This window comes from Ruegeria sp. CDSB029 (genome assembly GCF_059611125.1).
Map to the genome: position 1 here is coordinate 1 of NZ_JBXWOX010000005.1, position 57,671 is coordinate 57,671.

General features: G+C 54.9%; 48 protein-coding genes and 1 pseudogene (1 of these 49 running past the window's edge). 24 read left to right on the forward strand and 25 right to left on the reverse strand.

The window, feature by feature from the left end; translation table 11 throughout:
• The first annotated feature begins 77 nt into the window (after nt 1-77).
• Nucleotides 78-935, forward strand: coding sequence for an ATP-dependent DNA helicase (locus tag AC2FI8_RS07465; RefSeq protein WP_496778174.1), 858 nt, complete (start codon nt 78-80; stop codon nt 933-935).
• A 226-nt stretch (nt 936-1,161) separates the two neighbouring features.
• On the opposite strand, the gene AC2FI8_RS07470 is transcribed toward AC2FI8_RS07465, so the two are convergent.
• Together AC2FI8_RS07470 and AC2FI8_RS07475 are read right to left on the reverse strand one after the other, a co-directional pair.
• Nucleotides 1,162-1,443: an HlyU family transcriptional regulator gene (locus tag AC2FI8_RS07470; RefSeq protein ID WP_496726901.1), complete on the reverse strand. Its 282-nt coding sequence runs from the start codon at nt 1,441-1,443 to the stop codon at nt 1,162-1,164.
• A gap of 284 nt (nt 1,444-1,727) precedes the next feature.
• Nucleotides 1,728-2,042, reverse strand: a complete 315-nt coding sequence (locus AC2FI8_RS07475; RefSeq protein ID WP_496778176.1) for a hypothetical protein — start codon at nt 2,040-2,042, stop codon at nt 1,728-1,730.
• Nucleotides 2,043-2,054: 12 nt separating this feature from the next.
• Here AC2FI8_RS07475 and AC2FI8_RS07480 point away from each other — a divergent pair, with 12 nt between their 5' ends.
• The 3 genes from AC2FI8_RS07480 to AC2FI8_RS07490 are packed head-to-tail and all read left to right on the forward strand — an operon-like array spanning nt 2,055 to nt 4,456.
• Nucleotides 2,055-2,756 (forward strand): MFS transporter, encoded by a 702-nt coding sequence (locus tag AC2FI8_RS07480; RefSeq protein WP_496778178.1) that lies wholly within the window; start codon nt 2,055-2,057, stop codon nt 2,754-2,756.
• Nucleotides 2,750-3,694: an IS30 family transposase gene (locus AC2FI8_RS07485; RefSeq protein ID WP_496778518.1), complete on the forward strand. Its 945-nt coding sequence runs from the start codon at nt 2,750-2,752 to the stop codon at nt 3,692-3,694. Before AC2FI8_RS07480 ends, AC2FI8_RS07485 begins: the two co-directional genes overlap by 7 nt.
• Before the next feature lie 21 nt (nt 3,695-3,715).
• Complete coding sequence (locus AC2FI8_RS07490; RefSeq protein WP_496778180.1) at nt 3,716-4,456, forward strand: MFS transporter; 741 nt, start codon at nt 3,716-3,718, stop codon at nt 4,454-4,456.
• 205 nt (nt 4,457-4,661) lie between these two features.
• Here AC2FI8_RS07490 and AC2FI8_RS07495 read toward each other — a convergent pair whose 3' ends face one another.
• The 3 genes from AC2FI8_RS07495 to AC2FI8_RS07505 form a co-directional block, all read right to left on the reverse strand.
• Complete coding sequence (locus AC2FI8_RS07495; RefSeq protein WP_496726894.1) at nt 4,662-5,213, reverse strand: 2OG-Fe(II) oxygenase; 552 nt, start codon at nt 5,211-5,213, stop codon at nt 4,662-4,664.
• Nucleotides 5,214-5,465: 252 nt separating this feature from the next.
• Nucleotides 5,466-5,735 (reverse strand): hypothetical protein, encoded by a 270-nt coding sequence (locus AC2FI8_RS07500; protein WP_496778181.1) that lies wholly within the window; start codon nt 5,733-5,735, stop codon nt 5,466-5,468.
• A gap of 402 nt (nt 5,736-6,137) precedes the next feature.
• On the reverse strand, nt 6,138-7,001 hold the full coding sequence (locus AC2FI8_RS07505) for a LysR family transcriptional regulator (RefSeq protein ID WP_496778183.1): 864 nt from the start codon (nt 6,999-7,001) through the stop codon (nt 6,138-6,140).
• A gap of 188 nt (nt 7,002-7,189) precedes the next feature.
• Here AC2FI8_RS07505 and AC2FI8_RS07510 point away from each other — a divergent pair, with 188 nt between their 5' ends.
• Entirely contained in the window at nt 7,190-7,357 is a 168-nt protein-coding gene (locus tag AC2FI8_RS07510; protein ID WP_496726970.1) for a hypothetical protein, read from the forward strand.
• Nucleotides 7,358-7,796: 439 nt separating this feature from the next.
• Here AC2FI8_RS07510 and AC2FI8_RS07515 read toward each other — a convergent pair whose 3' ends face one another.
• Nucleotides 7,797-8,297, reverse strand: coding sequence for an RES family NAD+ phosphorylase (locus AC2FI8_RS07515; RefSeq protein WP_496726891.1), 501 nt, complete (start codon nt 8,295-8,297; stop codon nt 7,797-7,799).
• A gap of 151 nt (nt 8,298-8,448) precedes the next feature.
• Between AC2FI8_RS07515 and AC2FI8_RS07520 the strand changes: the two genes are divergently transcribed.
• A complete protein-coding gene (locus tag AC2FI8_RS07520; protein WP_496778185.1) occupies nt 8,449-9,972 on the forward strand; it encodes a M81 family metallopeptidase in 1,524 nt (507 codons plus the stop codon).
• Nucleotides 9,973-9,986: 14 nt separating this feature from the next.
• Here the strand turns inward: AC2FI8_RS07520 and AC2FI8_RS07525 are convergent, their stop codons facing one another.
• Both AC2FI8_RS07525 and AC2FI8_RS07530 read right to left on the reverse strand, forming a co-directional pair.
• Nucleotides 9,987-10,700, reverse strand: coding sequence for a LysR substrate-binding domain-containing protein (locus tag AC2FI8_RS07525; protein ID WP_496726969.1), 714 nt, complete (start codon nt 10,698-10,700; stop codon nt 9,987-9,989).
• Between the two features lie 12 nt (nt 10,701-10,712).
• A pseudogene (locus AC2FI8_RS07530) lies at nt 10,713-10,967 on the reverse strand (helix-turn-helix domain-containing protein); the annotation flags it as partial.
• Between the two features lie 112 nt (nt 10,968-11,079).
• Here AC2FI8_RS07530 and AC2FI8_RS07535 point away from each other — a divergent pair.
• From AC2FI8_RS07535 to AC2FI8_RS07565, 7 genes are read left to right on the forward strand one after another with little or no spacing between them, the layout of a single operon-like run.
• Nucleotides 11,080-12,660 carry an ABC transporter substrate-binding protein gene (locus AC2FI8_RS07535; protein WP_496778187.1) on the forward strand — a complete coding sequence of 527 codons (1,581 nt, stop codon included), beginning with the start codon at nt 11,080-11,082 and terminating at the stop codon, nt 12,658-12,660.
• A gap of 60 nt (nt 12,661-12,720) precedes the next feature.
• Complete coding sequence (locus AC2FI8_RS07540) at nt 12,721-13,698, forward strand: ABC transporter permease (RefSeq protein ID WP_496778189.1); 978 nt, start codon at nt 12,721-12,723, stop codon at nt 13,696-13,698.
• Complete coding sequence (locus tag AC2FI8_RS07545; RefSeq protein ID WP_496726887.1) at nt 13,695-14,618, forward strand: ABC transporter permease; 924 nt, start codon at nt 13,695-13,697, stop codon at nt 14,616-14,618. Before AC2FI8_RS07540 ends, AC2FI8_RS07545 begins: the two co-directional genes overlap by 4 nt.
• Complete coding sequence (locus tag AC2FI8_RS07550; RefSeq protein WP_496726886.1) at nt 14,615-15,592, forward strand: ABC transporter ATP-binding protein; 978 nt, start codon at nt 14,615-14,617, stop codon at nt 15,590-15,592. Before AC2FI8_RS07545 ends, AC2FI8_RS07550 begins: the two co-directional genes overlap by 4 nt.
• A complete protein-coding gene (locus AC2FI8_RS07555) occupies nt 15,589-16,593 on the forward strand; it encodes an ABC transporter ATP-binding protein (protein ID WP_496778191.1) in 1,005 nt (334 codons plus the stop codon). Before AC2FI8_RS07550 ends, AC2FI8_RS07555 begins: the two co-directional genes overlap by 4 nt.
• Nucleotides 16,594-16,613: 20 nt before the next feature.
• Nucleotides 16,614-18,020 carry an amidohydrolase gene (locus AC2FI8_RS07560; RefSeq protein ID WP_496778193.1) on the forward strand — a complete coding sequence of 469 codons (1,407 nt, stop codon included), beginning with the start codon at nt 16,614-16,616 and terminating at the stop codon, nt 18,018-18,020.
• Nucleotides 18,021-18,032: 12 nt separating this feature from the next.
• The gene (locus AC2FI8_RS07565; protein ID WP_496778194.1) at nt 18,033-19,418 is read left to right on the forward strand and encodes a M20 family metallopeptidase; all 1,386 of its coding nucleotides are present in this window, start codon (nt 18,033-18,035) and stop codon (nt 19,416-19,418) included.
• A 644-nt stretch (nt 19,419-20,062) separates the two neighbouring features.
• Here AC2FI8_RS07565 and AC2FI8_RS07570 read toward each other — a convergent pair.
• The 5 genes from AC2FI8_RS07570 to AC2FI8_RS07590 all read right to left on the reverse strand — a co-directional run bounded on the left by AC2FI8_RS07570 (nt 20,063) and on the right by AC2FI8_RS07590 (nt 24,955).
• On the reverse strand, nt 20,063-20,959 hold the full coding sequence (locus AC2FI8_RS07570) for an EamA family transporter (RefSeq protein WP_496778196.1): 897 nt from the start codon (nt 20,957-20,959) through the stop codon (nt 20,063-20,065).
• A gap of 59 nt (nt 20,960-21,018) precedes the next feature.
• On the reverse strand, nt 21,019-21,642 hold the full coding sequence (wrbA, locus tag AC2FI8_RS07575) for an NAD(P)H:quinone oxidoreductase (protein WP_496778197.1): 624 nt from the start codon (nt 21,640-21,642) through the stop codon (nt 21,019-21,021).
• A 106-nt stretch (nt 21,643-21,748) separates the two neighbouring features.
• Nucleotides 21,749-22,636, reverse strand: coding sequence for a LysR family transcriptional regulator (locus tag AC2FI8_RS07580; protein ID WP_496778199.1), 888 nt, complete (start codon nt 22,634-22,636; stop codon nt 21,749-21,751).
• Between the two features lie 1,321 nt (nt 22,637-23,957).
• Nucleotides 23,958-24,359, reverse strand: a complete 402-nt coding sequence (locus AC2FI8_RS07585; RefSeq protein WP_496766524.1) for an XRE family transcriptional regulator — start codon at nt 24,357-24,359, stop codon at nt 23,958-23,960.
• A 140-nt stretch (nt 24,360-24,499) separates the two neighbouring features.
• Nucleotides 24,500-24,955, reverse strand: coding sequence for an Lrp/AsnC family transcriptional regulator (locus AC2FI8_RS07590; protein WP_496778201.1), 456 nt, complete (start codon nt 24,953-24,955; stop codon nt 24,500-24,502).
• Nucleotides 24,956-25,069: 114 nt separating this feature from the next.
• Here AC2FI8_RS07590 and AC2FI8_RS07595 point away from each other — a divergent pair, with 114 nt between their 5' ends.
• Complete coding sequence (locus tag AC2FI8_RS07595; RefSeq protein WP_496766519.1) at nt 25,070-26,269, forward strand: methionine gamma-lyase; 1,200 nt, start codon at nt 25,070-25,072, stop codon at nt 26,267-26,269.
• Nucleotides 26,270-26,283: 14 nt separating this feature from the next.
• Complete coding sequence (locus AC2FI8_RS07600) at nt 26,284-28,647, forward strand: thiamine pyrophosphate-binding protein (protein WP_496778202.1); 2,364 nt, start codon at nt 26,284-26,286, stop codon at nt 28,645-28,647.
• Between the two features lie 713 nt (nt 28,648-29,360).
• On the opposite strand, the gene AC2FI8_RS07605 is transcribed toward AC2FI8_RS07600, so the two are convergent.
• From AC2FI8_RS07605 to AC2FI8_RS07615, 3 genes are all read right to left on the reverse strand, one after another.
• Entirely contained in the window at nt 29,361-29,612 is a 252-nt protein-coding gene (locus AC2FI8_RS07605; RefSeq protein WP_496725206.1) for an SH3 domain-containing protein, read from the reverse strand.
• Nucleotides 29,613-29,930: 318 nt separating this feature from the next.
• On the reverse strand, nt 29,931-30,068 hold the full coding sequence (locus tag AC2FI8_RS07610) for a hypothetical protein (RefSeq protein ID WP_496778203.1): 138 nt from the start codon (nt 30,066-30,068) through the stop codon (nt 29,931-29,933).
• A 415-nt stretch (nt 30,069-30,483) separates the two neighbouring features.
• Complete coding sequence (locus AC2FI8_RS07615) at nt 30,484-32,175, reverse strand: thiamine pyrophosphate-binding protein (protein WP_496778205.1); 1,692 nt, start codon at nt 32,173-32,175, stop codon at nt 30,484-30,486.
• A gap of 434 nt (nt 32,176-32,609) precedes the next feature.
• On the opposite strand from AC2FI8_RS07615, the gene AC2FI8_RS07620 reads away from it, so the two are divergent.
• The gene (locus AC2FI8_RS07620) at nt 32,610-34,169 is read left to right on the forward strand and encodes a class I adenylate-forming enzyme family protein (RefSeq protein ID WP_496766507.1); all 1,560 of its coding nucleotides are present in this window, start codon (nt 32,610-32,612) and stop codon (nt 34,167-34,169) included.
• A gap of 216 nt (nt 34,170-34,385) precedes the next feature.
• Nucleotides 34,386-35,573, forward strand: coding sequence for a YbfB/YjiJ family MFS transporter (locus tag AC2FI8_RS07625; RefSeq protein ID WP_496778206.1), 1,188 nt, complete (start codon nt 34,386-34,388; stop codon nt 35,571-35,573).
• 99 nt (nt 35,574-35,672) lie between these two features.
• Here AC2FI8_RS07625 and AC2FI8_RS07630 read toward each other — a convergent pair whose 3' ends face one another.
• The gene (locus AC2FI8_RS07630; protein WP_496778208.1) at nt 35,673-37,325 is read right to left on the reverse strand and encodes an NAD-dependent malic enzyme; all 1,653 of its coding nucleotides are present in this window, start codon (nt 37,323-37,325) and stop codon (nt 35,673-35,675) included.
• Nucleotides 37,326-37,566: 241 nt separating this feature from the next.
• Nucleotides 37,567-38,535 (reverse strand): LysR family transcriptional regulator, encoded by a 969-nt coding sequence (locus AC2FI8_RS07635; RefSeq protein WP_496724624.1) that lies wholly within the window; start codon nt 38,533-38,535, stop codon nt 37,567-37,569.
• A 129-nt stretch (nt 38,536-38,664) separates the two neighbouring features.
• Here AC2FI8_RS07635 and AC2FI8_RS07640 point away from each other — a divergent pair, with 129 nt between their 5' ends.
• From AC2FI8_RS07640 to AC2FI8_RS07665, 6 genes are all read left to right on the forward strand, one after another.
• Nucleotides 38,665-39,672 carry a TAXI family TRAP transporter solute-binding subunit gene (locus tag AC2FI8_RS07640; protein ID WP_113788396.1) on the forward strand — a complete coding sequence of 336 codons (1,008 nt, stop codon included), beginning with the start codon at nt 38,665-38,667 and terminating at the stop codon, nt 39,670-39,672.
• Between the two features lie 81 nt (nt 39,673-39,753).
• The gene (locus tag AC2FI8_RS07645) at nt 39,754-41,967 is read left to right on the forward strand and encodes a TRAP transporter permease (RefSeq protein ID WP_496778209.1); all 2,214 of its coding nucleotides are present in this window, start codon (nt 39,754-39,756) and stop codon (nt 41,965-41,967) included.
• A gap of 4 nt (nt 41,968-41,971) precedes the next feature.
• Nucleotides 41,972-43,210, forward strand: a complete 1,239-nt coding sequence (locus AC2FI8_RS07650) for an NAD(P)/FAD-dependent oxidoreductase (protein WP_496778211.1) — start codon at nt 41,972-41,974, stop codon at nt 43,208-43,210.
• A gap of 28 nt (nt 43,211-43,238) precedes the next feature.
• Nucleotides 43,239-43,982 carry an aspartate/glutamate racemase family protein gene (locus AC2FI8_RS07655; RefSeq protein ID WP_496778213.1) on the forward strand — a complete coding sequence of 248 codons (744 nt, stop codon included), beginning with the start codon at nt 43,239-43,241 and terminating at the stop codon, nt 43,980-43,982.
• A gap of 126 nt (nt 43,983-44,108) precedes the next feature.
• Nucleotides 44,109-44,819, forward strand: a complete 711-nt coding sequence (locus tag AC2FI8_RS07660) for a TSUP family transporter (RefSeq protein ID WP_496778520.1) — start codon at nt 44,109-44,111, stop codon at nt 44,817-44,819.
• A 10-nt stretch (nt 44,820-44,829) separates the two neighbouring features.
• Nucleotides 44,830-45,846, forward strand: coding sequence for a D-cysteine desulfhydrase family protein (locus tag AC2FI8_RS07665; RefSeq protein ID WP_496778215.1), 1,017 nt, complete (start codon nt 44,830-44,832; stop codon nt 45,844-45,846).
• 236 nt (nt 45,847-46,082) lie between these two features.
• Here AC2FI8_RS07665 and AC2FI8_RS07670 read toward each other — a convergent pair whose 3' ends face one another.
• Both AC2FI8_RS07670 and AC2FI8_RS07675 read right to left on the reverse strand, forming a co-directional pair.
• Complete coding sequence (locus tag AC2FI8_RS07670) at nt 46,083-48,632, reverse strand: DUF3857 domain-containing transglutaminase family protein (protein WP_496778217.1); 2,550 nt, start codon at nt 48,630-48,632, stop codon at nt 46,083-46,085.
• Nucleotides 48,633-48,826: 194 nt separating this feature from the next.
• Nucleotides 48,827-49,732, reverse strand: coding sequence for a hypothetical protein (locus AC2FI8_RS07675; RefSeq protein ID WP_496778219.1), 906 nt, complete (start codon nt 49,730-49,732; stop codon nt 48,827-48,829).
• Between the two features lie 769 nt (nt 49,733-50,501).
• Between AC2FI8_RS07675 and AC2FI8_RS07680 the strand changes: the two genes are divergently transcribed.
• On the forward strand, nt 50,502-53,294 hold the full coding sequence (locus AC2FI8_RS07680) for a bifunctional aconitate hydratase 2/2-methylisocitrate dehydratase (protein ID WP_496778221.1): 2,793 nt from the start codon (nt 50,502-50,504) through the stop codon (nt 53,292-53,294).
• Between the two features lie 37 nt (nt 53,295-53,331).
• Here the strand turns inward: AC2FI8_RS07680 and AC2FI8_RS07685 are convergent, their stop codons facing one another.
• The 5 genes from AC2FI8_RS07685 to AC2FI8_RS07705 form a co-directional block, all read right to left on the reverse strand.
• Nucleotides 53,332-54,264 carry a hypothetical protein gene (locus AC2FI8_RS07685; protein WP_496778223.1) on the reverse strand — a complete coding sequence of 311 codons (933 nt, stop codon included), beginning with the start codon at nt 54,262-54,264 and terminating at the stop codon, nt 53,332-53,334.
• A 6-nt stretch (nt 54,265-54,270) separates the two neighbouring features.
• Complete coding sequence (locus AC2FI8_RS07690; RefSeq protein ID WP_496739015.1) at nt 54,271-55,584, reverse strand: TRAP transporter large permease; 1,314 nt, start codon at nt 55,582-55,584, stop codon at nt 54,271-54,273.
• A gap of 4 nt (nt 55,585-55,588) precedes the next feature.
• A complete protein-coding gene (locus AC2FI8_RS07695; RefSeq protein WP_496734651.1) occupies nt 55,589-56,122 on the reverse strand; it encodes a TRAP transporter small permease in 534 nt (177 codons plus the stop codon).
• Nucleotides 56,123-56,190: 68 nt separating this feature from the next.
• On the reverse strand, nt 56,191-57,168 hold the full coding sequence (locus AC2FI8_RS07700; protein ID WP_496778224.1) for a TRAP transporter substrate-binding protein: 978 nt from the start codon (nt 57,166-57,168) through the stop codon (nt 56,191-56,193).
• A 52-nt stretch (nt 57,169-57,220) separates the two neighbouring features.
• Nucleotides 57,221-57,671, reverse strand: partial view of an NAD(P)/FAD-dependent oxidoreductase gene (locus AC2FI8_RS07705; protein ID WP_496778226.1) — the 3' end only. The gene runs 800 nt beyond the window's last position; only the last 451 of its 1,251 coding nucleotides appear in the window; its start codon lies beyond the right edge, outside the window — the gene reads right to left on this strand; its stop codon occupies nt 57,221-57,223.

The window sequence follows — 57,671 nt, forward strand, 5'->3', positions numbered from 1 at the left end:
TAAACTCAAACAGAAATCGAACCAGAGCCTCCGTTACGAAAACGCCTCAGCTCTCCGAAAAACTCTGAAGACGGACAGTGCAGGGACCGGCTGGTAAATTCAGTTTCCACCTCAATCCGGATAGTGCAGCAGCGGATGCAGACTTGATTGTGCTCGATGAGTGCTCAATGGTTGATGTAAACTTAGCGCGTGACTTAATGTCATTCGGAGCTCCTATCCTCGCACTCGGTGATCCTGCCCAGCTGCCGCCGGTGGCCGGCGAGGGCTATCTCACCAACGCCAAGCCTGACGCCATGCTGACCGAAATCCACCGTCAGGCCAAGGACAGCCCGGCCTTACGACTGGCGATAGACATTCGTGAAGGAAAACCGCTGAAATACGGCGCCTATGGGAACAGCCGTGTGGTGCCGGACGGAAGTCTTGAGATCGATGAGATATTGGATGCGGACCAGCTCCTTGCAGGTAGGAACGTCACTCGTTTCCACTACAACGAAGAAATCCGCAGGGCCTTGGGGCGCGCCGGCGACCTGCCTGAGGTTGGCGACCGCCTTGTGTGTCAGCACAATGACCATGGCCTTGGTATCGTCAATGGAGGCATGTTCACGGTCGTCTCAGAACCGAAGAATTCCCGGTTTTCGGGGACTTTGTTGTTGGAACTGAAATCGTGCGACTTCCCGGATCATGAAAACTACCGCGTACGTGTGCATCCGGAGTTTTTTACTGACGACGAAAAGAGATTGGCGGACAAGGAACGGAAAAATTCTCAGCAGTTTAAGTATGGTTACGCGTTGACAGTTCATAAAGCCCAAGGCAGCCAGTGGGACCACGTGATTATAGAGGACGAAAGTCACATCTTCGACAAATATGCGAGGAATTGGCTCTATACCGCCGTTACACGGGCTTCTGAAAGCGTGACGCTGGTCACACGCCTTTAGAAGCATTTTCATACGAGAAGCAACATTGGGCAGACACTTTCTGCCCAATGTTGTTGCTCCCTGACGCTATGTCCATGGGAGCATTGAATCTCAAAATCTCGTGGTGCCAGAACGCATCCACAGGTTATTTCTGTGACATCGGTGGAATTCACCCCGCTTTGCGTCCGTACTTCATGCGAACTAAGCCATTCACATGGTACCTGCCGATCGCACAGCGGGCTTCAAGCTACCGGTTTTCTGAGCCGAAAAGGCGTCCGCCCTGTTCGTCAATCACCTGCTTCGCCTTTGCGATGCTGAAGCTTTCAGCCTGATCCCGGCTTTCAAAGACATCCGCCCTGATCACCGTATGGGTCTTGCGATCTCCGTCTATGATCTTTTCGATACGGGCCAATAGGCGGTATTTACCGCCTTCGGGCATCAGGTCGGGGAAAATCTCGAACCCCTTGTACGAAACCGGCTCCGGCTCAGACTTTTCGCTGACACCGAAAAGTTTAGAAAAGAGGGGCATTGGGCGGCTCCTTTCAGTACTGCTAGGATCGGAGACTAGCGCCGCTTAAGACAGGCGTGTAGCTTCTCCTGTTATCAGATCACTGGTCGTCGATCTTATAGTACGCTCTGTTCGTGGTCTCAAACGTCCCGATCGACAGCGAAAACCCTTTCCTCCGCACCAATCTCACATTTGCGGATCGGCCCAATGCCGACCTTGAGCGAGGCCTTCAGATGTTGCAGCCGCAGCCCGCTTTGCCGACATTCGCTGCGACAGCAAAGCCTGGGCGAGCCTGAATTCACAAATCACGGACAATACCGACTTTTGCAGCCACGACTTTTGCTCTTGCCGAAATTGCTCGCATCCGCAGCGGTAGATTTTTCGGCCGAGCAGTGCTTTCCCGTTTGCGGCTTTTCTGTTGAGCGAACCCAGCCAGAGTTCAGCAATCCTTTCGCTGTAATCAGCGTTGAAAATCGAACGCCAGTGAAGCGGGTTGTCAAAAAGAGAAAACGAAATTCCGTTTCGGAATTTAAGTAACTTACGCGATTAACAAAAACGACATCGGGTCGCTCGCAGGAAAGAAAAAATGAGGAAACAGGTTTGACTAGTTCCCAGTCCATTGAGCACTTCTCATGCATGAACGTCGAATACCAGAATGGCTTCGCCATGCGCCAGCACCAAGTGTGCGGGGATTCGCCATTCTGGCGGGTACAGAGGCGATTGCCAGGGGTATTTTGATCTCTGTCTTTCCGGTAGCGATGTACAACGCGCTGAAGGATGCGCGATTTGTGTCCGAAATTTATTTCGCCATTGGCGCAGTTTCACTCTTGATCGGTCTTCTGGTTCCCTACCTGATCCGTTTTGTCCCAAGGAGATGGGTCTATGTGTTCGGCACTCTTTCGTACGTCGCGGGCGCGGTTGTGACGACCGTTGCGACCCCTGCTGCCGTTATTGCGGGGCTCGCACTCACGACTTTCGCCGTTGTGACGACATTTGTGTGCTTCAACGCCTATGTGCTCGACCATGTTGCCAGGATTGAACTGGGACGTTTTGAGACATCTCGGCTTTTCTACAGTGCGCTGGGTTGGACGGCTGGCCCTGCACTTGGCGCGATATTGTACGAATGGTGGCAACCTGCACCGTTCCTGATTGCAGCCGGTGCAGCGATTGTCATGCTTCTCATCTTTCTTGTTATGCGCCTCGGAAACGGCAGGCTGGCACATTCTAAACTGCGTTGCGACAAATCCCCTATCTTGCTGAAAAGCAAGGAGAACGGAAATTGGCACACACGGAATTGGATCTGCACGAGCGGCGCGCCATTGAGGACATGTTGAATGCAAAGATGCCCGTCAGCAAGATTGCGGTCGAGATCGGCAGGCATCGGTCCACGGTTTATCGAGAGATCAACCGGAACCGTTTCGAAGACTCCGAGTTGTCGCATCTGAGTGGCTACTATGGCGTCAAAGCACAACGAACGGCGCAGTCCAGACGCGCTCGGCGGCGAAAGCTGATCCGTTTGGAAAACCTGCGCGCACATGTCATCGACCGTTTGATTGCAGGTTGGACGCCGGAACAGATCGCGGGCCGCCTCGGTTACGACGATCAGCCTGTCCGGGTCAGCCACGAGACGATCTACGCCTATGTCTACAGCCCCGAAGGCCAATCCGAACAACTGGCGCGACACTTGCCGAGCCGACGTAAGAAACGCCGACCGCGTTATGCCAGACGCCCCAGAGGCCAGGTTTTCCCGCCGGATCGGTCCATTCACCAGCGCCCGGAAGGCGTAAAAACACGCGAAGAATTCGGCGATTGGGAAGGCGATCTGATGATCTTCGAGCGCCACACGGGTAAAATGAATGCCGCCTCGTTGGTCGAGCGGAAGACCCGGTTTGCTGTGCTGTTCCGCAACAACGACCGCAGTTCAGCGCATTTCATGAACAAACTGATGGATGTGATGGAACCCCTGCCCCAACCAGCACGACGCTCGATTACATTTGACAGGGGTTTTGAATTCCGAGAGTGGCGCAGGCTCAAATCGGGCATCGGTACTGAGAGCTGGTTCTGTGATCCTCAAGCGCCCTGGCAGAAGGGGTCGGTTGAAAACCTGAACAAGCGGGCCCGCCGATACCTTCCACGCGACACCCAACTCGCGGCGCTCTCAAATCGCAAAATGAAGGCGATTTGCGACCGCCTGAACGGAACCCCGAGAAAGTGCCTCGGATGGCAAACTCCAACCGAGGCATTCAGAGATGAACTCATGAAGCTGAGATAGCGAGAACCGTCGCAACGACCCTTGAGACTTCTGCTCATCACCAGAAGCCAATGCGCTCCCGCAAATCCGTTCGCCTATTTCGGGAGGTTTTTTGCGCAACCGCGATTGGTTGCCGGATGGGTATTCGCAGTCGTTCGTTCCTGCGGGTGGTGGATTTATGTCGTATATCTGCCCATCTATGCGGTTCAGAACGGGCTAGGCAGCCAGCTTGGAGGGATTGCTTTATCGATTTCCAATGCCGCCCTGTTTTGCACCCCGCTGATGCTTAGGTTTATGCAGCGCAGTTCGGTGCGCGCAGCAGTCAGAACCGGATTCCTCATGTCCGGGCTGCTGTTTCTTTTTGCTGGAGTTCCATTCGGAATCCCTGAAGTCACAATCGCGTTCTTAATGATGGGCTCGATTTTCCTGATCTTGCTTGATGTTTCCGCAGGTTTGCCGTTCCTTCTCGCAGTCAAACCTTCCGAACGAACTGAGATGTCAGCAATTTACGCGAGCTTTCGCGATGTTTCGGGTATTATTACACCTGGTGCCGCCTGGCTGGTTCTTCTCGTGGCACCGCTCTCTGGCGTGTTCGCCGCGGGTGGCGCGGGTTTGCTTTGGACGTGGGTTCTGGCTCGTAAGCTGCACCCCCGGTTGGGTCAGAAACGCATATCTGTCGAAAGTACTTCAAAGGCAGCTGGCAAAGTTGCTTCTGATATGGTGAGCCTGCCAAACTTAGTCCATGAGAAATCAGTCGCCAGTCGCTTACCGACGGATACATAATAGAGGCCAGCCATTGAGTGACCAAAGCAACTCAGGCGTCAGTACCGTGCGGATTCCAAGATTTAGCAGATACGTTGGACTACAGGAAATGCCATTTCAGCGAATATGTTAAAGGCAAGCCTAACACTTTCGACTCTGTTTCCTACACGAAAGGAATCGTTAGCCTTGTAGTCTCGGACTCTAAATTAAACGAGTACGGAAAACGTTAGCGAAACGCCGGGCCATGTGCCCAGACCGTCAACGAATACCGATCACCATTCTCAACCGGTGTCACTTGATGCAACAAAAAGCTTGGAAAGATGGTCGCGCTCCCCTGATGCCGGCTGGCCGTTACAGCATAAGCGCCCGGCATAATCTCCAAGTCACCGCCGTCGTACATCCCGGGTTTGCTGAGCTGTACGACCATAGACAGCTTTCTTTTTTGGGCAACGGGCCCGTCGCCAATATCGGAATGCCACGCAAAATGACCACCATCTGATCCTTTGTAGCAGGCAATCTGCGGGCTTTCCGCGAACTCGCGAAGATCAAAGGCAAACTTGCTGGTGTTGGAGCGACGAACCAGATTGATCAGGCGTGACATCACCCAATCAGAGCCGTCGACGTCGTCCAGCCAAGTCACATCCGCTCTGCGCAGATTGTGATCCTTGTATTGCCCGACAAGCAGAGCCTCGTTCGCCGGGGCTTTTTGTGATGCAGCAACAATTTGCTCACATTCCCGCGCGGTAAATGCACCGGGAATCGAATGAACTTCCAGCATTCTGTACACCGTTTTTGATTGGTACTGGATTTTGCCAAAACACACAGAAGGCGCTGCGCTGTTTTCGACCTAAGAGGCCGAAAGCGACGTAATTTTTTTCCATAATCTCGAATGTTTTCGGTCATGCTATCTGGAGCGGGAATTCCTCTTCGGTGCGCTCGGATCCCAAACGGTATGCGATGCGGGATCAGGGGACGCGAGTATTGCGTCACCTGTGACTGTAATATCCAATGTTCAGGCCTTGGATTTCCCTCAGCCTCCTTTGAATCGGTGATTGTGCCCGCGCCAAGGAAGTTCGCCGGTTGTGTCCCACTCATAATCGCTCGGGCGCAAACGTCGTTCCCGGTTTTCTTTTTCCGGGTCGAATTCGGACGGGTCCCATACCTCGGCGGCATCGCCCCAATCTTGTGGGATTTGCAAATCCTGCTGTTTTGCTACCGAGCGCTTCACGACCCCGAACCGTTGTGACGCAATGAAACGCCTTATATGTTCGGTAACGCGATTTACCCAGCGCCTATCCATCGATTCCTCCTTTCCCTCCACTTCGTTAGTTTAGGAGATCAATGTTCGTTTTCGGAGTGCAAAACCTTATGATTTTTTCTCAACCATGTTATCGACGATCTGAATAGATGTTTGTTTTCAGTATATTGTCTCTTTGAGTGTCAATTCCTTCGATTTGGCAGACTTTTATACCTCCTTATACTGATCTGGTCTCGATGGACGGCCGTGGAGAGAAAAATGCGTTTGCAAAGGTCTTTTGGTTGGAGGTACTGGGCCATCTTGGGCGGCGTTTTGATGGTCGTGGTTACCGCAGGTCTAATTTTCGAGTCAGGCAAAAAGCAGCCCGCAGCAACCGAAGCCCTGGAGGCTTCAGAAAACTGACAATTCGCCTACTAGATGGTAAGCTGCGAGTAGTCCGCTATCTCAGGCCGTGACGGGAAACTGTTCTTTTGCAAAGGCACTCAATAGCTGGGCGGCCTTGCAGGCGAGGCTTTCAGGATCATCGTCTGCAAAAACGGCATAGGCGGCATAGGCAAACCGAGGAGCATCCTCAATCACCCTCAACCAACCGGTTTCGACTTCCTGCGCAACTACCCGCCAGGGGAAAAATCCGGCTCCCGGCTGGGCTTTCAAGTAGTTCAGGCCAAGAGTTCCAATACCAAGCTGCAACAATGGCGTCGGAATTTCCGGAAAGTTCAGCAGGTGATCGGCGCGGAATTCTGGCCCCCAGTCGATCAGAACATAGTTTTCTTCAAATGGGCTTCGCGAGGTATCAAAATCGCTGCTTACGAGTACGAAATCATCTTCGAACAACTGCATTGCGGTCAGCCCGACAGTGTTTCGCGGATCATACATCACAGCCAAATCCAGCGCGCCCGCAGTCGTTTGGCTTAGCAATGTTTCAGTTGAAACCGTAGACCCGTGAACCGCCACATTCGGAAACGCTTGCATCAACTCTGGCATCGTGTCGATCAGAAACCCATCCCACAAGCTGGGCACAGCGCCGATTTCCAGAGCAGCTTCCACCGCATCAGGCAGGGAGGCGTCGATCCGGGCTTGTGTCCAGCACCTGACAAGTGCCTGCGCGTGTTTATGAAAGCGGTGCCCCGCAGGAGTAAGTGTAGCGCCCGATTTTCCGCGCTCGAATACTGGTCGGCCGAGCTGTTGTTCGAGTGACCGAATACGCATGCTCACTGTTGATTGCGTCACGTAAACCTTGTTGGCAGCCTCCAGAAAACTGCCCGTTTCGACAATCGCCAGAAATGTGCGCGCGAGTTCAATATCCATGGGGTATCTATTCGATCTTCTAATATAATGCATGAAGCAATTTCGCTATTCAACTAAAACAGTATGTGGCAGATTTGGCTCGTAGCATGAAACTGCTGCCGCTGTTCGGTTGCGACCCTAGGGTCTCAGAGTCCCCCATCTCGAAGTGAGTGTCGAAGAACGGCTCCCGGCAGCGCGAAGCATCTTTCATGCTACACGACTTGCCTCACCTGATCGGGAACGTATTGGCCTGCGTTCCCGATCCAAATCGCCGCCGCGCTGTCGTCGCTGTTGCGCGTAAACTGGCTGTTCTGCTCTATCGTATGTGGGCAGATGGCACCGAGTTCCGTCCGGTGACGGTGGAGGGCACAGCATGATCTGAACCGCCCAACACCAAAACTGAACGGGGTCGTCCTCATCGGGCGAGGTTCGTGGATGAAGCCGAATATGGCTGATGCGCAAAGAGAAGCGCGTCCCAAAGCGAGGCTCTCCACTGCCAATCCGACACCTGCGTGCAGCGATGTCCCACGCGGCATCAACCAGACTGCGAAGAGAAGCCTGATCCGGATGAGTGACAAGCGCCCCGATTAAGAAAGAAAAACGAGCTTGACCGATATCCCCAATTAGAGGAACTGCCTTTCGTTACCCCAAGCAAAGCTACAATTTGGCACTGAAAGCAGACTGTCACGAGTGCTCAAACAACATACAAAAAATGTCATTGGCGTGCCAGAAGCGAACTCATGACAAAGTCCTCCACACAGCCAATTTTCGCGATGACCATAATTGCGAAATGATAGTTGGGTCGCACCTAAAACGTCACCGATAGTCCGGCAGGACGGAAACCGGCTTCACTTCACTACGCCGAAACACGCCAGGTGCACCCGGATCGTTCCATCGAAATAAAGTGATGTGCCAAAGACCCGGACGCCTTCGTGAGGGATCAATCAATCCGATATGCCCGTCTGCTCTGATCCGATCAGCAGCGAACCATGAGGACGGATCCCTACCGGCAGTTACGAGTTTGCGCCAGGGTTGACTGGCAAGCGCATAGATATCTGCGGCCTCGGGGCTGCGCAAATCGAACAACGCGCATCGTTCCACCTCGAAAGTCAGCACAACCCGCGGGCGATCATCCTTCCTGACGTCCTGACCAATAGCGACTTTTGCGCTTTCGACATCAGGGCTCAGATACAAAGCGTCCTGCCCCCGGCGATTGAACCGGGCGGCTGGGCGATCCGGTGCGCCGCGCATGAGGTGAACGTCTGGGTCATCGGCCCAAACAATCTTTACGAATTCTCCGGAAACTTCTGTCAGCATAACGGGTGGCACTGATCGTTTGCGCGTCGCGTTATAGGAAAGACGCAAGGCGGCAGGGGTTTTCTTAGAGCAGAGAAGACGAATGATATCTTGATTGAAATCACTTACTCATGTTTCCTCGCACTGTGTTGCATTTCCAAAGGCCTCTCGCATGACGGCTCCAAAGATCGCCCTCCTTGGCGCAATTCTCGAGTCAAATCGCTTTGCACCCCCGGCTGATTTGTCAGACTTTAAGTCTCTGACATGGCTTACAAGCGATGCTTTGATGTCTGAAGCCAGATCCGCGACACCAAAGCTGGCAATAGAATTTGCGGCCTTTGTCCGGGCGATGGATGCTACGGGCGACTGGACGCCGGTACCCTGTATCTTGGCAGCCAGCCATCCCGCAGGTCCAGTACGAAAAACCGTAATCGAAGAGATCATAGTGACTTCGGAAGACATGCTTCGCTCAGCTGGCCCTGTTGACGCAGTCTACATCTGCAATCACGGCGCGATGGTTGCCGAGCATGACCACGACCCCGACGGTTTGTTGATGTCACGTATTCGCGGAGTTGTTGGACCGGACGTACCTGTCATTGCGACACTCGATTTGCATGCAAATATCTCACAACGGATGGTCGATGCCTGTGACCTGATCGTCGGCTATCGGACAAATCCTCACGTCGATCAGATAGAACGTGGCGAGGAAGCCGCCTTTTCGCTGCGCCGGGTTTTGGCGTCGAGCGTCCGGGCCCAAACCGCACATGTCAAACTGCCTCTTGTTCCCGCATCCGTAACACTTCTAAGTGCAGAGCATCCGTATGGCACGCTGATCGACCACGGTCAGCGACGACAAGCCGAAAGTCGAGGTGAGATCGTCAACGTATCAATCTTTGGCAATTTCCTTTTCTCAGACACGCCTGACAACGGTTTGAGCATCGTTGTCACTGCGCGTGAGGACCAGAAGGCGGCCAATGCACTGGCGGAAGAACTAGCAGACATGGCCTGGTCTTTGAGAACGGATTTCGTTCCGAAACTGACATCCGTGACGGAAGCGATCTCGATTTCCGCTGACCAAGCGCGCACGCCTGTGATTTTCTCCGATGCCGGTGACAATCCTGGTGGCGGCGGCAGTGGCAGGACGACGGAACTGTTAGCCGCTCTTCATGCGGCAAAAGTCGAAGAATGCCTATTCGGTTCCTTTTGTGATCCGGAACTTGCGAACGAAGCCCATGGCATCGGTGTCGGCGGCAAATTCAGGGCACGATTCAACCGGTCTTCCGATTCCAGCGCATTCTGGGAGCAATGGGATGTGCCTTTTGAGGCGGATGCAGAGGTCTTGGGTCTCCATAATGGAGATGTGGTAGGTGAACTGGGCATGACGGCTGGTCGGAGATTGGCCCTAGGGCCATCCGCTGCGCTTCGTATTGGCGGCATCACCGTGGTGGTGATCACCGATCGCACACAGACTGCCGACCCCGTGTTCTTTCATATGTTCGGGCTGGATATTGCGTCTGCCCGGACTGTTGTTGTGAAATCCCGAGGCCACTTTCGGGCCGGGTTTTCCAACTGGTTTGGGCCGAACCAGGTATTTGAGGTCGACACAGGAGGGCTTACGTCGCCAGTTCACAACCGCTGGCCGTTTGCAGGCTTGCCACGACCGAACTTTCCGATGGACGTCGATACCTCGCGGTAGGCTCAAATGCTGCGCTAGACGGGCTCTGAATATTTGTCGTGTGGCGTCGTCAATTTGACAAACTGCATGAACTGGCGGGCAAGCTGTGACGGCGGTCGGCCTGATGGTAGAACGAAGCTGGTGTCATAAAAGATGGCGGCGTCAAATGGCCTGACTACAACACCATCCATCCCCGTCGACAACAATGGGAACGGGTTGATGAGTGTCACGCCCAAACCCTCACGGACGAGCTCCAGAGCGGCCATGTTCGTTGCCGTTTCTGCAACTTGTTTTGGCCGAATTCCAGCGCGCGCAAAGATCTTTTCGGTGATCGCTCGCGTCCCCAGCCTTCGCAGAAACTCGATCAGCGCGACGCCTTCAAGGTCGTGCGGCGTTACCACTCGTTTTTCCGATAGCGGATGGTTGTTCGGCATGGCGCAGACCACCTGACTGCGGCGCCAAGGCATTAGGTGAACACCCGTTCGTTGGATCATCGCACTCGTCAAACCAAGATCATAGCGGAGGTCGAGAATGCCAGCGACAAGCACGTCCGTGGCCTGAATATCCAGTTGAAGCTGCTTTCCTTCATTTTTCTTGAGAAAACTGGCCACCCTGGAGATGACAAAGTGATGCGCCAGAGTTGGCGGCACGATCAGGCGTAACGGCTCGTTATCCGGAGTAGCCCATTCTGCACCCTCGATGTCCGCAAGCGTCTCGAAGATTGGGTCCAGTTTTTCGTTGAGGCGCAACGCTTCGTCGGTTGGGTCAATGCGTCCCGACCGCCGGAGAAACAAAGACCGTCCAACTCGGGCCTCGAGTTGCGACAAGGACCGACTAACGGCAGACTGAGAAATCCCGAGACGCCGTGCGGCGCCGATTGTCGTCCCAGTTGTGATCACGGCTCTCAGTGACTCGAACTCGCGCAGTCTGTGCCGGTGTTCCGTCATGCTGCATTCCTCCCCCGGTATGATCGATTGAACATCCAAACTCTTGGATTGGTCTATGCAAAATTGCATAGCATTGAGTATTGGCAATGATTTTTGCGGTAGCTAGCCTTTTTTAATAGGGCGCGGGGTCGGCCAAGGATTCGCCTATTCACAAGCGCCAAACAAACAGGGAGTCTTTTTGATGAGGAAACTCACATCTGCGACAGCTGTCGCTGTCGGCATTTTGGCTTTCGGCGTCGGTGCTGTTTCGGCCGAAAAACTGACGATCGGCCTCGCTTCGGAGCCGACGTCACTCGATCCGCATTTTCACAACCTGGGTCCGAACAACGCGATGTCCGTTCACATCTTTGACCGGCTGATCGCGCAGGATGAGAAGCAACGCCTATTGCCAGGTCTTGCCGTGTCATGGGAGCCGATTGATGAATTGACTTGGGAGTTCAAGCTGCGTGAGGGCGTAAAGTTTCACGATGGAAGTGACTTTACGGCGGACGATGTAGTCTGCACCATGGCGCGCGCGCCGGACGTACCGAACTCCCCATCGGGATACGGCACCTATCTCAAGGGTAAGGAAGTCGTCAAGATTGATGACTACACGGTGCATTTCAAAACGGCCGCACCTTATCCGTTAATGGGCAACGACATTTCCACGATCCCTGTGATCTCAGAAGTGGGCTGCGAAGCAACGACGGAAGACTTCAACGCGGGTACGGCCGCCATCGGCACAGGGCCGTTCAAGTTCCAAAGTTACACGCCGGGTGAAAGCATCGTGCTGGTACGGAACGACGACTACTGGAGTGATGCACCGATCTGGTCCGAGGTGGAATTCCGCCCAATCACGTCCGGTCCGAGCCGTGTTGCATCGCTTCTTGCCGGTGACGTCGACATGATATCGGGCGTACCAACGACCGATATCACAACACTTCAGGGCAATGATGGTATCCAGCTGAGCCAGGGCGTGTCCAACCGAGTGATCTATCTTCACATGGACCAATTCCGCGAGGATTCACCCTTTGTGAAGGCCAACGGTGGCGGCGATATCAAGAACCCCCTCATGGACGTCCGCGTCCGCAAGGCGATCAGCATGGCGATCAACCGCGATGCAATCGTTGAGCGTGTCATGGAGGGGGTTGCCCTGCCCGCCGGCCAGCTTCTGCCCGAGGGGTTCTTTGGCGTGTCCGACAATCTGGACGTCGTGGCTTATGACCCGGACGGTGCTAAAGCGCTTCTGGCTGAAGCCGGTTATCCCGATGGATTTGAAATGACAATCCATGGGCCGAATGACCGTTACATCAACGACGCCAAAATTGCCGAGGCAATTGCGCAAATGTTGACCCGTGTTGGCATCAAGACAGCCGTCGAAACAATGCCGCGTTCGGTATACTTTGGACGCGCGTCCAAAGGCAGCCCAGAGGGTCTGCCGGAGTTCAGCTTTATCCTCGTCGGATGGGGCGCGGGGTCCGGCGAAGCGTCCTCGCCTCTCAAATCGCTGATCCACACCCATGACAAGGATGCGGGCTTTGGATCATCGAACCGTGGCCGGCACTCGGATGCTGAAACCGACGCACTGATCGAAGAAGCCCTGCGAACAGTCGATGACGCAAAGCGGCAGGAACTGCTCGCTGCGGCGACAGAGCGCGCGATCGAGAACGTGGCGATCATTCCGACGCACTTCCAGGTCAACACCTGGGCGGCCAAAAAAGGTCTGAGCTACATCCCTCGGACCGACGAATACACTCTCGCGACAGGCGTCGTGAAAGAGTAATCGCAATGCATCCGGGCCGCCTTCGCAGCGGCCCGGAGCCTTTGCCCAGGGAATGTCCTCATGACCGTTTTTGTCATTCGCCGATTGCTGCAAGCAATGCTTGTTGTCTTCCTGATGTCGGTGATTGTCTTTTTCGGCGTCAATATCGTTGGTGACCCGGTCTACATGCTGGTCAGCCCCGACGCGGATCAGGCTGACATCGAAGCTGCCATTCGACGGCTTGGATTGGATCGGTCAATTTGGGAACAGTACTGGTTGTTCCTCAAAGGTGCTGCACACGGTGACCTCGGCGACAGTTTCGTCTTCGGTGAGCCCGCGCTCAAACTGATCCTGCACCATATGCCAGCTACGATGGAACTGGCGTTCAGTGCACTCTTTCTTGCCATCGTGCTCGGTATTCCATTGGGGCTTTATGCCGGGCTCTATCCCGATAGCCCGCTGTCCAAGGGCATCATGGCTGGCTCAATCCTCGGGTTTTCGCTGCCGACTTTTTGGGTGGGACTGATGCTCATCATGTTGTTTGCCGTTGAACTCAGGTGGGTCCCTGCGACAGGGCGAGGTGACATCGGCTCGTTTCTCGGGATTCACAGCAGCCTTTTCACGCTCGACGGGTTGAGCCACATCTTCCTGCCTGCTCTCAACCTGGCGCTTCTTAAGATTTCACTGGCAATCCGTCTCACCCGAGCGGGTGTCCGGGAAGCGATGGGACAGGATTACGTGAAGTATGCCCGGGCCAAAGGGCTTTCGACCCGACGCATCATTCTGGTGCATGTAATGAAAAACATCATGATCCCGGTAGTGACCGTCATGGGCCTTGAATTCGGCAGTTTGATCGGGTTCTCGGTGGTGACTGAATCGATCTTTGCATGGCCGGGAATGGGCAAACTGCTGATCGACGCAATACTGCAATTGGATCGGCCTGTCGTCGTCGCCTATCTGATGATCATCGTACTGTTCTTCGTGCTGATCAATCTGATCGTCGACATACTCTACTCGATCCTCGATCCGAGGGTTCGTTTGCAGGATCAGGGCGCATGACCGACACCGTCACAGATCATTCGCTGACCCCTGCCAAGTCCCCTAAAGTCGAGACGCCGTTCCAGCGTTTTCGGGCCGAGTTCTTCGAAAGCAGGATCGCGACAGCGGCGCTTGGCATATTCCTGATCATCGTTCTTTTAGCCATTCTGGCGCCCTGGATCACACCGCAGAACCCCTACGATCTTGGTCAGGTCAGCGTCATGGATGGGCGCTTGCCTCCGGGTTCCGAAGCATTCGACGGATACACAATGTGGCTCGGCTCAGACGGGTCTGGACGCGATCTCTACTCGGCAATTCTCTATGGCTTGCGTATATCTCTGACCGTTGGGCTTGCATCTGGAGTGATTGCCCTTCTGATCGGTATGGCGATCGGTCTGATCGCGGCCTACGCCGGTGGCCGGACCGAAGCGTTCATCATGCGCATCGTGGATCTTCAACTGTCGTTCCCGGCATCGCTGGTTGCGCTGATGATGGTTGCGGCACTTGGTAAGGGTGTCGACAAGATCATCCTCGCCCTCGTGATCGCGCAATGGGCCTACTACGCCCGCACGGTTCGCGCGACCGCGCTTGTCGAGCGTGGCAAAGAGTATGTCGAAGCCGCGCAATGCCTTGGAATATCACGACCCCGGATCGTCTTTCGCCATATCCTTCCGAATTGCATGGCTCCTCTGATCGTCGTCGGCACGGTGCAAACCGCCAGCGCGATCTCATTGGAAGCGACGCTTTCGTTTCTTGGCGTAGGCCTTCCACAGACTGAACCGTCGATTGGGGTGCTGATCGCAAATGGCTTCGAGTACATGCTGTCCGGGCGCTACTGGATATCCGTTTTTCCCGGCGTCGCTCTGTTACTGACGGTCGTGTCCATCAACCTTGTGGGCGACCATTTGCGCGATGTTTTGAACCCGAGGTTGAAGAAATGACGGCAGTACTCGAAGTCAGCGGGCTGAAGACCCATTTCTTCACGCACGCGGGTGCGGTCAAGGCCGTGGACGGTGTGGATTTCACCATTTCCAAGGGCGAGGTCATGGGGCTGGTGGGTGAGTCCGGGTCAGGCAAGTCGATCACCGGGTTTTCCATCCTCGGGCTGATCGATCCCCCCGGGCGCATCGTCGATGGGTCAATCCGTTTTAATGGTAACGAGATCGCGAACGCACCGGAAGAGCGCCTCAAAACCTTGCGTGGCAACCGAATCTCGATGATCTTTCAGGATCCGATGATGACGCTCAACCCGGTCCTGCGCGTCGATACGCAGATGATTGAGGCCATTCTTGCCCATGAAAACGTCAGCCGCCAAACCGCCTGGGAAAGAAGCCGCGATGCGCTTGGTTTGGTCGGCATCCCATCGCCGGAAGAACGATTGCAGGCCTATCCGCATCAGCTTTCCGGTGGGATGCGGCAGCGCGTGGCGATTGCGACAGCTTTCCTGAACCAGCCGGACCTCATCATTGCCGACGAGCCGACGACCGCGCTCGACGTGACAATTCAGGCACAGATCATCCACGAGGCGCAGAAGCTGACGAAACGTACGGGAACCGCGATGATCTGGATCACGCATGACCTTGCCGTTGTGGCAGGGCTCGCGGACCGGATTTCGGTGATGTACGCCGGACGGATCGTTGAGCAAGGCGGTATCGACGATGTGATCGACCGTCCGTTGCATCCCTATACGGTTGGGCTTCTCGGATCGGTTCCGACGGCGAACCGGCGCGGGCAACGTTTGTTCCAGATCGAAGGGATGACGCCAAACATGCTCGCCCTGCCTGAAGGATGCGCCTTTGGACCGCGTTGTCAGGCCCGAACGGCAGCGTGTTCCAAGCGACCCCCGATAGAGGACGCAGACGGTCGCCGCCTTCGCTGTTTTAACCCGCAACGCGCGGAGGAGAAGGCATCATGACAGAACCGCTCGTCGAAATCCGCGGCGTTTCCAAGCGCTTCACCAAGCGTTTGGACGTCGCGGGGAAAATCGCGCAGCGACTTGGCGCGAATATCCGGGAAGAAACGGTCCATGCTGTCGATAACGTGAACCTGTCGATTCAAAAGGGTGAGGTTCTGGGATTGGTCGGCGAATCCGGCTGCGGCAAGTCCACTTTGGGACGTGTTGTTGCCGGCATTCACGCTGCAAGTGACGGACAGATGTTCTACGAAGGCAAAGATGTTGCGACGTTGAACAGCGCCGACAAACGCGCGGCGACCCTCGCAATTCAGATGATCTTTCAGGACCCTTTTGCCAGCCTAAATCCGCGTATGCGCGTCGAAGATATCATCGGCGAAGCACCGCGTATGCATGGGATCGTCAGCAAGGCAGAGAGTGCGGATTACGTGGACGACGTGATGCGCAAGGTCGGCCTCGACCCCTCGCTCAAGCGGCGTTACGCGCATCAGTTTTCCGGCGGGCAAAGGCAGCGGATCGGGATCGCCCGTGCGCTCGCCGTGAAGCCGAAGTTCCTTGTCTGCGACGAAGCCATCGCTGCCCTGGACGTATCAATCCAGGCGCAGGTCATCAACTTGTTCATGGATCTGCGCGAAGAGCTGGGCCTGACCTATCTGTTCATCAGCCATGACCTGAGCGTCGTCGAACACATCGCCGACCGCGTGGCGATCATGTATCTGGGCCGCATTGTCGAGAGCGCCTCGACTGAGGACATTTTTTCTGACCCACGCCATCCCTACACGAAAGCGCTGCTTGCAGAGGCTCCGCGCCTTGATCAGCGCCGGCGTGAGTTTGCCCCGATTGAGGGGGAAATTCCGTCGCCGCTCGATCCGCCATCTGGATGTACCTTCCACCCGCGTTGCCCGGTGGCGACCGCTGAGTGCCGCACCATTGTTCCTGAACTGAAAGCGGGGTGCGGCGGGCGCGAAACGGCTTGCCTTCTGGAACACGCCGAAACCGTTTGAACGAGAAGCTGGAGAGCCCCTTGAAAAACGCCGATCCGATCTGGGACCACGTTGACCGCCATCGTGATGATTTTATCGCCTTGTCAGACCGCGTCTTTGACACGCCCGAGACGCTTTATGCCGAGTACAAGTCCGTTGCCGAACATGTGCATATGTTACGCGCTCAAGGGTTCAAGATAACAGAAAATGCAGCTGGCATTCCCACGGCCGTGATTGGCGAAGCAGGAGACGAGGGTCCGGTGATCGCCATCCTCGGCGAGTTCGATGCGCTGCCATATCTGAGCCAGACGCCAGGTGTGGCAGAACATCGGCCGCTTGAAGAGGGCGGCAACGGGCACGGGTGTGGTCACAACCTGCTGGGCGCTGCCGCACTCTTGGCCGCGACGGCGGTTAAAGACTGGCTGACCGAAAACGGCATTAAGGGCCGTGTGCGGTACTATGGCTGCCCCGCTGAAGAAGGGGGCGCGGCCAAAACGTACATGGTGCGCGAAGGACTGTTCGATGATGTCGACGCGGCCATCTCCTGGCATCCAGCGACCTTCACAGGCGTGAATGAGGCCAGATCGCTCGCGAACACCCGGATCGATTTCACTTTTCATGGAAAGGCTGCCCATGCTGCTGGCGCGCCTGAACTTGGCAGATCCGCGCTTGATGCGGTTGAACTGATGAACATTGGCGTGAATTACCTGCGCGAGCACATGCCCGACAGCGCCCGGGTGCACTACGCCTATCTCGACGCAGGTGGCGTTGCGCCGAATGTGGTGCAGGCCAAGGCCACAGTGCGCCAGCTCGTCCGGGCCAGTTCGCTACCCGACCTCGCCGATCTGGTTACGCGCGTCCGAAAGATCTCGGACGGCGCGGCGCTGATGACAGGAACGCAAGTTACCAGCCAGGTCTTTTCCGGCGTCTCGAACCTGCTTGGCAATCGTCCTTTGGAAGAAACCATGCAGCACGAGCTAGAGAAACTCGGACCCGTCGCCTTTGACGAAACAGACCTCAGCTTTGCCCGCGAGATTCAGACTACATTGACCAAGGCTGACATCAACACGACCTTCAAGCGGATCGGTGCCAAGCCCAAAAAGGATCTCGCACTATGCGACTTCATCGCACCTCTTGATCGCCACAGCGATGGCGGCGAAGGCTCGACGGATGTTGGCGACGTGAGTTGGGCAGTCCCAACCGTTCAGGCACGAGTTGCCACCTGTGCTATAGGAACGCCGTTTCATACGTGGCAAACAGTGGCACAAGGCAAGGCGCCCGCGGCTCACAAAGGCATGGTCTACGCAGCAAAAGCAATGGCCGCGACAGCGTGTCGACTGGTTGAGGATCCCTCGCGCATCGAAGCTGCACGCGCGACGCACCAAGACCATCTGGGCGAAACACCTTACACTTGTCCGATCCCGGACGACGTGCGTCCACCTGTCTGAGGTAAAACAACCTTGACCCGCGCCTCTGCTATAGACAACGCCGCCCAGTATTTCGACACCGGTCAATTTGCAACAGAACTTAGCGAACTGGTTGCCCATGAGACGGAGAGCCAGACACAGGAGAAAGCCGCGGAGCTTCCGCGCTACCTTGAGGAAGCCCTCGTTCCGCGCCTGCGCAGTATTGGGTTCTCCTGCGCAATCCACCCGAACCCTGTGCCGGATGCAGGTCCGATCCTTGTCGCTGAACGCATCGAGGACGACTCGAGCCCAACGATCCTGTCCTATGGGCATGGCGACGTGACCCGCGCGCAAACTGATCAGTGGCGAAACGGGCTTCACCCGTTTCGTCTCGTCGATGATGGTAATCGCCTCTTCGGACGCGGTACCGCTGACAACAAGGGACAGCACCTCATCAACTTAGCTGCGTTGAGCTCCGTCATCGACGCTCGTGGATCACTGGGCTTCAACATTCGGATCCTTGTTGAAATGGGTGAGGAGATGGGGTCGCCGGGGCTGTCGAATTTTTGCGCCACGCACAAAGAAAACCTTGCCGCGGATGTCCTGATCGCATCGGACGGACCACGCCTTCAGTCAGACACTCCGACGATGTTCATGGGTTCACGGGGCGGCTATTCGTTCGACCTCATTGTTGACCTTCGAGACGGTGCGCATCATTCCGGCAACTGGGGCGGTTTACTTGCCGACCCCGCGATGATCCTTGCACAAGCCCTCTCGACGATCACCGATGTGAGGGGCCAAATCCAAATACCAGAGTGGCGACCGACCAGCCTAACCGAAGAGATCCGGCATGCCCTGCGCAACTTGCCGGTAGGCGAAGATGGCGGTCCGAAGATTGACGAAGACTGGGGCGAGGAAAGTCTGACACCGGCCGAACGGGTCTTCGGCTGGAACAGTTTTGCGATCCTCGCAATGAAAAGCGGTGTCCCCGAGGCACCGGTCAACGCGATCTCGGAATTTGCCAAAGCCGCCTGCCAGCTCCGCTTCGTTGTTGGCACTAACCAATCCGATATCCTGCCCGCCCTTCGACGCCACCTTGATGCGAGAGGATTCGAGATCGTTCAGATCAAGCCTCACGACCGCAGCTTTTTCGATGCAACGCGAACCTCCCCCAACCATCCCTGGGTGTCTTTTGTCGCGCGTTCGCTTGAAAAAACGTGTGGGAGGCCGCCCCATGTCCTGCCAAATCTCGCCGGTTCTTTACCCAACGACGTCTTTTCCGATGTGCTCGGCCTCCCAACGGTTTGGGTGCCGCATTCCTATCGCGGCTGTTCGCAGCACGCGCCAAACGAGCATGTGTTAAAGTCAGTTTCGCGTGATGCATTGCGTGCAATGGCCGGGCTTTTTTGGGATATTGGCGACCTTGCCAGGCCGCTCTGATCCCGCGCCACAAAGGACTTCATCCGTACCTGGATCGGGTGGGTATCGCACTCCTTACTGTAATTGACCGCTTTCACGGATTGGGGGAGTTGATATCGCATTTGCAGCGAAGGACCGCTTTCCGCCCATTCTGTTAAAAGACAACCTGTCGCTGACGCAGAATGCGATGATCTGAACACGGCGCAAACGCCTTTCTGATCAGGCTTTTCGTGTTTGCTGCGGTGCGGGAAGGCTTTGGTCGAGATATTATTACCGGGCGGCGACCGTTCAAAAGTGCACTTCATCCGGAAATGGGCAGTTGCAACCGCGCTTCGATGGGGACGACAAGAGGAAACACCGAAGCGGTCGCCTCTGTACTCCGGCAGCACTTCTGATTTCGCTGACAATGTGGCACTCAGAAAGAGTTATCTTGATCTTTATGATGTGCGCTAGAGAACCCAGACAACCCAAAATTTGGCATAGCGCGTTTATGGGAGGATCCAACCACCGCGACGCTGCGGCACCAGAAACCATCCCCTTTATCATACGTTGGAAAACCTAGGACTTCGATATTGTTGGGTTCTGGCGAACGAGCTTGAGCGAGGCGCTGAGCCATTCCTCGCCCACTTGCGTGATTGGGCCCGTTGTTTGCAACTCTGCACCCATCAGACAGATCCAGCCGTTGCTGGTCTCCAATTCTTCACACCCGAATTGTCCCTTCGACTCACGCTCTGGCCAACCACAACAGAGCCAATAACTATGGCTGCTCCTATGGACTGGGTGAAGCTAAGCGTTTGTCCCAAGTATACCCAGCCGAACACGACAGCTGTAACAGGACTCATCATGCCGAGCAGGGAAACTGCACTGGGTTCCAGGCGCGCTATGCCACGAAACCAAAGAGCATAGGTTGCTGCAGCACCAATCAACCCAAGCCAAATAAGGCCGGCGACATTTGTCGCGCTGAGCGCAGGTAGAGGCGGCTCAAGGAACAGTGCGACTGGCAGCAGTATCAAACCACCGGCTGTTAATTGCCACGCTGTGAAGCTCAGCGCGGAGACCGGAGGTTGCCATTTCCCGCTGAGAACAGTGCCAGCAGCCATTGACGCGGCCCCTCCCAAACCCGCTGCTATGCCGATCCAATCAAGTTGTGCTTCTGGTCCGATCAGCAGCAGAGACACACCCATTACGCCAGTCGCGGCGGCTCCGAGCGCTCCAAGTCGGATTGGGGTCCCCAGCCATCCCCACGCCATCAAAATCACGATCATTGCTTGCAACGATCCTAGAGTAGCGGCCACACCGCCAGGTAACCTATACGCAGCAACGAAGAGGAGCACCCAGAACAAAGCGAAATTGAGGCTGCCTAAGACGAAAATTCGACCGAGCCATTCGCGTGGTGGAACGCAGCGCGTCACTGCAAGCAACAACAAGCCAGCTGGCAGAGCTCGTAACGCAGCCAGGGTAATCGGATAGCCAGCCGGGAGCGCTTCCGTAGTTACCAGATAAGTGCTTCCCCATACTGCTGGGGCGAGTGAAGTGAGAAGAATATCGGTTGAGCGTGACACGGTATGTCTCCCGGCTGAGGCGTTTGAGAATTTGAGTGAGGGAGTCTGAGGCGCGGGGGTTACGCTGCTTCCGCTTGCAGGTTTGATCCAGCGAGGCACGCTGCAATCCTTGCAACATGAGCGCCCTGGAACCACGCTCCGGCAAGGTCAGTTTCGGTAGGCGTGCGGGACCCATCAGCACCGGCGATCGTTCCGGCACCATATGGTGCGCCGCCAATTATTTCTTCTGATGTCGTCTGGCCAGAAAATGTGTAGGGCATTCCGGCAATCAGCATCCCAAAGTGTTGAAGCGGGACTTGCGTTGTCAGAAGGGTCGCCTCGTGCCCACCATGTTGCGAGCCCGTAGATGCAAAGACCGCCCCGACTTTACCAACCAGTGCGTTCCTGGCCCAAAGCCCACCAGCCTGGTCAAGGAAGGACTTTATTTGGCCAGCCATCATGCCAAATCGGGTCGGTGTTCCAATGATGATTGCATCATAGTGTTCCAGATCAGCCGGCAAGGCGGTAGGCGTATCATCCACGACATAGCCAGCCTGCTGGCGGACTTCCTCTGGGACAGTTTCGGGCACACGTCGAACGTCAACTTCAGTGCCGGGAACACTTCTTGCGCCTTCAGCTTCGGCATCGGCCAATGTGCGGACGTGGCCATAGCTTGAATAGTAGAGAACGAGAATACGTGACATAGGATACCTCTCAGGGCTGTGACTTGTTCCCTGAGAGAATGGAATTTGTTGCGCCGCCAATTAAGTCGCGCTCTTTGACATCACTCTTTACCTGTATTGAATAATGTCAGGACCTGAGAGCCAGGCGCAGATGATCAAGAAATGCTGTAACCTTTGCGTCCATTCCCAAGCGAGATGCTGTAACGGCGAATACTTCCGGCGCGGGCAGCTCGTGGTCAGGAAGAACTCGCACCAAGGCCCCGCTGGCTTCGGGAGCATCAGAGACGAACTCGGGCAGAGTTCCGACACCTTGCCCCGCTATCAGCAGATCCCGCAAAACGAGGCTGTTGCCGACGCGCACGCGCGGATCAAGCTCTAGTGCTGTGACACCTTCGGCGGCCGAGAGTTTCCAGCTCGTCAAATGATCAGCAAGCAAAAAGCCGATGATGGCGTGGTTTTTCAAATCCGCCGGCTGGGTCGGCGTCCCGCATCGCTCCAAATAGTCAGGAGACGCAAATATTCTCTGCCGCATCACGCCAATCCGTCGGGCAACAAGTGCCGAATCCGGCATGGCAACACGGATGCGTATCGATAGATCGAACCCGCCCTCGACCATATCGATCACCTTGTCGTCCATCGAAAGCGTAAATCGCAAATCGGGGTAGGTTTCCAGAAAATCAGGAAGCATAGGGGCGATAACGGTCTGGCCGAAAGAACTTGATGCATTCACCCGAAGATGCCCGCGCACTGCTTTTGAACCATCCCTGATGGTCTGTTCCGTTTTTTCGACCGCGTCGAGTATTCCAATTGCATCTTGGTAGTAGAGACTGCCGGTGTCAGTCAGTGACATGGATCGCGTCGTTCTGGTGAGAAGAACGGTTCCCAGACTCTCTTCCAGAAGCTTGATTTCTCTGCTCAAAAGCGCAGGAGAAACACCAAGGTCTTCCGCCGCACGGGCAAAGCTACCGCGTTCAACGATACGGCGAAAAGCTTGCATGACTGACAGTTTGTCCAATTCCAGGCCCCCGATCAGTTTTTTTTGAGCCGCCCAGTTGGGCGTAACGAACTGCAAGTTATACGACCGCGCCACTGGTGCGAAGGGGCGACACGCCTGTGTTGCTAGTGTTGATCTCAGGGCGGTTGCCAGAAAACAATCATCACTCTATTTTCGATGAGGCTAGGAGTTAGGGGCAATGGCAAAATCTAAGAATCCGCATACACCAAAAAACGTTCCAAGCCGGTCGAACAATGAAAACTCGGATCGCCCTGTCGAGAGCAGGCCTATACCGGTTAGCGACGCTGTTAGTGAGCCAACTCGACAGGAAAGACTCATGGCGATTGCAAAAGATGCGGAACGACGCCTCAAGGGTTCAATGAAGCTACTCTCTTGAAGTCGCAATACGAACTTCCAAAGGAATAACTGCACATACAATCAAAATGCAGCCTTCAATACGCTTCACCGCAAGTTACCGGCTTCCCAATGAGCACTTAGAAGCAACGGAGCATACAAAAGGTCTGGTAAACACAAGCGCAAGTCTGGTGCTGGACTAGAGCACTCCTCCCTACGATCTCTCTACGATCCCCCCTCTACACACGCGCACCTGTTCTCTCTAGGCGCATACGCACAGCTTACACGCATTCTCTATATCGGGCGCTCTTACGTGTGTCCGTTCTCTCTAGGTGCATCTATTTCCTGTTTATGAACAATCGTCGATATTTGATCTCCGGAGACGTTCGAAAGCTTACATGGCCGGATCGGGTGTGTTTGCTCTCTATGAGGTTTTATCTCAGGAGAGCTGTGCTCTGGCCTGAGTTCGATCCGCTCTCTTACGTGTGTCAGGTGTCAGCTGGCCTGTGTTTCGTCGCTCAGTGAGCTTTTCTGGCCTGTCTTCGGATATGTGTTTTCCGAGAACCGTTGTTTTTATGGGTTTGTCTGGTTCAAAGGTTTACATTTTGGTCTGAAAAACTGATTTTCGGGTGAAATCTGTCAACTTAATGTAAACTTAGTGTAAACCTTTGGCCTGATTTTGGGGTGTTTTTGAGGTCGAAAGGTTTACATCCGTCGATCCCGCGAGGGGCAGATGTAAACCTTTGTCAACCTTGTGCGACCTCAGTTCAATCAGCGAGGGACCCGGCGAGGCAGGGTTCACCAGCCATTCCTCGCCGTAATCTCGAAAACCCATTCCATTTTTCTTTGTGAGGTCGACAAAGGCGCCTCAATAGCTGCACTCGCCGTAAGGTAGGCTCCGGATCACTTCCGTTGCTCACGTCACGGAGGAACCGCAACCAGGCGCGCTCATTCAATGTTAGGTCGTCTTTCACGTCATACATGGCACCTACCTCCCGAAGATGGTCTTGATCGCCGTCTCTGACCGGCTAGTCAGCCGAGGATCGGTGTTGTTGGAGGCCTTGCGTATTGCTTTCAGCCAGCCAAGTTCATTCGACGTGACAGGTTCTCCGAACACCTCGACTACTGCCTCGGCTGCAGTGAGGCCGATCGACTGTTCTATTGCGAGGCGCATAAGGTAGGCGCCGTCGCATTCCAGAGCTTTCGCCAAAGTCGGGACTCGATCAAGTGCTACCTTGGAGCTACCTTGTTTGATCATCGTGATCATGTTCGGGCTTACGTATCCCACCTGCACCGCGATCTCGGCTTGGCTCTTGGTCGGTTTCAGTTCCAGCACCCGGCGCTCAACGTATTTTGCCAACCTTGTATTTTCGTGTGGTTTTTTGGTCATCGCAATCTTCTCAAAAGTGACGCAGCACGTGCTGCATGTCTTCTCTATAGCGATGCTGACAATGGGAAATTGCGGCGGGAAGAAATCAGCGAGCTAAAAAGTTTAGCCAGTTGGGAGCAACTCATTCTGAGTCGATCTTTCTATCCGGGCGGAAAAACAGCGGTCTTTTTAACCGTTCCATAGACAAAGCTGGTATCGATTGAGGCTATCCCACCGATCGGATGAATTCGGTGGCGAATGAATTCCTCGTAGGCCTCGAGATCCGATACCAAAACCCGCAACTGGTAGTCCATTGCGCCGGTCAGCACGTGGCATTCAAGAACTTCATCGATCATCCGAATGCGCTTTTCGAAGTTCTGAACGTCCGTTTCATTGTGTCGCTCTAACCGGATACGCACGAAGACAGTAATTGCCATCCCATACGCGGCAGCGTCAACGTCGGCGCTATATCCCTTTATCACTCCGTTGGTTTCAAGGTTTTTAACCCGGCGCAAACACGGTGAGGGAGACAAGTTTACTTCGTTGGCAAGATCCTGGTTCGTCATGCGCCCGTCCCGCTGCAACGCTCGAATGATCTGCCTATCCTTAGTGTCCATTTAACCCTCTGCTTAGCAGAATATGCCAATATCATGACTAATGATGGTATATTTCGCAACCAATAGCCCAAAGTAAAGGCGTAAACTGGCTCTAACATGTGTCAGGAGCTTGCAATGACTCGTTCAACCGGATTTGCCACCCGCGCCATTCACCATGCTTATAATCCACTGGAAAATGACGGTGCGTTGACGCCACCGCTACATCTAACGTCCACGTTTACCTTTGAAACCGCCGAAGCTGGAGGAGAGATGTTCGCAGGAGAGCGTGAAGGTCATATCTACAGCCGTATTTCAAACCCCACATGCGACCTTCTTGAACAACGCATTGCCGTGCTTGAGGGGGCCGAGGCCGGGCTAGCTCTCTCAAGCGGCATGGGGGCGATCACGGCAGTGCTCTGGACCCTGCTGTCACCAGGTGACGAAGTCATCGTGGACAAAACGCTCTATGGCTGCACCTTCGCCTTTATGCGTCATGGTTTGGCGAAATGGGGGGTCACCATCACACATGTCGACATGACAGACCCCGAGAACCTGAAAGCGGCCGTTTCTGACAAAACCCGCGTGGTTTATTTCGAAACCCCGGCCAATCCGAACATGCGCTTGGTGGACATCGCCGCCAGCGCCGCAATTGCGCATTCAGTTGGCGCAACGGTTGTCGTCGACAACACCTATGCCAGCCCGTATCTGACCCGCCCCATCGAGCACGGGGCAGATATCGTACTGCACTCTGCTACCAAATACCTCGGCGGGCATGGCGATGTGGTCGCCGGCCTGGTTGTAGGAACCGCCGAACAGATCGCTGAGATCCGCCTTGTTGGGATGAAAGACATGACCGGCGCGGTAATGGCCCCTTTCAACGCGATGCTGATCCTGCGTGGTCTGAAAACACTGAACCTGCGTCTGGATCGTCACTGTGCGTCCGCTAAGGTCGTCGCGGACTTCCTAGAAGCGCACCCCGCCGTCGGCGAGGTTTACTTCCCTGGTCTTGAAAGTTTCGCCCAGCACGACGTCGCACAGCGCCAGATGTCCCAACCCGGCGCTATGATAGCGTTTGAAATCAAGTCCGGTCTGTCCGGTGGGATCGAGTTCATGAACCGCCTGGACTTGATCCAGCGTGCGGTGTCCTTGGGCGACGCAGAAACACTGATCCAGCACCCAGCCTCCATGACTCATTCGACGTATGCGCCGGAAGAGCGGGCCGAGCATGGGATCAGCGATGGCCTGATCCGCCTGTCCGTCGGGCTGGAGGATGTCGAAGATATCCTTGCAGACCTGGAGCAAGCTTTGCCTTACCCAGCCCGCAGCGCCGCCTAAAACCGGAGATCGCCATGCACATTGATCCCACCCAACTGAAGATCGTCGAACAGCGCCTGCTGTGGTTGTCTCATTGGATGATCCACCATGCCGACCATGTCCGACCAAAGGTGGATGGGATCAAGATCGGTGGCCATCAGGCTTCGTCTGCTTCGATGGTATCGATCATGACCGCGCTCTACTTCTCGGCCTTACGCCCTGAAGACAGGGTTGCAGTAAAACCCCATGCGTCGCCAGTGTTTCATGCGATGCAGTATCTCATGGGAAATCAGACCCGCGAGAAGCTGGAGAATTTCCGCGGATTTGGGGGTGTGCAAAGTTATCCCAGCCGGACAAAGGACATTGATGATGTTGATTTCTCGACCGGATCTGTGGGTTTAGGTGTCGCAATCACCTCGTTTACCTCGCTCATTCAAGACTACATCAAGGCCAAAAGCTGGGGTTCAGACGCGCCAATGGGTCGTATGGTAGCCCTGGCAGGCGATGCCGAACTGGATGAAGGCAACGTCTATGAGGCATTACAAGAAGGCTGGAAAAACGACCTACGAAACACGTGGTGGATCATCGATTACAACCGACAGTCGCTGGACGGTATCGTCCGGGAAGGACTGTTTGAGCGGATCGAGAAAATCTTCGATGCTTTCAGCTGGGATGTCGTTCGCGTGAAATATGGTGTCTTGCAACGCGCTGCCTTCGACGAGCCCGGCGGCGACCGACTGCGTGATTGGATCGACGCTTGCCCCAACCAGGATTACTCCGCTTTGACTTTCATGGGTGGTGCGAATTGGCGACAGCGTCTCATGGACGATCTGGGGGATGTGACCGCTCTGATCGATCGGCGCACGGATGCAGAGCTTGCAGCCCTTATGGAGAACCTCGGCGGCAACTGCGTCGAGACCATGGCCCAAACATTTGCCGACATCGATCATGATCGCCCAACATGTTTCCTGGCCTACACAGTCAAAGGATGGGGCACTCCCATTGCAGGCCACAAGGACAATCACGGCGGGCTGATGAACAACAGCCAGTTCGCCGCGTGGCAGTCGCATATGGGCGTGCCAGAAGGCGAGGAATGGGAGCCGCTTGCGACAGTGCAGGACCCAGCCGCATTCAAGGATTTTCTGGCCAAGGCACCGTTCTTTGCCAAGGGTCCGCGCCGCTATTTCGATGACAAGCTGGAGGTGCCGCGGATCGAGGTCGACACTAGCCGAGAAATCTCGACCCAGATGGCGTTTGGCAAGATCCTTGACGATCTTTCAAAGGGCGACAGCCCATTGGCCGAGCGCATAGTGACGACCTCCCCAGATGTGACAGGCACAACAAGCCTTGGTCCTTGGGTGAACAGGCGCAAGCTCTTTGCCCGATCCGAACAATCCGACGCCTTCATAGAACACCAGATCCCTTCGACGGCGAAATGGGAATTCACGCCGGAAGGGCAGCATATCGAGCTTGGTATCGCCGAAATGAACCTCATGTTGCTTCTGGGAGCGGCGGGTCTGTCGCATTCCCTGTTCGGTAAGCGGCTGATCCCAATTGGCACCGTCTATGACCCATTCGTCAGTCGCGGCCTCGATGCGCTGAATTACGCCTGTTATCAGGACGCGCGCTTCATGCTGGTTGGTACACCATCGGGCGTCACACTCGCACCCGAAGGTGGAGCACACCAATCCGTTGGAACACCGCTCATCGGGATGAGCCAAGATGGGCTGGCCGCTTTTGAACCCGCCTTCGCCGACGAGCTGGCGGTGATTATGGAATGGGCCTTTGACTACATGCAACGCGACGGTGAAGGGCAGCCGGACGAGCGCACATGGCTGCGCGATGAAACCGGAGGGTCTGTCTACCTGCGCCTGACCACCAACCCGATTGAACAGCCTGGAAAACGTATCGACGACGAGTTCCGCCAAGGTGCCATCGATGGGGCCTATTGGTTACGAAAACCCGGGCCTAATTGCGAAGTTGCAATCGCCTATCAAGGAGCAGTCGCGCCTGAGGCAATCAAGGCCGCCGGTATGATTGGTGAAGGCCGTCGCGACATTGGTGTATTGGCCGTGACATCCGCAGATCGCCTGAATGCCGGTTGGACCGCCGCTCAACGAGCGCGTTCGCGTGGCAATCGAGCGGCACGCTCTCACATCGAAACCCTGATGTCCGACCTTCCGCCACACTGCAAACTTGTCACCGTCATCGATGGTCATCCCGCGACTCTCTCCTGGCTCGGGGCAGTGCTTGGACATCAGACTATCCCAATGGGTGTCGAGCATTTTGGTCAGACCGGAACAGTTGGCGATCTGTATCGCCACCACTGCATTGACGCAGACGCTATCCTGGAGAAAGTGAATGGCCTGACCCATGGCAGAACTCTTCACCGAGCATAAGTGGGCTGGATCTGGGCAATAATGCTGAGAACAAACTAGCACTGAACATAAGGTGCTGGATGACCTACTGAAAAACAAGAGCTAACCAAGATACGACAGAGGCCGGGTTTGCTCGCAATGAAACCGCAACGTTATCGCAGCGCTATCTGCCACTGAAGTGCAATGGTTGGCATTCAAGGCCCTTATTTTGTTTACCTTCACCACGGGAGCTCGCCTTCGGGAGGCAGGGGTCGGAGGTTCGAAGCCTCTCACTCCGACCAATAAACAAGGCGTCAAATGCAGGGATAATTGGCCTTTTGACCAGTTAACTTACCGTTTCGCCAACTAAAGTTACCTCTGGTGGTCTGATTTTTTTGCAAGTTCCAGCTCTCGTTCTGAAAAATCGGCTCTGCCCGGATCTTCGACTACCTGACAATTGCTGCTGTGGGGCCGACCAATCCGGCCATTCGCGACGCATGGAAAATCTTAAACTGGCAAACTCACGTTCAGCGGACCAAATCGGAGTCTTCAAAGCGGCTCTGGTAAACAGGTTTATACGCGTCGTACTCAATAATTCCTTTTAGGCAGATATTTTCGGCAGGGTCGCGACTGATCCAGCAACTGAGTTACTTACGGCGGCCAGGAAAAACAGTCGCCGGATAGCCAAAAAGCAAAGATAGTTTTTTCCGACCTTTCATAGCGCTACATAAACTGCGGCTCTTGGAATCGTCACATCACAATTTTCGCAAATAGGCCCAAGACACATATCCCTTAAGTTGACGTGCGCGATCAAGCGACACTCGGCACCAACGCGTGCCGCCAGTTTGTTCGCAACTGTGAACCCGCAGAGCGGTTCCATTCGGAAGCCCAACGATAACGATATAGCCTGTCCCCGGCCCAGCACGCATTTTCAGCATGTCACCCTCTTCGACCGCAAAAACCTCGTATCGTCCAAGTGAGGCCGCTGTTGCAGTCTCAGTGGTCATAAAAATCCCTAGAACAAATGCCGCCAAGGGGAAGAAGATTGTGTTACGCATCGGGTTTTCCTGCTTGTTGCCTCGGGCACCATCTTAGCGAACCGGATCGACAAGCGGAACAATTCCCAGCAATTACTTTAGACGCCGTTCGGCATCCAAAGTGTGGTCAGCCCGAAATAGCGCTTCGCAAAGGCAAACGGATGTTTGGTTTGTCGATGCGCCTCTGGCGCAAGGAACTTCGACTGCATCCTGCAGTTGCAGCGTTGTGACCTCATCCCAATGACCTGAATTGTTAGACACCATCGGGGTCCGGAAGGTGACGCCATCCTAGTCACCGTAGCTGAGAGCGTTTTCGACCAGAACCGCGTCCACGATTTTTTGTACGTGGGTGTTCGGCACCTGAATGGCAATCCGCAGACCAGTCTCGGGAGTGAACCTCTCGTTATTGAGCTTGGGAAAGATCATGGTTATCGCCAACAGCTTTTCCGATCAGAAAACCCAATTTGGCGGCAATTCGGGAAAAGACGGTTCGTTATCGTCCATACCATCACTCTCATTCCAGGCCGTTAGACCCGTCATCGGCTACTGGTCGTGACCTGCCGGGAATGGACGACGTCATGCAAGTCGAAAAACAAGCCGACCAGACCGGTGTATAACGTTACGAGTATCCATGCTGTTCGCTGTACCCAACTTGTTACGCCGTTGCTGATCGAATCCCAAATGACAGAACCCACGCTGACGCTAGTTACAAGAAACCAGACGAGCATCGCCCATTCAGCAAACTAATCCCCTATGTTCGGCGGAATAATCGCTGTGGATTGGATTGCGCCCGCCAGACTTTGTCAATCAACCGACAGCCCGGTTTGTCCCGAGTAACTCTCTATTTGCATCGATTTGGCCGACCGTTGTTTCGCGCGACCTGATTGCCCCACCGCAACAGGTTGACGTTGCAATCGTCCCGATCAATCAGAACCTCGATCAGGCAAAGACCATCATGGTCCAATGCTGTTTTGATGGCCAAGTCCAACTCGCCTTCTGTTTTCACCTTGCATCCCCAGGCGTTACCCTCTCCGGCGCCAAACACGTCAATCAAACTGGCGTAGTCCCAATTCTTGATGGTGTTATAAGGGCCATCGTGGATTTCAACTTCGATCGTGTAGCCGCCGTTGTTGATGAGGAAAATAATCGGCTTTGCGTCATACCGGATCATGGTCGAAATCTCTTGGGCGGTCAGTTGGAACGAACCGTCGCCAATGCACGAGATCAACCGGCGCTTCCTGTTGCCTAACGCGTATCCCAGCGACGCACCGACAGACCAGCCAATGGATCCATACTGCATTTGTATCTCGAACCGCGTGCCTTCGGGCAGTTTGGTCTCAATGCCGTTGAACCATGAATCACCCGTCTCCACGAGTAACGTGCTGTCCTCATCCAGCATCTTCTGCACACGGGCGAATAGTTGGCGAACCATCACCGGTGTTTCGGCATCACCAGGCTCGGGCGGGATTTGTTCGGTTCTGACACGTTCGAAGGCCGCGACAGCACCGCTGTTCGGCGTAAGTTTGTCAGTCAACGCATCCAGAAACTCATCCATGCGGACATTGCTGAAATGTGTGTCACCCAGCTGTATGGACGTCGGATGCACCATAACCGCTTTGCCGGGATCAAAACCAAGCTGATGACCCGTCGTGGTGTAATCCGTGAAAACAGGCCCAACAAACAGCAGCCCGTCCGCGGCATCGACAATTTCCCCACAGCCAGGTGTGCTGACTGGCCCCCAATAAATCCCCATGAAACTTTCGTTTGTCTCAGACAGAAAACTCTTGGCGTTGGGCATTGATGCCTGGGCGTATTCGCAGGCCACGGCAAGGCTTCGCAAGGGGCGTTCGGCCTGACCCGCGCGCACTTTGCTTCCCGCGACAAGTACTGGCCGCTCTGCCGCATTCAGGAATTCAGAAACTTGTGCGACCGCAGTCGCTAATGTGTTCGGATCACTGCTGGACTGCCTGGCGAAACTACGCGGAACGGGCGCGGACGTAGGTGCACCCGCAATGTTCGAAGCGATTTCGATATAGACCGGTTTGCGTCGAAGCATTGCGGTGTCTATCGCCCTGTCGATCGCTACAGGCGCAAGGGACGGATGATGAATCGTGACAGCCTCCGCGGTGACGCGGGCGAACATCTCGCGCTGGTAATCGTAATCAACTTCGCCAAGCGTGTGGTGCAGGTATTCCCACTCGGCTTCTGAGTTTGTGTTCGGCCCACCGGAAATCGCGATCAATGGAAGATCTTCGGCATAGGCGCCTGCGACGGCATTCAAAAGGCTCAACCCTCCGACCGAATAAGTGACGACGGCCGCTGACGGCCCCCCGGTTGCGCGGGCATACCCGTCCGCGGCGTAGCCTGCGTTGAGCTCGTTACAGCAACTGATCATTCGCAGATCCCGATTGCCAAGCAGCTCATCCAGCAGCACCAAATTGTAATCGCCGGGAACCACAAAATAATCTGCAATTCCAGCTTCTTGCAATCTCTTCGCCAGATATGATCCGACAGTCCAGCGCTCTGTTGCCATGCCATTATTCCAATACAATTTATCAAAAAGAACTTGGCACATCCTATTCACGAAAGCCGGATTCGCAAAACCAAGAGAGTTGCGCTTGGCTCTGTCACAGAGGTGTTGGAAGCGGAAATCTGTATTAGATTAGTGGCTGCTGTTTGCGCAAAGGCTCTACTATCGGTCTGCGCGGCCAACCTGCCCAATGACATTGCGCGATCAAATCAACAGAAAGGAATCTGAGCCTGAGGGGGCTTTGGTGGCAACTCGAACCACGGATTGGGCAAATTCGCGTTCTGCAGGCGTTCCTGCCGCTCCCTATAGGAAGTGGAAAACAATGCAGTATGCTCGATCCACCGACCAACCGATTGAGAGGTTGGTTTCCGCTCGTTGAGTGTCCACTGAGGAAAGTTGGTGGCCCTTCGGAAGCGGGTTGATTTGGAGAGAAAAGCATGCCGGTAACCGGGCCGCCGCTGGCCGCTCCTGCGGATTTGGCGAACCTTTTTCGCCGGGGATTGTCGGCGGACCCCAAGGCGATTGCGCTTTACGCTTTGGACGGGGCTTTGACCTGGCAGGAGCTGGATACCGCCTGTACGCGGCTGGCGCTTCGGTATCTGAGCCTGGGGCTTAATCCGGGGGACCGAATAGCTTCGATTATGCCGAACCGGGCGGTGTTGGTGATCCATTATCTGGCCTGCATGCGGGCCGGTTTGGTGGCGATGCCGCTGAACTATCGCTACACGGCCGCGGATATCGACCATGCGCTGGGGTTGGCGACGCCGGCGGCGCTGTTGGTGCATGGCGAACGCGCCAAGGATGTAGCCGCAGTACCAGGCATAGGGCGACTTCCTTTGAGGTTGATATCCTGTGCAGGCGAAGTGGACGGGGCACTCGCCTTGAAGGACCTGATGGATGGTAAGGCTGAGGGGACACTGCCGACGATTGGGGCGGACGCGCCAGCGTTTATATTTTTTACTTCCGGGACCACGGGCAAGCCGAAGGGCGTGACGCATAGCCATGCCAGCATGGGGGCTATGGTGGCAAGCAATGCTCAAGGATTGGGGCTGGGACCCGGGGATGTGGTGCTTCCGGCGTCGTGGATTTCCCATACTGCCGGGTTGCGGCTGACGTTCGCAGGGCTTTGGGCCGGTGCCAGAACGAACGTAGTGCGGCAGTTTTCGCCCGACGAACTCCTGGGGCTCCTGCGACAGACAAAGCCGACAGTGGCGCAGATATTGCCCGCGCCTTTGGCTGCATTGGTAACGGGGCACGGTGCAGTGCGCGAAGACTTTGGTTCATTAAGAACGATGATGGCAGGTGGCGACAAACCCTCGCAGACACTGGTCGACGCCTTTGGCGCGTTGGCGGGTGTGCCGATCGGGGCGTTTTATGGGATGACGGAAATGGGGACGTCACATTCGAACACCCATGGAGGAGTTGAGAAAGTCGGTTCCATTGGATTGAACAATCCAGGGTATGTTTCGGCGCTTCGTGATGAGGCTGGGGTGGAGGTGCCAGTGGGAGTGGACGGCAGGCACTGGGTCAAGAGCCTGACTATGATGACGGGGTATTGGGACGACCCGGGTGCGACAGCGGCAGCGTTTCGGGATGGCTGGCTCGATACAGGCGATTTGATGCGACGGGATGAGGATGACTATTTCTGGTTCCGGGGGCGGCAAAAACAGATCATCGTGCATGACGGCTCGAACATCAGCCCGGCAGAGGTGGAAGATGTCCTGACAGCGCACCCCGCCATTGCAGCGGCGGTTGTGGTTGGGGTGCGAGACGAGATGCACGGTGAAGATGTATGGGGATTTGTGAGCTTGGTCGAAGGGGCGAAACCGGTACGCCCCGGAGATATTATCGACTTCGCGCGGAAACAGATCGGATACAAGGCGCCGGATGTGGTTCGGATAGTTAATGCATTGCCGTTGACCATGGGTGGCAAGCTGGACCGAATGGCGTTGAAACGGATGGCAGCGAAAGAAAGCGGTGCCGCGCACGTGCTCTGAAGCCTTTGGCGGTTGGATCGCATTGGCGGACGGCTTGTTCATATGACGTAAGCAAAGACTGCAGACAGATCGACCGGAAGCAACCCTTCAACTCACATCAAAATAGTACAATCTCAAATTGTCCAAGCAGAGCTGCAATGCGCTGGGGCCGATTAGCTGGGATTGCACGTCCAAGCGCATTGGGGCACGGTGACCGTTCAACTTGGAAGAATGTTCATGGCCACCGCAAAACCTACCAACCCGTGGCTCATATTGCTGGGCCTTGCGCTTGGGGTCAGCATATCCAACGCATTTGGTCGCTTTGCATACGGACTAATCCTGCCATCCATGAAAAGTAGCCTTGGCTGGAGCCTCACTCAATCCGGTTGGCTCAATACGGCCAATTCGATTGGCTACATAGTGGGTTCGATTCTAACGCTTTTGCTGATCCGGCATTTTTCTCCGTCGCGGTTGTTTGCAAGTGGAACTGTGGCGACCGCACTGTGCCTTTTGACGACCGGGTTTGATGAAAGCCTTGTGTTTCAAACTGCCTGTCGTACTTTGGTGGGACTGTTTGGTGCTCTTTCCTTTGTGTCAGGCGGCGTGCTGGCAGCATCGCTGTTCCAGAGCAGCGCCCGAAAGAATGCGCTGGCCATCGCCTTATACTTTGGCGGTGGCGGCGGATTTGGCATCGCGCTATGCGGCGCAACCCTTCCGAGTATGTTGGACCATTTCGGACCACAAAATTGGGACTGGGCGTGGATCGGGGTCGGGTTGGTGGCCCTAGTCATTTGCCCGTTTTCGGTTTGGGCTTCCACAAAATTGAACGAAACCGAACACGACACCGCGCTTCCTTCCATCCCACCGGTGCGCAAAATGCTTGGCCAACTCGGCGGGTATGCGCTGTTCGGATTGGGTTACATTGTCTACGTCACTTTCATCTCTGTCTGGATGAAAGAGCAGCATTCCAGTGTCCTGTTGACTACGGCAACATGGATGGTTCTTGGGGTCAGTATTATGGCGTCTCCTTTTGTTTGGCGCGGGGTCTTGGCCCGCTTTTCATCCGGAACGCCGTTGGCGCTGATCCTTACTGGGGTTGCATTTGGATCAGCCCTGCCAATCCTGGTTCCATCCGGATATGGATTGATTTTGTCGGCACTCGTGTTCGGACTGTCGGTCTTTATGCCACCCACTGCAGTCACCAGCTTTGTCCGTCAGAATGTGGATCAGCAGGATTGGGGCGCAACCGTTAGCTTTTTCACAGTTGTTTTCGCTATTTCACAGACGCTGGGACCTATCGGGGCTGGTATCATTGGCGACTTGACCGGAGAAATTGGAGATAGCCTTGTCGTGGCCTCTGCGGTCCTGCTGATGGGCGCCCTTTGTGCTGCGATGCAAAAGCCACTCAGGCGGGAGGCGGCGTAGCCGCCGTATTCAGGACCATGCTGATTCATTCCCTACTTGGACGCCGTGGGCTCTGGATGCGCAATGAGAAACCTTCCGGTCACTCCAGCCTGATCTGCTTTAGGCAATCTCCTCATAATGCGGGGTCCAGAACTTCGCATCTATCGCCGCTTTCAAATCATTCCCTGTGGATTTAGGCGCAACCCCATCCAACTGCGCCTGTTTCCCAACGGCAAATGCGATTGCTTTGCTGGCCTCGCGAATGTCCCCCACATCGGGCAGCAAGCTGGCTGCGCGATCGGACTTCGCAGGTGACAAAGTGGCAAGCGCCTCGGCGGCGGCCATGAACATTCCGTCCGTGACGCGACGCGCGCCTGCCGCCAGCACACCCAGTCCCATACCAGGGAAAATGTAGGAGTTATTGCATTGCGCCACATGGTGCGTCTTACCGTTGTAGACAACAGGATCAAATGGGCTTCCGGTGGCGACCAATGCATGACCATCTGACCAGCGGATAATATCCGCAGGCACAGCCTCAATTCGCGATGTCGGGTTCGACAGCGGCAATACAACGGGATGATCAGTGTGAGCTGCCATCGCCCGAATGATCTCTTCAGAGAACAAGCCTGCCTGACCGCTGACTCCCACCAATATGTTGGGTTCGGCGTTGTTAATCACATCCAGCAGTGAAATCTCACCATCGGACCAGCTCCCCACTTTGGTGAGAGGTTGGACAATTTGCGTTTGGAACGGCAGAAGGTCCGTCATCGCATCGGTTAACAACCCATTCCGGTCCACCATGTAGATGCGCGCGCGTGCCTCGGTCTCGGGTAATCCTTGGCGGATCATGAGCTGAACCAGTTGCTCAGCGATACCCACTCCTGCTGATCCCGCTCCAAGAAACGCGATGGTAGCGTCCTTTAGCGGAATGCCGGTGACATTTGAGGCAGCCAGCAAAGTGCCCGCCGTTACCGCCGCCGTGCCCTGAATATCATCATTGAATGTACAGAGCTGATCGCGATACCGCGCAAGCAGAGGTGCCGCATGTTGCTGTGCGAAATCCTCGAACTGCAGCAACACATTCGGCCACTTGCGCTTTACCGCCTGCACAAAAAGATCGACGAATTCAAAGTACTCATCTCCGCTGACGCGCTCTTTCCGCCAGCCGATATAGAGGGGATCTTCCAGCCGTTCCTGATTGTTGGTGCCGACGTCCAGTACCACCGGAAGCGTTTCAGACGGGCTTATTCCACCCGCAGCGGTATAAAGCGAGAGCTTTCCGATCGGAATTCCCATGCCGCCCGCGCCTTGATCGCCCAAACCCAAAATCCGCTCTCCATCGGTGACGACTATGGCCTCGACAGAGGGCAGGACGGCGTTCTCAAGTATGTCATCAATCCGGTCACGCTCGGGGTACGAAATGATCAATCCGCGTGGGTGATCGTAGATCTCACTGAACCTCTTGCAGGCGTCACCCACAACGGGTGTGTAAATTATCGGCATCATCTCGGTTAGATGCCGCACCAATAGAGCGTAAAACAGAACCTCGTTGTCATCCTGCAGGCCGCGCAGATAGACATGCTTATCCAGCGGCGTCTCCTCACGTTCAAAGGCGGCATAGACACGGTCAACCTGGGTTTCGAGCGTTTCGACGTGTGGCGGAAGAAGACCCAGCAATCCAAGTTTTTCTCGTTCGTGTAGAGAAAAGGCAGTACCTTTGTTCAGGAGCGGGTTTGTCACATAGTGCAAATTTGCAGGATCAGTATCGGCCATAGGATGCCCTTTCGGATCGGCACGCACAAGTTGCACGCATCTGTCCGGTAAGGTCAGCATTATACGACAAAAAATGCAACGAACTTGCGACTGGAACTTTCCCGCATTGTGCCAACACACTCGCGCGCGATCGCGTGCCCGAGTAATTCGCGGCCCAGAGCCACCATTCGTCGCGTTACTGCATATTGGTCAAAGCCGCCCGTCGATCTCGCTGAATTTAGGGTACGCCAGCTAAAAAACTTCAACTTTGCTCGCCTCGCGTGCCTTCAATCGATGTGGCGCGAGGGTTTGCCATCACCGCTTCCAACTTCCTCAACACTTCGGCTTTCCAACCTGCTTTGATCTGTATTGCCAATTGGGACGGTGGCCTGTGGTCGGGTTCGAGGAGAGCGTATTCATATCTTAATGGTTTCTCGAAAGGTAAAAACACAAGCTTTCCATTGGATAGATTAAGCTCTTTTTCGGTCGCAACAGTTAGCGGGTCAACGATGCTGCAACACTGCCCCGAACTGACAAAGGGGATAAGAGGTAGAAAATACTGGCAGGTAACAGTCTGATTGTACTCGGCGGCAACGTCCTCAAACTCCTGCCGGACTTTCCGTTGGAACGGGTGTGAAGGATGCAGGCCGCCCATTGGCGTTCCGTCAAGATCCGATAGTTTCAGGATCTTGCGCGACGCAAGAGGATGTTCACAGTCAATAGCACAGAAGCAATCAGCCCGGATAAGTTCAGCGGAATACTGGGGTTCTTTGCCGGCTGAATGCTCGAAGTCAGCAAAGCCGAAGTCGATATTTTGCGTCCCGGCAAGCTCCATAATCTGCGGTGAGCTGCGTGTCGAAAGCGTGATCCGAATATCGGGGTTTTCACCAACTGACTGGCTTATGAAACGTGGGAACAAAAAGGCAGATGGACCGGGCATCGTTGCAATATTCAAGCTTCCGGCATGCCCTTTGATGAGTCCTTCCATCGTGCTGGAGATCGTCGCGAGGCGGTCCAAAATACCCGTAGTCTCGGCTAAGAGATAGTGCGCCTCGGGGACTGGCACCAATCGTCTTCCCTTACGTTCGAACAGCGTCAGGCCCAATGTCTTTTCAAGGTTTTTCAACGCAAGGCTAATCGCAGGCTGCGTGCGATTTAGTTTCTTGGCGGTTTGAGAGATGGAGCCGGTCTCCATCACCTCACGAAATACGGTTAGCTGAGTCAGGTTCATAATCTAAAGCATAAGCAAAACTTTAGTTTAGTGAAATATAACAAATTTGCATTTATGAAGTTTGTCTCTACGCTTGCAGGATCGAAGTTTGGGAAAACCAAAACCGAAATTCCAACAAGGGAGATGATAATGAAATTTGTGAAATGCTTGACTGGTCTTGCATTGGCGGGCGCGCTGGCAGCCCCTGCGCTGGCGCAGGACCCAACGTTCTTCCGTATTGGCACTGGTGGCGCTGGCGGCACTTACTTCCCCATCGGTGGTACCATCGCAAACGGAATCTCCGCCCCTCCGGGATCGCGCCCGTGTGAAGAAGGCGGCCAGTGCGGTGTTCCGGGCCTGATCGCGATCGCGCAATCCACCACCGCTTCGGTCTTCAACAATGCCGCCGTGCAGAACGGAGAACTTGAGGCCGGGCTGGCTGCAGCCGACGTCACCCGTTCGATGTATCTGGGTGAAGGTAAGTTCGAAGGCAAACCTCATCCCAAACTGCGCATCGTCGCCAACCTGTTCCCCGAAGACCTGCACCTGGTGCTTCCGGCCGGCTCGACGATTAATGATCTGAGTGATCTGGAAGGCAAGCGCGTTGGTATTGCGCAGGCTGGTTCCGGTACGCAGGTTGCCGTTTTGCAGATGCTGGATGCATGGGGCGTCAACCGTGACAACATGGATGAGGCCGAGCTGAACAACAGTCAGAGCGCCGAACGTCTGGCCGATGGTCAGCTTGATGCCTATTTCTATGCCGCAGGCTGGCCGGTTGCAGCGATGGTGCAGCTGTCTTCGACAAAAGGTATGAACCTGCATTCCTTCTCCGACGAAGATCTGGGCAAGATCAACGAGATCATTCCGGCCTATATCCCCTCAGCCATTCCAGGTGGCGTGTATGAAGGCATCGACGGCGAAACCAAGACCCCTGCTGTCAGCGCGATGCTAGTTGTGTCATCAGACCTGTCCGACGACCTGGTCTATGAGCTGACCAAGGCGATGTGGAACGACAACACCCGCAAGCTACTGGATAACGGTCATGCTAAGGGCAAGCAGATCACCCCTGATACCGCTCTGGATGGTGTCGAAGCACTGGGCGTTCCGCTGCATCCGGGTGCGGAGAAGTTCTACAAAGAAGCCGGACTTCTTCAGTAACCCGTTCTCATTTCAACTCATCGTCCGGTGCCCCTATTTGGGGCACCGCACACTCTAAATGCGCGAAATCAGGGGGCCATCATGTCCACGACTAAGAATCTTGATGACCACGAACTCACAGCCGAAGAATTAGCGGCCATCGAAGAACAGTTCGACGAGGGTGCCGCCGTCCGGCAGGTTACGCCGACAACCGGCAAGGTCCTGCGCGTTGTGGCCCTGATCTTTGCGTTTTACGAATTCTTCACGGCCGGTTTTGGCCTGCCGGCAGATCACTGGCACATGGGCATCTATCTGGCACTGCTGTTCATTCTAGTCTACGCGACGATCCCGATTATCGGGGCCAAAAGCCTTTACGCGCTAAAGGTCAGTAGGTTCCGGATTGGCAACATCCCTCTTTACGATCTGGTCTTCATGGCCCTTGGGATCATTGCGGCGCTGTATGTGGGCGTCGCCTGGCGGGGCATTCCGTTTCTTGGGATTGAGGAACAGACCTTCCGTATGGGTAACCCCAACAGTTATGACGTGATTTTGGGTGTGATCATCATCCTGCTGGTGCTGGACATCGCACGCCGCACGCTTGGTTGGGTTCTGCCGCTGATCATCTGCGTATTTATCTCGTATGCGCTGCTTGGCCCCTATTTCCCCGGTTTGCTACAGCACCCCGGCGTGAATTTCAAAACCTTCGTATCGTCGATGTATTTCCCGCAAGAGGGCATCTACGGCGTCACGTTGTGGGTCGTCTCGACAATCGTTTTCCACTTTGTGCTGTTTGGCGTGATCGCGCAACGCACCGGGTTGGGGCAACTTTTCATCGATAACGCCACCATTTTGGCGGGCCGCTATACTGGCGGTCCGGCAAAAGTGTCGGTGGTATCCTCGGCCTTCTTCGGCACGATCTCGGGTTCTTCGGTGGCCAACACCGTATCAACCGGCGCGCTGACAATTCCCAACATGAAGCGCCTTGGATACCCCGGCCATTTTGCGGGTGGGGTCGAGGCTGCTTCCTCGGCCGGTGGTCAGATCACTCCGCCGATCATGGGTGCCGCTGCCTTTATCATGGCAGAGTTTCTTGAGGTTCCCTACACCACCATCGTTATTGCTGCTATTTTCCCAGCACTCCTGCACTATGTTGGCGTCTTTGCTGTCGTGCACCTGATGGCACGCAAGCTGAACCTCAAAGGTCTGACCAAAGAGCAACTGCCGCAGCTCAAAGCCGTCTGGGCCGAAGGCTGGGCCAACATAGTGCCCCTAATCGGCCTGCTAGTGGTTCTGTTCACGGGTTACACGCCCTTCATGTCGGCCTTCTGCGGCATATCACTTGCGGTAATCGCGGGCATGTCGCGCTTGAGGCAACCACCGACATTGATCTACGCGGCAGCGTTCCTCAGCTTTGTACTGTGGAAGTTCTCAGACGGCGGCTTTGATCTGACCATGACAACAATCCTGTGCGGATTGACGGTGGTCGCAACTATGAACCCTCAGAAACGCATCGAAGTGCCCGAGATGCTGCAGGCGGTAGAATTGGGTGTGAAATACTCGCTGGCCGTGGGCGCCGCCGCTGCTGCGGTCGGTATCGTGGTAGGCGTGATCAACACCACTGGCATCGGTTTTCGCATCGGCTTCATGGTTACGCAGGGCGCAGGCAACCTGGCATCAGATCTGTACAACATGATCTCGTTCGGCAGCTTCCAGTTGTTTGCGATGGAAGACCTGCAATTGTTCATCTCTTTGGTTTTCATCGCTATTGTCTGCATTCTGATGGGCGCGGGCATCCCTACAACTGCGCTGTATATCATGCTAGTATCCGTTGCGCAGCCTGCGCTGGCGCAGCTGGGCGTGCCACCCATCGCCAGTCATCTGTTCGTGCTTTATTACGGTGTGGTATCCGAGATTACGCCACCGGTCTGTACTTCAGCTTATGCGGCTGCAGCCATTGCCAATTCAAACCCGTTCCGAACGGGACTATCTGCCTTTACCCTTGGATTGGGCAAAGTGATCGCGCCCATGGCCTTTGTCTATGCGCCGGTGCTGCTATTCGTGTCTTCAACCGGGTTTGACCTGTGGGAGTTCACCTATACTGCGACCAGTTGCATCGCCGGGGTTATTGCCCTGTCAGCAGCCGTGGTCGGGTATTGGTTGAGCCCGCTGAATATCGCATCACGCATTCTGATGGCCATCGCTGGGATAATCTTTGTCGCGCCCAGCCTGACTGCTGATCTGATCGCGCTGGCCGTGGCATCACCTGTCATCGTCACCCAACTTATTGCCCGCAACCGCAGTCACTCTCCGGCGTGAAACCATGACAGAACCAGCGACCATCATCGGCGCAGGGATCGTCGGCATTTGTTGCGCTTTGTCGCTACAAGAGCGCGGAATTTCTGTTCGGCTGATTGACCGCGGTCTACCGGGGCAGGAAACCTCATTCGGGAATGCAGGTGTAGTGTCGCCGTGGTCAATCATTCCGCAAGCGATGCCAGGCATTTGGAAATCTCTGCCCCAGATGCTACTGGACCCTAAAAGCGCACTTTCGGTCAGAACCAGTTACTGGCCAAAAATGATCCCCTGGGGCCTGCGGTTTTTGGGAAACTCCGGCGAAAGGTCAGTGCGCGAAATCTCGGACGCGATGGAGCTTTTGTGCCGCCCTTCTATTGACCTGTATCGTCGTCATCTTCAGGGCACCGGACACGAAAATCTGATTACCGACAGCTACTATATTCACGCATTTCGCCATCGGAAGCAGGCTGATCTGAATGGGCTTGGATATCTGATCCGCCAGGAAAAAGGAGGAGATCTGGAGCTTGTCGATGGTGTCGAGCTACGCGGCCTGGAACCTGCACTGTCAGAAGAATTCAAAGCCGCGATCGTGATAAAAGGTCAGGCACGCGTAACCTCACCAGGACGTGTTGGGGCGGTTCTGGCTGAAAAAGCGCGCTCGCAAGGCGCAGAAATAGTACAAACCGAAGTCACCAGGCTGGCAACGGCTGAAGATGGTGGTTGGCAGATTACAACCTCGCAGGGCACGATGCGTGCTGCCAGCATCATCCTCGCGGCCGGTGTGTGGTCCGCCGACCTGCTGAAACCATTGGGGATGCCTGTGCCGCTTGTGGCCGAACGGGGCTACCATGTCGAATTCCCTAAGCCCTCGGCCCAATTGAACAATTCGGTCATGGATGTAGACGCAAAGGTGGTCGCAAGTTCGATGCAGGACGGTCTGAGAGTCGCTGGCACGGCCGAATTTGGTAGCGTCGACGCGCCCGCTGATCCACGCAAGAAAAAAATCCTGACCGAACAAGCCAAGGCCATGATGCCGGGCCTCGATGCAAGCGAGGCGCAGTTTTGGATGGGTCGACGTCCGTCCTTTCCGGACAGTTTACCCGCGATCGGACCAGTTAACGGGCGGGAAGGGCTCTATACCGCGTTCGGGCATTCTCACTATGGGCTGATGATGGCGCCGAAAACCGGCGAGCTTGTGGCCGATCTTGTGTCCGGTCGCAGCCCAAATATCGATCTGGCCCCGTTTTCGCTGGCCCGGTTTTGAACCTTCAAATCAAAAGGATCAGATGACAATGCCAATCTACCAAGGTGGCCAGAACATTTGCGGGGCGTCAATTGGTGTTCTGTGCCTTGAAAGCTATTTTCCAAAACCGCCGGGTCACATCAAGAACCCTTCCAGTCTGCCATTTCCGGTTCTGTATGAGATGATCGACGGTGTGACGGTCCCGACCTTGCTGAACAACCCTTCGCCCGAGTTACTGGCACCGTTCATCGAAGGCGCCAAGCGGCTTGAGGCTGAAGGCGTGCGAGCCATCACAGGCAGTTGCGGCTTTCTAGCCTTGTTTCAAAAAGAATTGGCAGCTGCGGTTTCAGTGCCTGTCTTTGCCTCCAGCCTGATCCAGGTGCCGCTGGCCTTTCACATGACCGGGACCAACGCGCCAGTGGGCGTGCTAACCGCAGATGCATCCGCATTGACGCCCCGGCATTTCGAAGGTGTCGGTGCATCAGGAGTTCCTGTGGCCGTGAAGGGATTGGAAGATACCACAGAATTCGCCGAAGTGATCTTGCGGAGCACACGGACCCGGATGGACACGGACCTGATCGAGACCGAGGTCTTGGATGCGGCCCGTAATCTGGTTCTTGAAGCTCCGGACATTCGGTCGTTGGTTTTGGAATGCACGGACTTGCCGCCTTACGCATCGCGGCTTCAGGAAGAACTGCAGCTTCCTGTCTTTGACCTGACCACACTGGCGCAAATGGCGCACGCTGTGACGACCCGGGTGCCATACTCGGGACTGATGCCGTGGCAGCGCTGACCGTACCAAAGCGGTCACTGAAAGAGAAAAAGAATGGACGCTGGCGGGGACCTCGGAATATCTGAGGCCTTGCGACATTGCCTTGATCCATAGGAGTTTTGAGTGTCCGTCGACCTGTCATTCCTAATGATTGCCATCTGCCTTGGCGCAATGCTGCAAGTCGGAGTTGGTATCGGGTTCAGCATCATCGCGGGACCGCCCATGATGATTTTGCTTGGCACGTCGACGGCAGTTCCAGTCTTGCTCTTGTTGAACACGTTTGTTTCATTGGTAGCGACAGACCGGCATATTCTAAAAAACAACCGTCAACTAATCCGCACCGCGGTCATTGGATGCTGTATCGGGGTGGCCGGTGGCCTTGTTGTGTATCCCTTTTTGAGCGAAGCATTTGTTCTTGCCCTGACGGCGTGTCTACTGCTGATCGGGTTGATTACGACCTTGCTTCCCTTGCGGGGATCCATTGGCAACGCAGGGTTTTCAGTCGTTACAGGACTGTCTGGGCTTGCGACTGTTTGGGCGGCGACACCGGGCCCTCTAATGGTGTTCGGTTTGATAGCAAAGGGTCGTTCCGCCAAAGAGGTGGCAAAGTTGGTTCAACCCATAGCGCTGGTGGCATACGGCATCGCCTTTTTATTGCACAGATTGTCCAACGCGCAGGCAATCTCATATGAACCGCAAATACTGGGGTTTGTTGCGATAACTCTGATCGGCAGCCTACTTGGTCGTGTGGTAGGCCCTTACTTACCACAGTCGGTGGTCATAACAGTGATCCGCGTGGTATCCCTGATTGCCTGCTTAGTTTTGTTCTATCGCGCGCATTTAATAGCTTGGTCTTGAAGGTTACACGATGACACAAAACGATTATCTGCACAAATTTCCACGCGCCCAACTCATGTCCGGCCCAACTCCTTTGGAGCGTCTGGACAACTTATCGACAGAACTGGGCATCGATCTCTGGCTGAAACGTGATGATCTGACTGGGCTTAGTTTTGGTGGCAACAAAACACGGCAGCTTGAATTTTATCTCGGAGATGCGCGTCAACAAGGTGCTGATACCATTCTGATCACCGGCGCCGTTCAATCCAATTTCGTTCGGTCTGCGGCCGCTGCCGCAGCCAAACTGGGCATGCAATCCGTGCTTCAGTTGGAAGAGCGTGTCCCTGACATGGGGGCGGAGTACTATTCGTCCGGGAACGTGCTGCTGGCGCAAATCCTGGGCGCCGAGCATATGAGTTACCCTGAAGGAGAGGACGAAGCGGGAGCCGACGCAGCGCTGCATGCGCGCGCAGTTGAATTAAAAGCCAAAGGTCACAAACCGTACGTTATTCATCTGGGGCTGGGCCATCCGCCCTTGGGTGCCTTGGGCTACGTCGTGGCCGGACAGGAATTGTATCAACAGATGCCGGATTTCGACGCGGTCGTCGTCCCCTCGGGTAGCGGTGCCACGCATGGCGGACTGCTGACCGGTCTGGCGTTAGAAGAAAGCACTGCTTCGGTGTATGGGATTTGTGTGCGCAGAGATCGTGAAAAGCAGCAGGCCCGAATGAAGGTCGTTCTGCAAAAACTTGCGGACTTGCTGGATATTGACGCAGGACTTCTACAGGACAAGATCGATGTTTTTGATGAGGCCTTGCCGCCGGGATATGGCAAAGTAAATACAACCACGCGCGCTGCATTGAAAAAGATGGCCCGGGTCGAGGGGGTTTTCCTTGACCCCGTTTATTCTGCAAAGACATTCGCTGGCTTGTTGGACCTCGTAGAAAGCGGAAAGATCAAGTCGGCGGAGAAAGTCATTCTGCTGCACACAGGCGGGCTGCCTGCACTCTTCGGATATCAAAGTGAATTGATGGACAGCCCGACCTGAAGCATTCGTAGCCCATATACGTTTCAGTAACTTGCTTGCCTGCATCTTTGGTGCCCAAACAAAAGCTACAGGTGCTGAAACCTGAGCCGCCTGCAAAACGGTCCAACTACTGAGGAATATCGCAGGCGTCAGAAATCTGCCCCCCGAAATCGGGGGCAAATTGCTAGGTAATATTCACAAGTAGAGTGAAAAACGACGCGGTGGGTTCATCAGTTTTTAGCCCAACAGTAGCGGCGTCAGGGTGCGCAACCCTCACGCTCTTCTTGCTTGGCTTTCGCGGCAAGCACCTCCGCTCGTATTCCCCGTCGAAAGAAAAACAGCATGAGCATTGCAACTATCAAGAAGATTGGGAAAATCATCAACTGCGTTGCATTCAGCCCCATGTATATCGGTTTTTCTTCCACGACTTCAAATAGCCGACGATGCAAGTAGACGTAGTACCCATCGTTATTGTCCACGTAATCTTCGGCTTCTCGCCATGCCTCTTCGTCACCTGGCTTAAGCGTTGTTTGTTTTGTTTTGAGATTCCACTGGTATGTCCAGTTTGCCCCCGCCTCATCCCACTCGCCGCCGGTCTCGAATTTAATAAAGTCATTTTCGAACTCAAGCGAACTGGGCTTTTTGATTGGGGCGGGAACATTGCGCATCACGATCTTATGGACGTTGTGCATCGGAGCGTTTACGCGAGATTGCCCTTCAAGCACCTCATCGTCATCAAATTCATAAAGCTCGTCCGAAATAGCGTAGCCATAATGGTTCAGTTTGTTCCAAAGTTCCTTTTCTTCAAACCCCTCGCGCGGCAACGTGTAGCGCTGGACGAGCTGAAAAACATTGGCGTCCAGATCATCCTCAATGATCATTACCTCTGAGTGCGTGGCTCCGGGAAACCGTTTGGCGTACCACTTTTCATATTGCTTGCGCCGGTCTTCCATGTCCTCGCCGTCATAGCGCCAGCGCATGTTGTCCGCTTCGACACCCCGCCATGTGTCTGTAACATTGAGTACGGCGGCAATCGGGCCTTTATCCAAGAACACATATTCCTGTACAGCCTCTCGGGTCGGTTCATCAGAAAGATTCGTTACAACTTCAACAAGTCCGGTGCTGTCCTCTGCCAGTGGCAAGCCCCAGGCAAAATCCTTCAATGGGATCGCCCGACCTACGCCGCCTTGCAGTAGATCGGTTGCGTCAACAAACCAGTCACCTTGCGGATCGCGAACACGTACAATGGCGTGATCAAAGATAAACGGTGAAGGTAACATGCGCGGCAAAGCAAGCCCGATGTCGTGGTCGACGAGAACGACATCGGCCTCAATCTGCAAATAGGCCAGCATGGAAATCAGAAGAAGCGCCTTGTCTTTGCAATCGCCATATGCGCTCAGCCAGACTTCGTCGGGGGATCGAGGTATCCAGCCGCCTTCACCAATTGAAACGCTGAAATACCGGACCCGGTCCTGTACCAAACGCAAAGCTTGCGTCGCGCGCCATTGCGGATCTTCGGACTGCTCCAGCATTTCATCAAGCAGTTTGATCAGGTCACCGGGCAATAAGTCCGGTCTGGGTTTGTAGTCGCCGGTTAGTCCCTGAACGATCTGAAACCAATCCTGAAAGGTCGAGAGCTGCAACCCATCGTTGGAGACATCCCAATCATCCGCAGAGCGTGTGTTTCTGTCATCTTCTTCAGCCTTTTCCAAGGACCAACTCAAGATCGTCCTGCCGGCAGCCTCTTCGCGCTGAACATCGAACTCATCCGTATGGTTCAGCTCGAAACGCGTTGCAGCGGGCAAGTCAATGGACGTGCGCCTCTTTTCCCAACCCCAGTCTCTGAGCCCGTCTGATCGATAGTGAAACTGGTTTGGGAAAACGGGTGTGGTGGCAGTGATCGACCAGATCATTTCGACGGTGTCACCAACACGAAGATCCGCGATCTGACCGAAAAACTCGATGTCGCCCAGCATCACACCTGAGCTGAGCTCTGGTTCGCGCCGGAGTTCTTCGAACGGCAAGTCGAGTTGATCTATCACTAAACCATCTCGGTGGATCTGCAATCGATGAAGAGTGGCACGCTCAAAATTCGGGTCCACCAGCAATTGGACCTCGCCATAAAGTTCCAGAGTTGAACGATCATGCACGGCAAAGAAGCTCTGCCTGACTCTTTGATATCCGTTGTTTTCGACTCGGATTTTTTCGTCGTGAATTGGAAGACTTACAGATGTATCAGCATGCAATGCCGCTTCTCGATCCCGCTGCGAAACCTCCTCGTGCCACTCAGGTAGGTTTTTGTCGCGTAGCAATTCTGCTGATGCAGGTTTGGCTCCAGCCAAATTAAACAAGCCCAGTATGACAAGAAAGACGATGACCCAAATTGCAATGTTGGCGAATGTGGATTGCCACCACTTCTTTTTCTCAACTTTCGGCGCAGCCGTTCGTTTGTTGTCTGACCATGGACCCAGCCCCTGAGACACTCTGTAGGCGGAAAGAAGATTTACCGCGGCGGGTATTTCTGGAACAACATGCAACTGATCATCCTTCGTTTCGACAATGGTCAGGTCATTTTCAATATGAACGGCACGAACCGCAGACCAATCGAGGCGCAATCGTTTACCTTCGCGCCAGATTTCAATGGCCGCCTTGTCGCAACTCACTGCCGTCGGCCCCCAATCGAAGCCTCGTAAAAGCCCGTGACGGTAATAGTGAAGATGGCGCAGTTTTGGCAGATAGGGCCAATCATTTACCGCTGCTGTGGTCATCGCGACAAACAGCAATATGACACCGATTTGATTAAACAACGGAAAACCCGCATCCAATGACTTCCCGGTCAACAAAACAATAAAGAGAAAAATAGAGAGACCCGAAATCCATGCATACGCCAAATAGTTGAAGACTGAGTCCAACCAGGCGGGACAGGGTGTCCCCAGTTTTTTGGATAGCCCTTCCAAGGCATGAAAGGCTGCGGTCGCGGATATATACTGGTGTTTGGCTTCTATCGGAGCGTTTTTGGGTCAAAACCGCTGGAATTCTTCGCCCTGCTTTCCTCTTTCACCTTCTTCACGAGCTCTCTGGCGTCTTCATCCGAAGGCATTGGAAGAAAAAACAATCCGTAGCTCGCTCTTTTCCAGATCACAAACCGCCCAACGTGAATTGGTTTTGATACATGTGAAAAATGCCAAGCCTCTGTCTGGTGGGCTTCAAATGCTTCGACGTAGTCTTTCTTGACAGTGTACTGCGTTTTGCCACCATGGAGTTCAGCCGCCCTGAGAATTACAGTCGCGCGGCCCCTCCAAACCGCCCATAGACTTCCAGCACTCAATGCGTGTGACCGCGCGAGAAAAAAACAAAATAGACCAAGCGGGATTGGAGCCCAGAGTTTGGCTCCAGCGGTGCTCAGGTCAAGCCCGGAATTCCAGGCCGCGACAAAGCCCCCCAGAAGCTCGGCTAGAAATATTACTGCCAGACATCCCACCGCTATTGCCAATAGAAGAAACTGCTTGAACCCTCTTCGCGCATCTAGCCGACACCGCTCAGAACGAACTTCGCTCGTCAGTTCGGTTTCAAGGGTCAGTATTGACGAATTGCTTGGTGCTGGCACCAGCTCCGAATGAATCGCGTTCACAATAGTATTTCCCAACAAATTCAATACTCGCCAAAAGATTGAACATTCATGGCAAAAATATGGTTCTGGTGTAGTGTCAGGCGTTGTTTTGACCTCTTGCAGCCCGCCATCAATTGCGGTTTCTCTCTCCACTCCAATTTGGTTGATCGCCGTAAAAATATAGAGCCAGCTGAAGTTCGCCCCCCCTTTTTCAGTTCCCGGTCGGTAACGTGGAAGGCGCGGACTCAGACAGTACGCATTCGTGCGTCGAGCGGCGAAGCTGTATGGAGAGCCCATTTCGACCAATGCTGTGCACTGTAAGAACGACATTTATTGGTGAAATCGAACGTAATCGCTTTGTGAAGGCTCAATGATCGACCGTACGGGAGTTTGCCGCTAGTTGCGACTGGCGTGACTGTACGCACCGTTGCATGCAGTCAACAACGCGGTTCCGAGCATCGCCCAAATGCTGACCCGCGCACCGACTACGACGAACCTGATGCCAACGCTTATGCCACGCTAACCACACCATCAAAGTTGAGTTAATGGAAACAGCCGAATTACTGATGAACAACGTGAACGTTCGTGTTGAGGTACATGTTATTCCGATGCAGGATACGGATCGCTTCGGCGGCTTTACGGAAGCCTTTGCCCGTTCGTAGGAAGGTGCATCGATGGATCACATACAGCCGCGTGGCTCCACCCATCCGTTCTTCAAACCGCGAGCTTTCGACCAAAACGTCGAGATTGTGCAGGGATCAACGTGTGATCCATGCCGTCGTCGCGAATGAAATTTTGGTGGCCCGCAGGCGCTCTATCAAACGGCACAATTGAAAGCACCAAGCCCCGGCCCTTAGGTTCCAGCGAGTTTAGGAAAAGGCTAGGTTTGTATTTGCGACCGTTGGTCAAGGTTGGAACCAAGCATAGAAGTATACAGTACCTGCAAATTTCCACGGTGGCACCTTGAAACCTCCGCAACAAATGTATACCGGTGCATACAAGTACGATCGAGCGAGTTGCCCCACGCCTCTCAACATCAGCAGATTCACACAAAGCGGAAACAGCCATGAGCCAGTATTCAGATTACTTGGATGAAATTGAAACGCGCAAAGAACAAGGGCTTAGCCCAAAACCCATCGACGATGGTGCGCTGGTCGAGGAAATCATCGAACAAATCAAGGATACCGGTCATCCGCATCGTGCAGATTCGTTGCACTACCTGATTTACAACACGTTGCCTGGCACAACCAGTGCTGCGGGTGCGAAGGCAACGTTCCTGAAGTCCGTCATCGTCGGCGAGGTAACTGTTGAGGAAATCTCGCCCGAATTCGCGTTCGAACTGCTGTCCCACATGAAGGGCGGACCTTCGGTTGACGTGCTTCTGGATGTTGCACTGGGCGACAAGCAAGACATAGCGGTTCAGGCGGGCGAGGTTCTGAAAACTCAGGTCTTTCTGTATGAGGCGGACACGGACCGTCTGAAAGCTGCCTATGAGGCGGGCAACAAGATCGCTGCGGATCTCCTTGAGAGCTACTCCAAGGCTGAATTTTTCACCAAGCTGCCTGATGTGGACGAGGAAATCCAAGTTGTCACATATATTGCAGCCGAGGGTGACATCTCCACTGACCTTCTGTCGCCGGGTAATCAGGCGCATTCGCGTTCCGACCGCGAGTTGCATGGCAAATGCCTGATTTCCGAGGCCGCACAAAAAGAGATTGAAGCGCTGAAGCTGCAGCACCCCGACAAGCGCGTGATGCTGGTTGCGGAAAAAGGCACTATGGGTGTTGGTTCGTCGCGGATGTCGGGTGTCAACAACGTGGCACTTTGGACCGGCAAGCAAGCCAGCCCTTACGTGCCTTTCGTCAATTTTGCACCTGTCGTGGCCGGCACAAACGGCATTTCGCCCATCTTTCTGACAACCGTGGGCGTCACCGGTGGTATCGGTGTCGACCTGAAGAACTGGGTCAAGAAAGTGGACGAGGATGGCAAGGCGATCCTCAACAACGATGGCAACCCGATTTTGGAACAGCGCTATTCGGTTGAGACCGGCACCGTGCTAACCATCAACACGAAAAAGAAAAAGCTCTATAGCGCGGATGGCAGTGAAGAACTGGTCGACATGGCCGGTTCGTTCACCCCGCAAAAGATGGAGTTCATGAAAGCCGGCGGCTCTTATGCCATCGTCTTTGGCAAGAAACTGCAGACATTTGCATGTGAGACGCTGGGCATCGGGCTGAAATCGGCCTTCGCCCCTGCGAAGGAAGTCAGCCATGAAGGTCAGGGGCTAACGGCCGTCGAAAAGATCTTTAATGCCAATGCGCGCGGTGCGACCCCGGGCAAAGTGTTACATGCCGGCTCTGACGTGCGCGCCAAAGTCAATATCGTGGGCTCTCAGGACACCACCGGTCTGATGACCAGTCAGGAGCTTGAGGCCATGGCGGCGACCGTCCTGTCGCCCAGCGTCGATGGCGCCTATCAATCTGGCTGTCATACTGCCTCGGTTTGGGATCTCAAGGCGCAGGCCAACACCCCGCGCTTGATGGCGTTCATGCACAAGTTCGGCCTGATCACCGCGCGTGATCCCAAGGGCGTGTACCACGCGATGACAGACGTTATTCACAAGGTGCTCAACGACATCACTGTGGATGACTGGGCCATCATCATCGGCGGCGACAGCCACACGCGGATGTCCAAAGGCGTGGCCTTTGGCGCGGACTCGGGCACGGTTGCGCTGGCGCTGGCCACGGGTGAGGCGACTATGCCGATCCCGGAATCCGTCAAGGTGACCTTCAAGGGCGAAATGGCCCCGCACATGGATTTCCGCGACGTGGTGCACGCGACGCAAGCTCAGATGCTGGCGCAGCACGGCGACAATGTTTTCCAGGGCCGCATCATCGAGGTTCATATCGGTACGCTTCTGGCGGACCAGGCCTTTACCTTCACCGACTGGACGGCCGAGATGAAGGCCAAGGCGTCGATCTGTATCTCAAACGATGATACGCTGATTGAATCGCTGGAAATCGCCAAGTCGCGGATCAAGATCATGATCCAAAAGGGCATGGATAACGATGTTCAGATGCTGCAGGGCCTGATCGACATTGCGGACAAACGTATCGCCGAAATTCGCTCGGGCGAAAAACCGGCTCTGCGTCCAGATGACAACGCCAAATACTTTGCCGAAGTCGTCGTGGATCTGGATCAGATCGTCGAACCGATGATAGCCGACCCGGATGTGAACAATGCCGACGTGTCCAAGCGTTATACCCACGACACGATCCGCCCGATCTCATACTATGCGGCCGAAAAGAAGGTTGATCTGGGCTTTGTGGGCTCCTGCATGGTGCACAAGGGTGACATCAAGATCGTGGCCCAGATGTTGCGCAATCTCGAAGACGAGTATGGCAAAGTCGAGTTCAAGGCCCCGCTTGTTGTTGCTGCACCGACGTACAACATCGTTGATGAGCTGAAAGAAGAAGGTGATTGGGCAATTCTGCAGAAGTATTCAGGCTTTGAATTCGATGACCTGTTCCCCAAGCAAACCGCTCGGACTGAGTACGAGAATATCCTCTATCTTGAACGCCCGGGCTGTAACCTTTGCATGGGCAACCAGGAAAAAGCTGCCAAAGGCGACACCGTTCTGGCCACGTCCACCCGTCTGTTCCAAGGCCGTGTTGTAGCGGACAGTGAGACAAAGAAGGGTGAATCCCTTCTGGGTTCAACTCCGGTTGTTGTTCTGTCAGCCATTCTGGGTCGTACGCCGACGCTGGAGGAATATAAGGTCGCGGTCGAAGGCATCGACCTAACCAAATTTGCACCACCGATGGAAGTACCTGGTACTGCCCGCTCGGTGCATTTCTAATACAAAAGCGGGTGCGGCGAATGTTGTCGCGCCCGCTTTACCCCAACCTGCCCGACGCTTGGTAAAAACGGCGCATTACAATGGGTGTCAGGTACATCGGGATCTGATAGGCCCCGATAAACACCAAAAGTGGCGCCGTTACCTCGGGTGGCAACGCAATCAGGAAAATCGCGACATTCCGGTTTCCGGCGACAATGGATAAAGCGGTGGCTTTGTCGGCAGCCACTCGGTTGCGTGTCAGAAAAAACATCGCCAGTTGCGCGCCGAAATTGGCCAGACAAGCGATCCCGACCCAAAAAATCGCAAGACCGGGGTCAACAAGAGCTGTCGAGGTCACTGACGGCATCAAGCCGATCACAAATACGGCGAGTGTGATTGTTGCCAACCCTTCTAAATTTTTTAGCGTGGTTTGGGATGGGTTTCTCATAAACGCGAGGCGCAACAACACGGCTGCAACAGTCGCCCCCGCAATCGTCACAAACAGACGCAAGACGGCGATCAGAACGGATTGAAAGTTTCCCAACTCGGGCATCAGAACGAATATGGGAAACACGGTCAACGGCAATACGGCGGTCCCGATCACCATCAGGCGCATGGCGTGTTCTGCCGGATGTCCCATCATCAGGCACATGTTGGCACTTCCCGAGATAGACGGAGCCGCGGCCATGATCAGCAGAGACAAAAAGACCGGCGTACCGGTCCACCCACCGATTATGCCAATAGTCACAACTAGTAGCGGTAAAACCAGCTGGAATGCGATCACTGTGTTTGCCACCTGACGTAAATCGACCAAGGACCCCAACAACAAAGCAGGCTCAATTCTAAGGACCGTCAGAAACAGCAGTAGTGCGACAAGCGGCGGCAATACTGCCCGCATCGGCTCGGCCAGCGCAGGCAGCAGCAATCCGGCGGCCAGCCCTGCGACCAGAACATAAGGACCGTTACGCGCCGCCAGATGAAGTGGGTTCAATGCCCCCTACCCGCCCGGGCTTTGCCTAAGGTTTTCCGGCAGCCATGTGGCCAGTTCCGGGAACCAGATCAGCACGAAGACCATCACCACCATGATCAGGAACATCGGAATAGCCGCGCGGGCGATATAGCTCATCTCATGGTTCGTCATGCCTTGCATCACAAACAGGTTGAAGCCGATTGGCGGTGTAATTTGCGCCATCTCAACGACAACCACGATGAAAATACCAAACCAGATGAGGTCGATACCCGCGTCCCGGATCATCGGTTCCACCACGGCCATGGTCAGCACGACCGAGGAGATACCATCAAGGAAACAGCCCAGAATGATGTAAAAGACCAGCAAAACCATCAACAGTTCGAAGCGCGTCAGCTCCCACCCTGCGATCAGATCAGCCAGACCCCGCGGCAGACCCGTGAACCCCATGGACAGAGACAGGAACGCAGCCCCAGCAAGGATCAGGGCGATCATCGCACTGGTCCGGGTGGCCCCCATCAGGCTTTCGGTGAAGGTCTTCCAGGTCAGCGACCCCTGTCCCGCTGCAAGCAGCAGACCACCGATCACGCCAAATGCGGCGGCTTCGGTCGCGGTGGCATAGCCCAGATACATCGACCCGATCACCACCATGATCAGCAGGATTACGGGCAACAAGAAGCGAGAGTTCTTGAGCTTTTCAGAAAAGCTCAGCTTATCTTCGCTGTTTGGGTTCCAGTCTTTCCCGAATTTCGAATAAATTGCGACGTATCCCATGAACATCGTCGCAAGCACCAAGCCGGGCAGAATGCCTGCAAAGAACAGCTTGGTGATCGATTCATTGATAGTCACACCATAGACGATCAACGTCAAAGAGGGCGGGATCATCAGGCCCAGTGTCGCAGCGCCGGTCAGCGTACCAATTATCATCCGTTCGGGGTAGTTGCGTTTCCTCAGTTCCGGGATCGACATTTTACCCACAGTCGTCAGCGTGGCGGCTGACGACCCAGAAACAGCGGCAAACACCGTGCAGCCGACAATGTTGGTGTGCACCAAACCACCGGGCAAAGGTGCCATCCAAGGCGAAAGTCCCTTGAACATATCTTCGGATAATCGCGTTCGATACAGGATTTCGCCCATCCAGATGAACATCGGCAGCGCGGTCAGTGTCCATGACGATGAGGCCGACCAGATGGTCGTGATCATCACGTCTCCGACAGGGCGTGTCGTGAAAAGCTCCATCCCGACCCACGCGACGCCCATAAGGGCAAGGCCAACCCAGACACCGGTGCCAAGCAGAGTGAAAAGAACAAAGAGGAAGAGGATGATGACTGATACGTTTTCCATGCTCTCACTCCCCGTGGCTCTGATCGGCCAGATCACGGACGATGCGGTGATCGCCCTTAAAAACGACGTGGATCAGATGATCGGTCAGGGCGATTGCAAGGATGACTGCGCCAATCAGCATTGTTGACTGCGGAATCCAAAGCGCGGTTTTGTCCTGTCCCTGGCTAACATCGTTGAATTTCCAGCTCCAGTAAACAAAGCGGTAGGCGTACCAGCAAAAGTACCACATTACCGCCGCGCCCACTGTAAAACACCATATTTCAAGGATGCGGCGCACCCGGTCGGGGACCGCATTCAGCAGGATCGACACGCGAATGTGGCTGCCTCGGTTCAGCGCATTGGCAAAGGCCAGAAAGGACGCGGCAGCCATGGCATAGCCCGCATAGTCGGGCGCGCCCGGGAAAACCTCTCCGGTCCAGCGGGCCAGCATTTGCACAACGATCAGCACCAAAATAGCAATCAGGCTAAGTGCTGCCAGAACCCCTGCTGCCTGATAAATGAAATCCAATACGGACCTGAGCCCTCGTAGTGCCGCCATGCTGTCCCCACTATTAGTTATTCTATGGAAACGGGCGGCAGGTTGATCCGCCGCCCATCTTTGGCCAATTACTGAGACGAATTGAACGCATCGACGATGGCCTTGCCTTCGTCGCCTGCGGCTTCAAGCCACTCATTGGTCATAGTGACACCGATCTCTTTCAACTCGTTGGTCATCTGCTCGGACGCCGGACCGACTGTCATGCCGCCGTCACGTAGGCCTTGCAGGGTAAATCCGGTGTATTCCTTGGCGCGCCAATTGCCGGCATATTCAGCAAGCTCTGCACAGCCCTTGATGACGTTCTTGTTGGCATCAGAAACACCAGCCCAGATGTCTGAGTTGACCATGACGTAGTTGCGTGGCAGCCACGCGTCCACTTCGTAGAAATAATTCAGGCTTTCCCATACTTTGCGGTCATACCCGGTCGAACCCGACGACACCATCGAGTCCGCGACACCAGTGGCAAAAGCCTGGCTGATTTCAGCGGCTTCGATTGTCACAGGCAGCATGCCGGTCAGTTCCGCCAAACGCGACGTGGCATTGTTGTAAGACCGGAACTTGATGCCTTCCATGTCGGCGACCGAGTTCACCTCGTCTTTAAAGTACAGTCCTTGCGGCGGCCATGGCACGGCGTAAAGCAACGTCAGGTTCTGTTCGGCCAGCAGACTTTCAATCGAAGGTCTTGCGGCCTCCCAAAGTTTGGCGCTGTCATCGAATGACGTTGCCAGGAATGGGATTGAGTCGAACCCAAACAGCGCGTTTTCATTCTGGTGACCGGACAACAGACGCTCGCCAATCGGTGCTTGACCGGTCTGAATGGCACGTTTGATGTCGGCGCCTTTGAACAGCGACCCGGACGGATGCGTGACGATTTCAACCTCGCCCCCGGTGCCTGTGGTCACGCATTTGGCAAATTCGGCACCCGTGGCCGAGTGGAAGTTCGATGCCGAATACGCCATGGGCATATCCCATTTCTCGGCCATCGCCGGTGCGGATGCTGCGGCTGTCAAAGCGGTTGCCGCCAGAAGGCTTGTCAATTTCTTCATCTTTTTCTCCCTGTTTAATTTTGTTTTGCCGGCTTGTGTTACCGGACATTTCTTAAGTCGCGTAGCGAGACGGCGCATAGACGCTCATGTCTGCGTTTGGGGTCCTGCCCGCGATCATCTGCGCCAGCAGACGTCCTGTTTTTGGCCCGCCTGTCAGACCGATATGATGGTGGCCAAACCCCATAAATGCTCCGTCAATTCCCGGCACTTCGCCGATGATCGGGATCGAGTCTGCCGGTGCGGGCCGGTGCCCCATCCATTCTACTTCGTCCTTCCATGTCACGCCCGGAAAGGCCGCCCGGGCATTCTTGCGCATCAGTTCGAACGGCGCCCTCGAAGGCGGCGCGTCCAGCCCGCCGAATTCGACAATCCCGGCCAGCCGAATGCGGCCATCCATCGGCGTGGCAACGAACTTGCCCGAAGCAACCATAACCGGACTTTTCGGCATCGCGGAAGGTTCCACCAATTCAAGATGATAACCACGTTCTGTCTCCAGTGGAACA

Bases quoted from the DNA above. Each gene is read 5' to 3' on its own strand.
- AC2FI8_RS07470 (WP_496726901.1), bottom strand. From the start codon at position 1,443: ATGCCCCTCTTTTCTAAACTTTTCGGTGTCAGCGAAAAGTCTGAGCCG.
- AC2FI8_RS07475 (WP_496778176.1), bottom strand. From the start codon at position 2,042: ATGGACTGGGAACTAGTCAAACCTGTTTCCTCATTTTTTCTTTCCTGC.
- AC2FI8_RS07480 (WP_496778178.1), top strand. From the start codon at position 2,055: ATGCATGAACGTCGAATACCAGAATGGCTTCGCCATGCGCCAGCACCA.
- AC2FI8_RS07485 (WP_496778518.1), top strand. From the start codon at position 2,750: ATGTTGAATGCAAAGATGCCCGTCAGCAAGATTGCGGTCGAGATCGGC.
- AC2FI8_RS07495 (WP_496726894.1), bottom strand. From the start codon at position 5,213: ATGCTGGAAGTTCATTCGATTCCCGGTGCATTTACCGCGCGGGAATGT.
- AC2FI8_RS07500 (WP_496778181.1), bottom strand. From the start codon at position 5,735: ATGGATAGGCGCTGGGTAAATCGCGTTACCGAACATATAAGGCGTTTC.
- AC2FI8_RS07505 (WP_496778183.1), bottom strand. From the start codon at position 7,001: ATGGATATTGAACTCGCGCGCACATTTCTGGCGATTGTCGAAACGGGC.
- AC2FI8_RS07510 (WP_496726970.1), top strand. From the start codon at position 7,190: ATGCTACACGACTTGCCTCACCTGATCGGGAACGTATTGGCCTGCGTT.
- AC2FI8_RS07515 (WP_496726891.1), bottom strand. From the start codon at position 8,297: ATGCTGACAGAAGTTTCCGGAGAATTCGTAAAGATTGTTTGGGCCGAT.
- AC2FI8_RS07520 (WP_496778185.1), top strand. From the start codon at position 8,449: ATGACGGCTCCAAAGATCGCCCTCCTTGGCGCAATTCTCGAGTCAAAT.
- AC2FI8_RS07535 (WP_496778187.1), top strand. From the start codon at position 11,080: ATGAGGAAACTCACATCTGCGACAGCTGTCGCTGTCGGCATTTTGGCT.
- AC2FI8_RS07540 (WP_496778189.1), top strand. From the start codon at position 12,721: ATGACCGTTTTTGTCATTCGCCGATTGCTGCAAGCAATGCTTGTTGTC.
- AC2FI8_RS07545 (WP_496726887.1), top strand. From the start codon at position 13,695: ATGACCGACACCGTCACAGATCATTCGCTGACCCCTGCCAAGTCCCCT.
- AC2FI8_RS07550 (WP_496726886.1), top strand. From the start codon at position 14,615: ATGACGGCAGTACTCGAAGTCAGCGGGCTGAAGACCCATTTCTTCACG.
- AC2FI8_RS07555 (WP_496778191.1), top strand. From the start codon at position 15,589: ATGACAGAACCGCTCGTCGAAATCCGCGGCGTTTCCAAGCGCTTCACC.
- wrbA (WP_496778197.1), bottom strand. From the start codon at position 21,642: ATGTCACGTATTCTCGTTCTCTACTATTCAAGCTATGGCCACGTCCGC.
- AC2FI8_RS07585 (WP_496766524.1), bottom strand. From the start codon at position 24,359: ATGACCAAAAAACCACACGAAAATACAAGGTTGGCAAAATACGTTGAG.
- AC2FI8_RS07590 (WP_496778201.1), bottom strand. From the start codon at position 24,955: ATGGACACTAAGGATAGGCAGATCATTCGAGCGTTGCAGCGGGACGGG.
- AC2FI8_RS07595 (WP_496766519.1), top strand. From the start codon at position 25,070: ATGACTCGTTCAACCGGATTTGCCACCCGCGCCATTCACCATGCTTAT.
- AC2FI8_RS07600 (WP_496778202.1), top strand. From the start codon at position 26,284: ATGCACATTGATCCCACCCAACTGAAGATCGTCGAACAGCGCCTGCTG.
- AC2FI8_RS07605 (WP_496725206.1), bottom strand. From the start codon at position 29,612: ATGACCACTGAGACTGCAACAGCGGCCTCACTTGGACGATACGAGGTT.
- AC2FI8_RS07610 (WP_496778203.1), bottom strand. From the start codon at position 30,068: ATGATCTTTCCCAAGCTCAATAACGAGAGGTTCACTCCCGAGACTGGT.
- AC2FI8_RS07615 (WP_496778205.1), bottom strand. From the start codon at position 32,175: ATGGCAACAGAGCGCTGGACTGTCGGATCATATCTGGCGAAGAGATTG.
- AC2FI8_RS07620 (WP_496766507.1), top strand. From the start codon at position 32,610: ATGCCGGTAACCGGGCCGCCGCTGGCCGCTCCTGCGGATTTGGCGAAC.
- AC2FI8_RS07625 (WP_496778206.1), top strand. From the start codon at position 34,386: ATGGCCACCGCAAAACCTACCAACCCGTGGCTCATATTGCTGGGCCTT.
- AC2FI8_RS07630 (WP_496778208.1), bottom strand. From the start codon at position 37,325: ATGGCCGATACTGATCCTGCAAATTTGCACTATGTGACAAACCCGCTC.
- AC2FI8_RS07635 (WP_496724624.1), bottom strand. From the start codon at position 38,535: ATGAACCTGACTCAGCTAACCGTATTTCGTGAGGTGATGGAGACCGGC.
- AC2FI8_RS07640 (WP_113788396.1), top strand. From the start codon at position 38,665: ATGAAATTTGTGAAATGCTTGACTGGTCTTGCATTGGCGGGCGCGCTG.
- AC2FI8_RS07645 (WP_496778209.1), top strand. From the start codon at position 39,754: ATGTCCACGACTAAGAATCTTGATGACCACGAACTCACAGCCGAAGAA.
- AC2FI8_RS07650 (WP_496778211.1), top strand. From the start codon at position 41,972: ATGACAGAACCAGCGACCATCATCGGCGCAGGGATCGTCGGCATTTGT.
- AC2FI8_RS07655 (WP_496778213.1), top strand. From the start codon at position 43,239: ATGCCAATCTACCAAGGTGGCCAGAACATTTGCGGGGCGTCAATTGGT.
- AC2FI8_RS07660 (WP_496778520.1), top strand. From the start codon at position 44,109: ATGATTGCCATCTGCCTTGGCGCAATGCTGCAAGTCGGAGTTGGTATC.
- AC2FI8_RS07665 (WP_496778215.1), top strand. From the start codon at position 44,830: ATGACACAAAACGATTATCTGCACAAATTTCCACGCGCCCAACTCATG.
- AC2FI8_RS07675 (WP_496778219.1), bottom strand. From the start codon at position 49,732: ATGGGCTCTCCATACAGCTTCGCCGCTCGACGCACGAATGCGTACTGT.
- AC2FI8_RS07680 (WP_496778221.1), top strand. From the start codon at position 50,502: ATGAGCCAGTATTCAGATTACTTGGATGAAATTGAAACGCGCAAAGAA.
- AC2FI8_RS07690 (WP_496739015.1), bottom strand. From the start codon at position 55,584: ATGGAAAACGTATCAGTCATCATCCTCTTCCTCTTTGTTCTTTTCACT.
- AC2FI8_RS07695 (WP_496734651.1), bottom strand. From the start codon at position 56,122: ATGGCGGCACTACGAGGGCTCAGGTCCGTATTGGATTTCATTTATCAG.
- AC2FI8_RS07700 (WP_496778224.1), bottom strand. From the start codon at position 57,168: ATGAAGAAATTGACAAGCCTTCTGGCGGCAACCGCTTTGACAGCCGCA.